Here is a 56654-nt window from a genome sequence, read left to right as displayed (position 1 = left end):
CCACATCTATCCGGGGCTGGCCGTCGCCGAGGCGCTGCGAAGAGCCGTCCCGGACGCGGTGATCAGCTTCGTCGGGACCGAACGCGGCCTGGAGACGCGGCTGATACCCGAGGCCGGCTACCGGCTGCACACGGTCGACATGATCCCGTTCGACCCGTCGCTCGGCGCCCGCAGATTCCTGCTGCCCGCCGATCTGCTGCGCTCGGGCCGCCAGGCGCGGCGGGTGATCGAGGAGCAGGGTGCCCAGGTCGTCATCGGCATGGGCGGGTACCCGAGCGCGCCCGCCGTGCTCGGCGCCCGGCTGGCAGGCCGGCCCGCGCTGGCGCACGAGTCCAACGCGGTGCCGGGGCGCGCCAACCGCTTCGCGGCGGCGCTCACCCCGCATGTGGCGCTGGCCTTCGACCGTACGCGCCGGCATCTCCCGGCCCGGACCGCCGAGCGGGCGCGGACCGTGGGTATGCCCCTGGCCGGGGCGGTGGCGGGGCTCGACCGGGCGGCCCTGCGCGGCACCGCCCGGCGGGCCCTCGGGGTGCCGGACGGGAAGCGGCTCGTGCTGTTCAACGGCGGCAGCCTGGGCGCGGCCCGGCTCACCGATGCCGCGGTGGGGCTGGCGCGGCTCTGGCGCGCCCGGCCGGACGTCCATCTGCTGATCAAGACGGGACCGGCGGCGCTGGAGGAGGTCCGGGCCCGGCTGGCCGCGGACGGTTCCGGCTGCGTCGCCACGGCCGCCGGCTATCTGGACCGCATGGACCTGGCGTACGCGGCCGCCGACGTGATGGTGTGCCGGGCCGGCTCGGCGACGGTCGCGGAACTGTCCGCCCTGGGGGTGCCCGCGGTCCTCGTCCCCTACCCCCACGCGCCGCACGACCACCAGACCCACAACGCCCGGGTGCTGTCCGACACGGGCGCCGGCCTGCTGCTGCCGGACGCGGAGGCGGACGGCGACCGGCTGGCGGAGCTGATCGGCCCGCTGCTCGACGAGCCGCACCGGCTGGCCGCAATGAGCGCCGCGGCCGACCCCGGCACCCACGCGGCCGCAGCCGGCCTCATGGCGGCATGGGTGCTGCGCCTGGCCGGCCGCACGCCCGCCCTGACGACGACCCGATGAGGAAAGACATGAACGCGAAGACCACGCCCTCCCGTTGGCAGGACCGGACGGTCCTCGTCACGGGAGCCGAAGGATTCATCGGCTCGGCCCTGGTCGGCCTGCTGGTGGAGCGCGGGGCCCGGGTCCGGGTGCTGGCGCACTACAAGCCGTACGCCGAACGCGGCCATCTGGCACGGTACGCGGGTCCGGACTCCCCCGTGGAGTTCCTGGCCGGGGACGTGCGGGACGCGAACCGGGTCTCGGACGCCGTCGCCGGCTGCGACACCGTCTTCCACCTGGCGGCGCTGATCGGCATCCCGTACAGCTACGCGTCCCCCGAGGCGTACGTGCAGACCAATGTGGCCGGGACGGAGAACGTGGCCGCGGCCTGCCGCCGCCACGGCGTGCGCCGCATGGTGCACACCTCGACGAGCGAGGTCTACGGCACGGCGCGGACGGTCCCGATCCGCGAGGACCATCCGCTGCAGCCGCAGTCGCCGTACTCCGCCTCGAAGATCGGCGCGGACATGCTGGCGCTGTCCTACGCGCACTCCTTCGGCCTGCCGGTCACGGTGGTGCGCCCGTTCAACACCTACGGGCCGCGCCAGTCCGCCCGCGCGGTGATCCCCACGATCCTGGCCCAACTGCACGCCGGCGCCGACGAGATCCGGCTGGGCTCGACCTCGCCGACCCGTGACTTCACCTACGTCACCGACACCGCCGAGGGCTTCCTCGCCCTCGCCGACTGCGACCGGGCGGTGGGGCACGTCGTCAACCTCGGTACGGGGCGCGAGATATCGGTCGGCGACCTGGCGGCCTCGCTGATCCGGGCGTCGGGCCGGGACGCGAGGGTCGTGGTGGACGCGGCGCGGCTGCGGCCGGCCGGCAGCGAGGTCGAGCGGCTGCTCTCGGACAACTCCCGGGCCCGTGAATGGGCCGGCTGGAGCCCCCGGGTGGACCTGGAGGAGGGCCTCGCCCGCACTTCCGACTGGGTCAGGGACCACCTGCACCTCTTCTCCCCCGACCGCTACCAGATGTGAGCAGGTACCCCATGACCACGACCAAACGCCGCCGCACCTGGACGGTGGCCTGCGTGGCCGTCCTGGCCCTGATCGCCTGGCCCGTGCTGAAGTTCACCGGCGTCTTCTCCGACAAGGGTGATCCGATCACCTTCGGCGACACCGGCGGCGGGGGCACCGGCGCCCGCGGCACCCTCATGCCCACCGGCCCCAGGGCCGACTTCCGCGTCGCCAACACCGTGCAGGACGGCACGAAGATCGGTGTCGTCACCCTGGACGGCAAGAAGTCCGGGTTCAAGGGCAAGGTGTGGGTCTGGGCCCCGAAGCAGTACGACGATCCCGCGTACGCGAAGTCCGGCTTCCCCGTCCTGATCGCGCTGCCCGGGGGCAACGGCTACCCGGTCAACTACTGGATGGGGACGGACCTCAAGCTCCAGTCGTCGATCGCGCAGTGGTCGAAGGAGGGCAGGAGCCTGCCCTTCATCGTGGCGATGCCGGTGCTCAACCCGGACGACAAGAACTACTACGACGGCAGCGACATCCCCGGGCAGCCGAAGATGGGCACCTGGCTGACCGAGGACGTCCCCGACCTGATCAAGGCCAACTTCCGCACGCTGAAGCAGCGCGACGGCTGGGCCTTCATGGGCTCCTCCTCCGGCGCCTTCGCGGGGCTGAAGGCGGTGCTCCAGAAGCCGGACCGCTTCAAGGCCGTCATCGCGTCGGGCCCGGACATCGTCCCCGACTCGCCGCTGTGGGCCGGGCACGCGGCGGAGAAGGCCGCCAACAACCCGCAGGTACTGGCGAAACGGCTGATCGACGGCAAGGGCCCCGACGTCTACCTCGCCTTCCAGGTCGGCACCAAGGAGCGGACCTCGATGCGGAACACCAGGGAGTTCATCAGCACTTACGGCAACGGAGGACCGGTGCACACCATGCTGCGCGAGATACCGGACGGCGAGCACAACGCCAGGACCTACGTGCCGAGCATGGGCATGGGCCCGATCCAGTGGATCAGCGAGCACATGACGGGCCCCACACCGTCCTAGCCGGCGGCCGGTCCCGCGGGCGCCGGCACGAGCCCGTCCGCCGCCAGCCCCGCGAGGACCGCCTCGCCCAGCACCTGCACGGCCGACTGCGGCCGCACCATGACGGTGAACTCCTTGATCCGGCCGTCCTCGTGGAAGTGCAGCAGGTCGACACCGTGGATCTGCCTGCCGCCCACGGCGGCGCGGAAGAGCAGGACCTCCGACGGGGCCGTCGTCCCGCCGGAGGTCTCCGCGCTGCCGGTGTGACGGCCTATGTAGCGGAAGTCCTCGAAGGTGCGCAGCAGGACGCCGAAGAGGCCCAGCACCATGGGCCTGCCCTCGAAGGGCGAGAACTTCACGGGACTGTAGAAGCGGATGTCGTCGGTGAACAGGTCGTCCAGGGCGGTGAGATCGCGCCGTTCGACGGCGGCGCGGAAGCGGTCTGCGGTGGTGGTCACGGCGCACCCCTCTGCTCTTCATGTAAGTGACTACTCACTTTCATGAATAGCATGCGGAGCGGACTCCGCGACAGGTGCGGGGACTTCGGTACGGGACCGCGTGTCGAGGACGGTGGGGCGGAGAAGGACTTCTCGGTGCGTCCGGCGACGGCGTCGCGGGCGAAGCGGATCGGGTGGTGCCCTGTGACGGCCGCCTGCACCATGCCCTCCACGTCGCGGAGCCGCAGCGCCCCTGCGGTCATCCGCCGGAAGTCCCGCGAGGAGGTCGACGGTGGGGAGGGGGATGCGGCTGGCGTCGGTCTCACTCCTTCCGGGCACGGCCCTCGGCGGCCCGCGGCCGCAGCGCGGCGGGTTCGGGCCGTGGGGGCGGGGGCGGGGGCGAGCGGGTGGTTCGTCCTCGCGCTCTCCCGCTGGCTGCGCGCCGGCCGCGTCCCGACCCGGCGGCCGGCGGAGGAGGACGTGGTCCTCCACCGCACCGCCACGAGCACATCGGCACCGCCACCGGTGTGCTGAACTTCTTCCGCTCCCTCGGCGGGGCCCTCGGTGCCGCCCTCTTCGGCGCGGTCCTGTCCGCCGGGGCCCCCTCGGGCACCGCGGCGTTCCGGGCCGTCTTCACCTGAACCGTGCCCTTCATGGCCCTGGCTCTGGCGCTCACCCTCCTGGTCAGGGAGCGGCCGCTGCCGGATGCCGCGGACGAGGCGGTCCGAGCCGCCGGCCGCGGGGGCCGGGCCCGTCCGTGCGCCGCGTCACCGCCGCGGCGCCGCCACGCGCCACAGCGACGAGGGCCGGTCGTCGTCCCCCGGGTGCGACTCGAAGGCGATCCACTGCCCGTCCGGCGACCAGCTGGGCGCGCCGTCGTAGGACGTGGCGTCGTGGGTGACGCGTACGGGGCGGCCGCCGGCCGCCGGGATCACGAAGATCTGCGGGAGGTCCAGGCCGCCGGCCGTGGAGGAGAAGACGACGGACGTCCCGTCGGGGGACCAGCTCGGGTCGGTGTGCTCACCGGCGGCCGTGGTGAGGCGGCGCAGCCCGCCGCCGTCCGCGTCCATCACGAACAGCCCCCAGTCGCCGCCGCGTTCGCGCCGCTGGAGGACGAGGCGGTCGCCCCTGGGGGACCAGTTGGGCTGGCGGTTGTCGGTGTGGGTGGCGGGGCCGTCGAGGAGGCGGGTGCGGTGCGTCCCGTCGCGGCGCACCTTCCAGATGGAGCCCTCGCCGCCGCTGTCGCCGGCGCGTTCCACGCTCTCCTGGAAGACGATCCACTGCCCGTCCGGCGAGAAGCTGGGCTCCAGGTAACCGGTGTCGCCGTCGTGCTCGGTCACGCGCTCCGGCCTGCCGCCGGGCTTGAGGGTCCACACCTCGTCGCGGCCCGCGCGGTCGGAGGTGAAGGTGAGCCCGGCGGAGGGGTGCCAGCTCGTGCCGGGGAGGTTCACGGCGGCGCGGTCGGACTCGTCCAGGACGGTACGGGGTTTCTCCCGGGCGGCACCGCCGCGGAACGGCAGGGTCCGCAGGGCGGCGGCGCCCTCGTTGTAGCCGTCGTGGAAGACGGTGAAGAGGAGGGAGCGGCCGTCCGGGGAGAAGGCGGGGTTCTGGGCGCTGGCCCGGCCGCCGGGCCGGTGCAGGAGCTCGGCGCCGTCGGCGCGCACGGGCCCCCTGCCCGTCGGCCTCGGCACCGGCTCCGGGGACGGTGAGTCGTGGTCGGACCCGCACGCCGTCAGGGCGACGGCGGCCAGGAGCATCGTCACGAGCAGGCGTCTGCGCACCGGCCGACCCTAGCCGACGCAACTCGCGACGAACAACGGTCACTTGAGACACGCTGCGCACGGCGCACCGTCACTCGATCCGGCGATTGCCGGGCACCCCCCGCCGGGCCGACCCTGGAAGCCGGCCCACCACGAGGGATCCGGAGGCCGCCGTGACGGACTGCCCGGTCCCGGTCACCACGCAGCACAACGACAACCGGCGCACCGGCGCCAACCTGCGGGAGACGGCGCTGAGTCCGGCCACCGTCGGCCCGGACACGTTCGGTCTGCTCTTCAGCCGGGCGGTGGACGGGCACGTGTACGCCCAGCCGCTGTACCTGCCCGGTCTCGAACTCCCCGGCCGGGTGGTCAGGAACGTCGTCTACGTCGCCACCATGCACAACAGCGTCTACGCCTTCGACGCCGACGACCCGGCCGCCTCCGCCCCGCTCTGGCACGCCTCGCTGGGCCCGTCCGCCCCGCTGCCCGATCCCGCGATCGGGCCGAGGGGTTACCGGGACATCGCGGTCGAGGTCGGGATCGTCGGCACGCCGGTCGTCGACCGGGAGCGGGGCGTGCTGTACGCCGTCGCGTTCACCAAGGAGTCCGACGGCCATCACCACACCCTGCACGCGCTGGACGTGCGCACCGGACGGGAGGTGCTGGGCGGGCCGGTGCGGATCGCCGCCACCGTGCGCGGCGGCGGTGACGGGAGTGTCGACGGCCGCATCACCTTCACCAGCAACCGGCAGCTGCAACGTGCGGCGCTGACCCTGGCGAACGGCCGGGTGTACACGGCCTTCGCCTCCTACGGCGACCAAGGTCCCTACCACGGCTGGGTGTTCGGCCACGACGCGGGCACCCTGCGGCGCACGGGTGTGTTCGTCACCACCCCCGGCACCGGGCTGGGCGGCGTCTGGCAGGCGGGCCAGGGGCTCGCGGTGGACGACGAGGGGGACCTGTACTGCGTCACCGGCAACGGCGGCTTCCGCGCGGACGGTTCGGAGCTGGGCGACTGCGTCGTCCGCCTCCGCCCGGACCTGACCGTCGCCGACTGGTTCTCGCCCTTCGACAACGCGGCCCTGGACGCGGCCGACGCGGACCTCGGTTCGGCCGGTCCGCTGCTGGTGCCCGGTACGCGGCTGCTGCTCTGCGGGGGCAAGGCCGGCAAGTTCTACCTGCTCGACACCCGCGCGCTCGGGCACTTCCACCCCGGGTCCGACAGCCAGATCGTGCAGAGCTTCCAGGTCGCCGGGCCGGACGGGCTCCGCCACCACATCCACGGCGGGGCCGTGCACTGGTCGCCGCGCGGCGGCTCGTGGGTGTACGTCTGGCCGGAGAACGCGTTCCTGCGCGCCTACCGCTTCGCCGGCGGGCGGCTGGTGACGGCACCGGTGTCGACGAGCACCACCGTGGATCCGACGGGGGTGCCGGGCGGTTCGCCCGGGATGCCGGGCGGCTTCCTGTCCGTCTCCGCGCACGGGTGCGACCCGGCGACGGGTCTGCTGTGGGCCTGCCACCCGTACGCGAAGGACGCCAACCAGGCCGTGGTCGAGGGCGTCGTCCGCGTCTACCGGGCCGACGACCTCACCCGGGAGCTGTGGAACAGCCGCATGGTCGCGGACCGGGACGACGTCGGCCTGTTCGCCAAGTTCGTCCCGCCGACGGTGACGAACGGGAAGGTGTACGTGGCGACGTTCTCCGGGGCGCTGCGGGTGTACGGCCTGCTGGGGTGAGCTCCTGCCGGCCTGCTCGCCCGCCGTCCTCCCCGCCCGCCTACCGGCCGACGGGGACGGGCAGGGGCGGCACCGGTGCGGGCACCCCGGGCAGGCCGCCGCCGACCTGGGGGACGAGCGCCGTCAGCTTCGTCAGATCGGCCAGGACCTGGGTGACGTCGGCGGAGACGGCGGCGGTGTTGTTCGCCGCGAGGTCGTTGAGGAGCCTGGTGGCGTCCTTGCCGAGCTGGTCGAGGGCGGTCCTGATGTCGCCGACGGGGTCCTTCCTCCTGTTGCCCTTCGGGTCGTTCTTCGCGGTGGCCGGCGCCTGCTGGGCCTGGGCCCGGGCGGAGGCGAGCAGCCGGGCGCCCTCCTCCGCGAGCTGACGCTGGACGAGCTTCAGCCTCGCGGCGTCCGGCCTGGCGGCGTGGGCGTCCCGGGCGATGCCGGTGCCGAGCGTCAGCAGGGTGCCCAGGCTGCCGAGCAGGGCCATCCGGGCGGTGACGGCCGGGGCGGGGGCGGCGACCGGTCTCGGCTTCGGCGCCGCCTCCAGCGGCTCGACGGCGAGGGCCGTGCCGGTCAGGCCGAGGGCGAGCGAGCCGCAGAGGGCGAGGGCGACGGTGGTGGGCGGGTTCGCTTTCGCGGGCATGCGGGCAGTTCCCTTCCGGTGCGTCTGCTGTCCGGTCCGGCCGGTTCGTGCCCACCGTGTGCAGGGGCCGCGCGGGCCCGCAACCGAAGCGCCGCCCGGCGTGGGCGGGCGGGCCCCTGCCCTGACGTGCGGTTTCCCCGACGGGGTGGGGGATGCCGGCGCGGACCACCCGTGCGCCCGAAAGGGTTCCGCCCGGGGGACAATCGTGGGATGTCCAAGAACCGCGTCTCCCCCGCCGCCTCCCCCTGTCCCTGCGGACTGCCCGCCTCCTACGCCGACTGCTGCGGCGCCTTCCACGCCGGACGCTCCTCCGCGCCGACCGCCGAGCGGCTGATGCGGTCGCGCTACAGCGCTTTCGCGGTGGGGGACGTGGCGTATCTGCTGCGCACGTGGCACTCGTCGACGCGGCCCGCGGAGCTGTCGCTGGACGAGCGGGTGCGGTGGACGGGGCTGGAGATCCTCTCCACGTCCGGCGGGACGGCGTTCCACCAGGAGGGGACGGTGGAGTTCGTCGCGCGCTGCCGGGTCGGGGGTGCCGAGGACTCGCAGCACGAGCTGAGCCGCTTCGTCCGTGAGGACGGGCGCTGGGTGTATGTGGACGGTACGTGACGCGGGGGTGCCCCGGAGAGGTTCTCTCTCCCCCCGGGACCGCGCTCCGCGCGGTGGGGCGGGGCTGCGCCCCCGTCGCGGCTTCGCCGCTCGTCCTCAAGCGCCGGACGGGCTGACATCAGCCCGTCCGGCCCCTGGCAGCCGACGCGTCAGCGGACGCGGCCGTACCAGACGTTGTTGGTCCAGATCTTCTCCAGGCGGACCTTCTTGCCCGTGCCGGGCGCGTGCCAGATCTTGCCGCCCCCGGCGTAGATGCCCACGTGGTAGACGTAGCTGCCCGAGTGGAAGAAGACGAGGTCGCCCACGGAGCGCGAGCCCCGCGCGACGTGACGCGTCGCGTTGTACTGGTCCGCCGCGACGCGCGGCAGCCTCTTGCCGACCTTCTTGAAGGAGAACTGCGTCAGACCGGAGCAGTCGAAACGATTCGGCCCGGTGGCCCCCCACTGGTAGGGGGAGCCCTTCTTCGACGCCGCGACCTTGACCGCCTTGGCGCCCGGCGACGTCGCCGCCTGCGCCTCACCGGCGAGGCCGGGGAGCAGGACGGAGGCCGCGACGGTCGCGGCGGTGAGGGCCGATGCGGTTCCGGCCCGGGAGATGAGCGCGGGTATTCGAGGCAGCGCAGACATGCCGATAAGCCCTTCGTCATCCGCCTGCGAAAGATGACCTGTCGGGTTCGGGCTGGCGAAGTTGCCCGGCCACCATGTGGCTTCACCCCTAGAACCACCGCCTTCGTGGTCCGTCGTGCCTGGGTCTCCCGCTCCTGCCGATCCGCGAAATCCGGTCCGCACCCGGGACGGCGGCAGGACTCGGCGTCCGCCCGGGTCGCCCGCCTCTTTGACGGGTTCTTGGTTGTCCGGTGGATGATCCTGCACCATCCGCCGCCGAAAACCCGTGCCGAAACGGTGTTCTGTGAGGTTCTTCACGCAGTCGGGAGTGAACCTCCGTCCCGTTTCCTCCCGTTTCGACGGACCCTCAGCACGCCTGGCGCCAGGCGTTCAGCCCCAGCTTCTTCCGCATGGAGGACAGCCCCAGTCGCCTCGTCCCGCCGCAGAACTCACCGGGCGTCATCTCGTACTCGACGTGGAAGACGGCCTTGCCCCGCGCCACGAAGGGCCTGAGCCGCTCGCACTCCCCGTACTGCGCGCACTGTTCGTTGACGGCGAAGTCGAAGTCGCCGACGAGCTCGGGGATCTGCTCCAGGTCGTTCTTGAGGCCGACGGCCAGCCCCCGCTCGTGGGCGAGGGAGGCGATCATGCGGTTGAAGGCCAACTGGTGGGCGGCGGTGAGCGGAAAGCCCGTCCGGTTGCGGAACCCCTCCGTCAGATCGGGCTCGACCGCGTCGAACCCCTTCTCCCGGCACATGTCGAAACGTTCCGCCATGATGGGCCGCAGGACGTCCAGGCGCCGGATGTCGAGCCACTGCTCGCCCTTCCACCCCTCGTTCTTCGCGCCCAGGACGGACGCCGGGAACCTGTCGTGGTCCGGCCGCCAGTCCTCGTACGCCCCGACGTTGACGTAGCAGATGACCTTGCGCCCGTCGGCGTGGAGCTTCGCGACGGTGGCGGCGTCGTTCTCGAAGCCGTCGATGTCGTAGACGGGGACGTCGACGGAGGTGTCGACGGCGCCGTCGAGCTGCCACTGCCAGCGGGTGCCGGGCGTGGGCTGCCAACGGCCCTTCCGGGGCGTGGACTTGGGGGACTTCGGGGAGGGCGACGGCCCGTGGGAGGCCGGGTGCGAGGCTCCCGCCGGGGGCGGTCCCGCCTCGCCGGAGGAGGACACGTTCCCCGCGCACCCCGTCGCGACCAGAAGCGCGGCCGCCGTCAGGGCCCCGCCTCGCAGCCGCCGCCGTCTCATGGTGCGGTCCGCCATGGATTCTCTCCGTTCCCCGGCACGGCGCAGTGCACCGCGGCACCGCGTCTGCCGGCCGTCCGGGCCACCAGACCGGCCCGCTCCTGGGGCACACCGTAGACCAAGTGGCAGAAGCGCGTGGGGAGATGGTCGGACGTCCAGGCGGGGATCCCCGCGGAGCGGTAGGCCTCCCAGGGCCCCTCGAAGGTCACCAGCAGGTCGGCGACCTCCGCGTATCCGGGATCGGGGTGGGTGCCGGGGTTGAGGACGACCGTCCGCGCGCCCAACGTCCTGGACACCAGGGCGAGTCGGCGGTAGCGCGGCAGCAACTCCGCCTCCGCCGCCGCCCGGTCGTAGAAGACGCCGTCGACCCCGTACCACCGCCGGTGCCGCCGCAGGTCCGCCACGGCGTCCCGGAGCGGGCGGCGGCCGTAGGCGGTGTCGACGTACCCCAGCAGGGGGGCGCCCGCCGCGCGCAGCCGGGCCGCGACGGCGCGGAAGGACGGGTCGGGGCGCGGCCCCGGTCCGTCCGCCGCGTTGAGCACCACCCCGCGCAGCGCTGGCGCGGCCCGCACCAGCCGTTCCCAGGGGCCGGGTTCGGCGCCGGGGTGGACGTACAGGGGGACGAGCAGCGACCGTTCGGTCACGGCGCGGCCCACAAGTCGGCGAGGGTCGTGCCGAGTTCGTACGCCGGCCGCCAGCCCAGGACCCGTCCGGCGGCCGTCACGTCGGCCTGCTGCCAGGGCAGCGCGGCCGAGCGCGGCGACCCGGCGCCGTCCTCCTCGATCCGGCCGCGGAAGCCGGCGGCCCGCGCCAGCCCCTCGGCGACCTCGCGGGCCGGACGGGCCGTGCCGCTGCCGATGTTGAGGATGCCGGTGACCGGCCCGGGGGCGGTGACGGCGAGGGCGACGGCCCGCGCCACGTCGCGCGCGTCGACGAAGTCGCGGTGCGCCGACAGGTCGCCGGTCCGGACGGTGCCGTCGGGCCCGGCCTCCCGGAGCTGCCGGGCGAGCCGCCCGGCCAGGGAGCCGGCCGGGGCGCCGGGCCCCAGCGGGTTGAACACCCGCAGGACGAGCGCGTCCAGGCCGGAGCCGGTGACCGCCAGCGTCCCGGCGAGCTTGGTGGCGCCGTAGAGGCCGGGCGGCGCGGCCGGGGCGGACTCGGCGACGGAGTGCGGCGCCGCGACCGGCCCGTACTCCGCGGCCGAGCCGAGGTGCACCAGCCGCACGCCGGGGGCGGCCGCCCGCAGCGCCTCGCACAGCACCGCCGGGCCACGGGCGTTGACGGCCGCGAGGGCGCTCGCGGCGCCGCCGGTGACACCGGCGCAGTTGACGACGGCGTCCGGCGCCGCCGCGCGCAGGGCGTCGGCCAGGCCGTCCGGGCCGTCGGCGGCGAGGTCGCAGGGGACGGCGCTGCCGGGCCTCCGGCCGCCGTCGAGCACCCGTGCGCCCGGGAGGGCGCGCAGCTGCCCGGCGGCGTGCCGGCCCAGGAAGCCGGTGGCGCCCAGGAGGAGGATGCGCATGGGGGCCGGTCACGCTCCCTTGATCAGCAGGTCGCGGCGGCGCGAGAACTCCGCGTTGGCGCGGTCGTAGTCGTCGGGGCGCCCGATGTCGAGCCAGTACCCGCTGAACTCGTAGGCGTTGGGCGGGGTCCCGGCGGCGAGCAGGTCGAGGACGAGCTCGTCGAAGCCGAGCGGGAGCCCGGGGGTGTAGCGGGCGAGGGCGTCGCGGGTGACGCCGTAGACGCCCATGGAGACGCGGTAGTCCATGCTGGGCTTCTCGGTGAAGCCGGTGACACGGCCGGCCTCGGTGGTCAGCACCCCGAAGTCGATGTGGACCTTGCGGGCGTAGGTGGCGATGGTCAGCGGGGCGCCGGAGTCCCGGTGGGCGCGCAGGACGTCGGCGAAGTCGAGGTCGGTGAGCACGTCCCCGTTCATCACCAGGAAGGACTCGGGCAGCCGGTCACCCATGGTGAGCAGCGGGCCCATGGTCCCCAGCGGGCTCTCCTCGGTCGTGTAGTCGACGTCCAGCCCCCACTGGGAGCCGTCGCCGACATAGGCGCGGATGATGTGGCCCAGGTGCCCGATGGCGAGGGTGCAGCTGCTGAACCCGGCGTTCGCGAGCTGGCGCATCACGATCTCCAGGATCGCGTGCTGGTCGCCGATCGGGACGAGCGGCTTGGGCAGGGCGGTGGTGTAGGGGCGCAGCCGGATGCCCTTGCCTCCGGCGAGGATGACAGCGTGCACGGTGCGGTTCCTCTCTGCGGGTCGGACGGCGCGAGTGGACCGGGGAAGCGGTCAGACGTTGTAGATGCCGGTCTTGTAGCGGGCGAGGTTGGCCGGGTCGCGGAAGAAGGCGATGGTGGCGGCCAGGCCCTCCTCCAGGGTGTGGGCGGGCGCCCAGCCGGTGGCGGCCCGCAGCCGGGAGGCGTCGCAGACCAGGCGCATCACCTCGGAGGCCGCGGGGCGGACGCGGTCGGCGTCGGAGCGGATGTCGAGTTCGGCGTCCATGAGCTTGCCGATGACGGTCACCAGGTCGCCGACGGAGATCTCCTGCCCGGTACCGGAGTTGAAGGTCCGGCCGACGACGCGTTCGGCGGGCGCGGTGCCCACGGCGCGGAACGCGGCCACGGTGTCCTTGACGTAGCTGAAGTCCCGGGTGGGGCGCAGGTCGCCGAGCGTGATGGTGCGTTCGCCGGCGGCCACCTGTCCGATCACGGTGGGGATGACGGCGCGCATGGACTGGCGGGGGCCGAAGGTGTTGAACGGCCGCAGGGTGACGACCGGCAGGCCGAAGCTGGCGTGGTAGCTGTCGGCGAGCCGGTCGCCGCCCGCCTTCGAAGCGGCGTACGGGGACTGGGTGTTGATGGGGTGGTCCTCGCCGATCGGCACGGTCCGCGCGGTGCCGTAGGTCTCGCTGGTGGAGGTGTGCACGAGGCGCGGGACGCCGAGGTGGCGCACCGCCTCCAGGACGTTGAGCGTGCCGGTGACGTTGGTCTCCACATAGCTGTGCGGGGCCCGGTACGAGTAGGGGATCGCGATGAGGGCGGCCAGGTGGTAGACGGTCTCGGCGCCTTTGACGAGGTCCTGGACGGAGCCGGGGTCGCGGACGTCGCCGAGGACGACCTCGACGGAGCCGAGGACGTCCGGCGGCAGGGTCTCCAGCCATCCGTAGGAGGAGAAGGAGTTGTACTGGACCATGGCGCGGACCGTGTGTCCGTCGGCGACGAGCGCCTCGGTCAGGTGCGAGCCGATGAACCCCTCGGCGCCGGTGACGGCGACGGTGGTGGCGGGCATGCGGGTCTCCTTGGGGTGCGGGGTGCCCGTGCGGGCGGCTGGTCGGGGGCCCGGGCGGGCCGGGGTCGTACGGGTGGCCCGTGCGGGCCCGGGAGGTCGGGGCCGGGCGCCCGGTGGTGTTCCGGGTGCGCGGCCCGGGCGGGTCAGCGGTGGGCCGTGATCCGGCCGAGGAGCGCCGTCGCGGCGGCCAGCAGGGCCGCCGTCGTACAGGCGCAGACGACGAGTTGGGCGGCGGCCGGCGAGGGGAGCCGCGCGGCGAGCGCCGCCGTCTCCGCCGCGCCGGCGGCGAGGCACAGGAGCGCGGGCGGCCACGCGACCCCGTACGCCTGGAGCAGCAGGCCGGTCCACAGCACGGCGCCGAGCGCCAGCAGACCGGCCAGGTGCACGGCGGCCGGTGCCGGTCCGCCGGGCCAGACGGCGTCCGCGGCCAGGACGAGCACGGCGAGCGCGGCGAGGTAGGCGGCCAGGCAGCCGCCGAGGACGCGGGCGACGCGGGCGAGCAGCGCGCCGGTCGTCGTGGTGCGGCCGAGCGCGGCGAGGGCCCGGCTGCGGAAGCGGTAGAGCAGCCACTCGGCGGCGCCCATGCTCAGGGTGAGCGCGATGACGGCGGGCCCGGCGGGTTCGGCACGGCTGCCGTGCCGTACGACGTCGCCGAGCGCGGCGACGGCCGTCAGCACGCCGCAGCCCAGGCCGAACAGGCCGTAGGGCAGCGAGGCGAGCGGCGAGGGCGCCGCCGTGCCGCCCGCGCCGGCGCCCTTCTCGCGCCGGGCGAGGACGCACTGGAAGGAGGAGGCCGCGAGCACCCCGGCGAGGGTGGCCAGCAGCAGCCCGGCGGCCAGGGCCGGCGGCGGGTCGGTGACGAGGGCGGCCGCGCCCCCGCCCGCGACCGGCAACAGCGTGTACAGCAGCAGCCGTTCGCGCCCGAGGACGAGCAGCACGGTGGCCGCGGAGAGGTAGAGGGCCTGTCCGACGGCGAACGCGACGGCCCCGGCGGGCCCGCCGAAGGCGAGCGCCGCGACGGTGGCCAGCAGGCCGCCGAGCGGGGCGCCGGTGCGCAGGCAGCGCCCGGCGGCGGCCCGCCCGCCGGAGGCGAGCCGCAGGTAGGCCCGGTGGGCGAGGCCCTGGTTCCAGGCCCAGGCGGTGAGGGCGGCGGCGACGAGGGCGGCGGTCCCCCCGGGCAGTCCGCCGGCGCCGCGCCCCCCGGACATCAGCGGCGCGCCCAGGGCGTAGCCGAGACCGGGCAGGGTGAAGACCAGGGACCGCAGCAGGACGAGGCCGGGGCTGGTGCGCCAGGGGTCGGGGGCGGGCGGGGGTTCGGGGTGGGCGCGGGGGACGCGGTCGTAGAGGGCGGCGGCGAGTTCGAAGGAGTCGCGCAGGCCGTAACGTCCCGCGATCTGTTCGCTGGTGAGGCCGTCGGCCTCCAGCACGGCGGCGATCTCGTCGGGGTGGACGGCGGCGGCGCACACGTCGGCGAGTTCGCGGGCGAGTTCGTCGACGGCCGCCCCGTACCGCGGCCGGACGGCGGGGAGTTCGTGGACGGCGTCGGGGTCGGGCGGCACGAGCCGCAGCGGGCCGCTCATCCGGCACCGCCGGCGGCCAGGGCCATGGCGGGCAGGTCCCGTGCGGAGAGGGCGGCCGCGGCGGCGCGCCGGGTGCCGGACAGGTCGTGGTAGATCTCCCGGAAGGCGCTGATGGTCTGCCGGAGGGTGAACTGCTCGATGACCCGGAGCCGGGCGTTCTCCCCCATCTCCGCCCGGAGCCCGGGATCACGCAGGAGCTTCAGGGCGGCGTCGGCCATGCTCCGCGGGTCGCGGGGCGGTACGACGAGCCCGGTGTCGCCGACGGCCTCGCGGACGCCGCCGACGTCGGTGGAGACGGTGGCGCGGCCGCAGGACATGGCCTCGATGAGGGTGAAGGGGAAGCCCTCGCTGATGCTGGAGAGCATCACGACGTTGCCGGCGGCGTAGGCGTCGCGGATGTCGTCGACGCGTCCCTCGAAGGTGACGGCGTCGGCGGCGCCGAGTCCGGCGGCGAGGTCCTCGCAGGCGGTGCGGTACGCCTCGCCGCCGCGCGGGGTGCCGCCGAAGAGCCGCAGGCGTGCCTCGGGTATCTCCTCGCGGACGAGGGCGAAGGCGCGGATGAGGGTGTCGAGTCCCTTGATGGGGTCGACGCGTCCGGCCCAGCTGAGGGTGGGCACCTCGGGTTCGGGCCCGGCGGGCGGGAACGCGGCGGGGTCGACGCCGTTGTAGACGGTGCGGATGCGGTCGGGCGGGGTGCCGCCGTGCTCCTCCCAGCGCCGGTTGTAGCGGTTGCCGGGGGTGACGAGGGCGGCGACCCGGTAGGTCTCCTTCGCGAGGAGCCGGAAGAGCCCGAGCATGAGGGCCTTAACGGGCCAGCGGTAGGGCTCGGTGCGGAAGCCGAGGTAGCGCTCGCGCAGGTAGATGCCGTGCTCGGTGAGGAGCAGCGGGGTGCCGTACCGGTGGTGGGCGAGCAGTCCGGGGACGGCGGCCAGGCCCCCGCTCACCGCGTGCGTGATGCCCTCGGCGGGAGGGTCGGCGGCGAGCGGGCGCAGGGCGTGTTCGAGGAGGTCGGTGGCGGTGAGGGCGTCGCGCAGGGTGGGGCGGGCGGCGGCGGTGGCGAGCCCGGGGCGCCGCCAGAGCCGGGCCAGGGTGCGCACGGCGGCCTCGCCGCGGAGGGCGGGGATGAGGGTGCCCTCGGCGGCGTGGTCGGCGAGGCGGTAGAAGGTGCGGGCGAAGTCGTGTTCGTGGTGCGGGTCGAGGAGGGTGAGGAGGAACTGTTCGTAGCAGGTGAGGAAGGCGCGCAGCCGGCGGCCGCGGGGTGCGCGGCCGGCCGGGGCGGGGCCCCACAGCGGGAGGGTGTCGACCCGCCCGACGTGGGGCGGCAGGTGCCAGGCGAGCTCTTCGCGGCCGGTGCCGGTGACGGCGATGATCCGGAAGGCGATGTCGGGCATGCCCTGCACCAGTTGGTCGCACCAGACGCTCACCCCGCCGTGGCTGTGGGGGTAGGTCCCCTCGGTGAGCAGGGTCACCGAGGGGGCGTCCGCCGCGGGTGCGGCAAGGGGTCCGTGCATGGAGACTCGGTTTCTTCGCGGAGACGGTGAGGTGGGGTGGTGCGCACGGAGCTTGCGGGGGTTCAGCGCTCGGCGGTCTTCCCGGCGGTCTTCCCGGCGCCGAGGGGGACGCGGTGGCCGGCGCCGTAGGGCACGGGCAGGGCGGGCGCGGGGGCCTGGACGCGGGCGGCCGTACCCCGGGCGTGCGGGGCGGCGGGGGTGCCGCCGGCGGGCAGGGCGAAGACGGCGGCGCTCTCCCCGGCGGCGGGCAGGGCCCAGCCGGAGCGCCGCCCGGCGTAGGGGCTGCCGAAGGTCTCGGAGGTGCCGTTCTTGACCTGGGTGGTGCCGGTGGGCAGCGTCAGGGGCGCGTCGGTGCCGGCGGGCGCGGTGACGGTGACGGCGGTGCCGACGCGGTACGCGGTGACCTTGCCGGCGGTGACGGCGGCGTTCCAGGCGGCGCGCTTGGCGAGTTCGGTGCCGATGTCGCGCATGCGGAGGTTGACCAGCGGGGTGTTGTCGGCGAAGAGGGCGCCGTGGTCGGCGAGGACCTTCTCCAGGATGGTGTAGCCGATCCGCTCCTCGGCGAGGTTGGACTGGTGCATGAAGTGCGGGCGCGGGTCGTTGGCGAGCACGTGGCTCAGGGCGATCCGGGCCTCCAGCGGCGCGATGTAGGAGGCGTAGCCGTTCCTGACGTCGAGCGGGGCCTTGAGGCAGGTGGTGACCTTGGAGTTCTCGCAGATGCCGCTGCCGCCGTCGGCCTTCCTGGTGTAGAGCCAGTTGTACTCGTCGGTCTGCTCCACGGCCTTGCCGACGTTGTAGTAGACGTTCATCGGGAAGCGGGAGACGGTGAGGGCGGGTCCGACCTTGCGCTGCTGCGGCTCGCGGGAGGTGTCGCTGGCGATCCACTTGACGCCGGTGCGGGTCAGGGACGGCGCCAACTCCGGGTTGTCGTCGGGCTGTTGGGGCAGGGTGCGCAGGCCGGAGTGCTCACCGGTGACGAGTTCGTCCGCCTCGACCCTGAGGCCCTGGGCGGCGGCCCAGGCGAGGTTCCGCGCGATCTCGTCGGTGATCTTCGCGCCGCCGACCCAGCGGACGCGGCCGAGGAGGTCGGTGGAGCACTTCCAGGGGACGGTGCTCAGGTCCTGCTGGCAGCCCAGGAAGGCGTGCGTGTAGGTGTGGTTGAGCCAGCGGAAGGACTGCTGGTCGGCGACGAACCGGTCGAGCAGCGGGTCGCGGGCGCCGCCGTGGGCGGCCCGGTACTCCTCGCTGCCGACGCCGTTGTAGGCGAAGTCGATCGGCAGGTTGTGGCTCTTCGACCAGTCCTTGGCGTACTGGGCGTCGTCCGGCGTCATGCGGATGGGCGGGGCGTCGGGCGAGGGGTTGCCGGGGCAGTCGACGTCGCCGGGGGTGCACTTGCGCTTGCTGTCCCAGCGGTCGTCGGAGGCGAAGAGGTCGTCGACGTGGACGCCGAAGTAGTCGCGGGAGGCGCCGAGATGGACGCCCTGGGTCAGCCACTCGACGATGCCGCGGGAGACCAGCCGGAACTGGGTCTGGTACTGGTTGGCGACGAAGGTGACGACCAGTTCGCTGCGGCCGTCGTGGGTGTACTGGCCGATGAGCGAGCCGCGGCCGGAGCCGCCGGGGACGGGCGCGTCGAGGAAGGTGGTGAAGGAGGCGCCGTAGTTCTGCTTGTCGAGCGGGGCGGAGAGGTAGCCGTAACTCTCGTTGACCTCGGGGTCGTTGTCCTCGAAGGGCACGTTCTTCCTGAGGTAGCCGAAGGGCCCGGCCGCGCCGGCGGCGGTCACCTCGGCGTTCTTCCCGTCGAGGACGCCGCTCCAGCCCTCCTCCTTGGCGGCCTTGAGGCCGACGGCCGGGCGGGCGTACGTGTAGGCGTCCACCTGCCGGATGCCGAACCGTTTCTCGTACCCGGCCAGGGCCGCCATCTCCGGCGAACCCTCCCCGAAGGGGTTGTCGTTGGGCAGCACGACGCCCTGGAACCTGGCGTGCGGCCGCCCGTCGAGCGTGTCGCTGAGGAACGCCTCGTCGATGCGCGGACGCCCGGAGTCGGCGAGGCGGACGGTGGTGTACGGCGTTCCGGCGGCGGTGAGTTCGGCGCCGATGGCCTCGGTGGCGGGACCGCCGTCGTCGACGACGAGGACCCGCAGGTCGACCCGGGGTACCGGGTCGTCGGCTCTGGCCCCCGTGACGGGCAGCGTGATCGCGAGCAGGCCCGCGGCGGCCCATGCCGCGAGCAGACGTGTGGTGCGCACCATGGTGCTACTCCCCCCTGCTGGGACGGCAACGCGCAGCGCTGCGGCGTCCGTTCGGAATCTGTCGCGCGGGGTGGCCGGACCCCTGCGCGCACGGTGGATCGACCCCCGGCTGTGCTGTCGCACTCGGCCGGATTCCCCGCTCCGGCCGCACTCGTCCCCCGCCGGGCCCGGTGCTGCGGGCGCGGGGGCGCGGGGCGACGGGAGGAGGAGCCGCCTCTCGATCGCCCAGCCCATATAGTGCGCCATGGTTGAACGCCCCGTGGGTCGCACGGCCCAGGAGACGGCGGATGTTCACGTGTGCCTGGCCGGAATGCGCCGCCCTGCCGCGAAGTCAGCGATGCGGCGGGGGCATGCGCCACCGGCCCATGTCGGCCGAGATGACCTGGGGCGATTCCCGGGCCCCCGCGGCCCGGACACCAGTCTTTCGCACATTTGACCGCATGCGCCGCGACGGGGAGGGCGCCCCGAGATCGGCCTGATGAAGGCCGTCGGATTTGCCGGAGATGTTCGGTCGGCGCGACGCGGCTCCGGGGGCATCGGGGACGACCGGACCCTTGACGTCTTCAACATTGTCATGGACATTGCCATTGCTTGGTATGGGCCAATACCTCCCTTGGTCACCCCTTGGCCCCGCATCGGCCCGGAAGAAGCCCCCATGAGCGGACGCGCGCACCCCTTCCCCCACAGACACCGGTCCCTCCCCCTCGCCCTCCTCGTCGCGGCCCTGCTCCTCGTGCCCGCGGCACTCGGCGCCGCCCCGGCCGCCGGGGACGCCGACCGCGGCCCCGACCCCCGGGCGCCCCACCGCGGCACGGTGGCGGCGGCCAGGACGCCGGACCGCTCACCCGCGCGCGACCGCGCCGTCCGCGCCTTCGCCGAGGGCCGCCGGCACCGTCCGCGCGCCGACCTCACCCACAACTGGTGGGGCGTCTTCCCGCAGCCCGGCACCCACGACGGCATCACGGCCACCCACAGCGTGGACACCTCCTACCGGGTCTCCGACCCCGACAACTTCACCTACTCCCCCACCACCAAGGCCCAGAACTCCTGCATGGAGGTGGTCACCGCGTACTGGAACAGCGGCAACGAGCTGTGGGCGTGGGACTGGTGCGGCTCCCCCGGCGGCCCCGCGAAGGTCGTGCCCCTCGACGCGGACTTCCTCACGACGTACTCGGCGGCGTACGGCGTCCAGCTGGTGCTGGACGACGCGGCGTCCAACACCTGGTCCGCCTACCTCTACAACCGCCGCACCGCCGCCTGGGAGCTGCTGTACCGCCGCTCCGGGAAGGACCGGAGCGGGCTCTCGCACGGCTGGGACATGTTCGAGGTCTACGCGAGCGTCGACCCCGCGACGGGCGTGGGCTGGTACTGCACCGAGGCCCGGCGGACCGTCTTCGACAGCTCCGCGATACAGCTGCGCCGGGGCGGCACCTGGCGCCCGGCGGGCCCGGCCGAGGCCCCGTGGACGGAGCCGGATCCCCAGGGGCGCGACTTCCTCTGCCCGCCGCTGAAGTTCGTGCGGGCGGGGGCCAATGACCACTGGACCGTCCGGCAGTGACGAAACGGCCGGGGAATTCCGGACGGGAATCCGCGCCCCGAGCGGAATTCCCCGGAATTCCCCGGACGCCGGCCGTCACTTGCCGAATTGCGCAAACAACCGCGTCCGCGTGACGGACGGAGGCGCCCTCGTCACACCACGTCGCGGGCGCCCGACCGGCGCCGCACGCGCCCCGCCGGACGGCGGGAAATCACAGGCCGCACGGGGAACCGCCCCCGCTTTCCGCCCCTCTCTTCCGGGAGAACATCCCCCGAAGAGGAGTTACCACCGTGGGCCTCACGTCCCAAAACCTCGTGCTGTTCCTGGTGTGCGTCGCGGTAGCGATATGCGCCCTGGTGCTGTGGTTGTGGCCACGTGTCGCCCGCAAGGGCGTGCTCGCCGTCGCCTCGCGGCTCAGCCTGCTGCTCCTCTCCCAGGTCGGCATCCTCGCCCTGCTCCTGGTCGTGGCCAACAACGAGTTCGGCTTCTACTCGACCTGGAACGAGCTGCTCGGCCGCAACTCCAGTCACCAGGAGCTCCAGCGCACCGAGGGCGGCAAGCGGGCCCCGGCGCTGGTGGTCAAGGGCCAGGAGTCCGTCGGGCTCGGCCCCAAGGAGAAGGCCGGCCGGGTGGACCGCATCCAGATCCACGGCCCGGTCACCGGCTTCTCGATGGACGGCTACGCGTACCTGCCGCCGCAGTACTTCCAGAAGGGCCACGAGAAGGACCGCTTCCCGGTGATCGTCGCCGTCACCGGCCAGCCCGGCCTCTCCAAGAACCTGATCACCCAGATCAAGGTCCCCCAGGCCGCCTCCACGGCGATCGTGAAGAAGCAGATGCGGCCCACGATCGTCCTCATGGTCCGCCCCTCGGTCGTCGCCAACCGCGACACCAACTGCACCGACGTCCCCGGCGGCCCGCAGGCGCTGGCCTTCTTCAACCAGGACCTGCCCATCGCCGTCAACGACGTCTACCGCGCCGACAACTCCAAGGGCGCCTGGGGCGCGGTCGGCAACTCCACCGGCGGCTACTGCGCGCTGAAGATGGCCATGACCAACCCGGCCCGCTACGGCGCCGCCGCCGGCCTGTCCGCCGACTTCTTCGCCCGCCAGGACCGCGACACCGGTGACCTCTACGCCGGCAACAAGCAGATCAAGAACGAGTCGGACCTCGTCTGGCGCCTCGCCCACATGCCCCCGCCGCCCGTCTCCCTCCTGGTCGGCATCAGCAAGAAGGGTGAGGAGAAGTACTACAAGCAGGCCATGCACTTCACGCAGAAGGCCAAGGCGCCGACCAAGGTGGACACGCTCCTGCGGGACGAGGGGGGCCACAACTTCCAGACGTGGCGCGAGGAGTACCCCGAGGTGCTGCGCTGGCTCGACAAGGAGCTCGCCGCAGGTCACTGAGCCGTCGCGTCCGCTTCCCCCGCCGGAATCGTCCCGGAGAAATCGTCCCGGAAAAGGGGAACGGCCGCGCGGGCCGTCACGTCCCAGCCGGTGTGGCCCGAAGGTGCGGGACGGGGGCGGACGGCGGTGGACACGGACGGCGGGGACGGGCGGGCCCCGCTGCTGGCCGGACGGTACCGGCTGGTGGCCCGGCTCGGCAGCGGCGGCATGGGAGTGGTCTGGCGCGCCTTCGACGAGGTGCTCGGCCGCGAGGTCGCGGTCAAGGAGGTCAGGGCGCCGCAGCACGTCCGCGAGGCGGACGTCCGGGTGCTGTACGCGCGGCTGGTCCAGGAGGCCCGGGCCGCCGCGCGGATCGCCCACCGCTGTGTGATCACCGTCCACGACGTGGTCGAGCAGGAGGGCCGCCCGTGGATCGTCATGGAGCTGGTGCGCGGGCGGTCCCTCGCGGACGTCCTGGAGCACGAGGGCACGCTCGACCCGCGGGAGGCGGCCCGGGTCGGGTCCGCCGTCCTGGGGGCGCTGCGCGCGGCCCACGCGGCGGGCGTCCTGCACCGCGACGTCAAGCCCGGCAACGTGCTCCTGGAGGACGAGGGCCGGGTCGTCCTCACCGACTTCGGCATCGCCCTCGTCGAGGGCACGGGCACCCTCACCCGCACCGGCGACGTGATCGGCTCCCCCGACTACCTCGCCCCCGAGCGGGCCCTGGGCCGGCGCCCCGGAACCCCCTCGGACCTCTGGTCCCTGGGCGCCACCCTCTACGCCGCCGTCGAGGGCGTCTCCCCCTTCCACCGCACCTCCGCCCTCGGCACCCTCCAGGCGGTCGTCCACGCCCCCCCGCCCCCGCCCCACCGCGCCGGACCCCTGGCCCCCCTCCTGGAGGGCCTCCTCGTCAAGGACCCGGACACGCGCATGGGTTCCGCGCAGGCGCAACGGCTCCTGGACGCGGTCGCGTCGGGGCGGACGCCGGAACCCCCGGACCGGCCCGGCCGGCCCTCCGGCTACGTGCCGACGTTCCCGGACGTGGGGGCGGCGGCGCCTCCCGGCCGGGAGCCGGACGCGGGCGCGGGGCCTGATCCGGCCCGCACGCCGACGTACGTACCGCCACCGCACCCGTCTCCCGCCGTCTCCCCCAACGGCGCGGCGGGGAAGGGGACTTCGCCCCCGGGCACGCAAGCCCCGGCCCCGGCGGGACGCGCGGACCGGGAGCCCGGGCCCACCGCCCACGGAGCGTGGCCCCCCGGCCCCCGGGCCCACCACCCGGCGGGCACGGCCCCCACGGTTCCCGCGTACGGGGTCCGGCCCCCGAGCGCCCCTTCGGCGGGGACGCCTCCGACGCCCCCGACCCCCACGGCGTTCCCGGCGGATCCGGGGGAGCCGGCGGGATTCCGGGCGGGCCCGGGAGGTCCGGGAGGTCCGGACCCGGTTCACGCCCACGGCGCCACGCCGTTCCCCGGGGCGCCGTTCCCGGGGGCGCCGGTCCCCCGGCCCGGCCGCCGCCCCGCCCGGCGACTCGTCGCCCCCGTGCTGGCAGTGCTGATCGTGGGCGGCGGGATCGCGGCGGCGCTGTCCGCCGGTGACCACGGGGGCGGGGGTCCGGGCCCCGCGGGCGGGGGGTCGAGCCCGTCGGCGTCGCCCGCGCCCGCCACCACCGCGAGCGCCTCGGACGGCCCGGCCTCCGCCCCCTCGACGCGCGCGCCGGCCCCGGCGTCCGAGGAGACCCCCGAGGCCACCGCGCCCTGCCCGGGCGGCTGGGTCTCGACGTGCAGCCCGTACTGACGCCACCGACTCCTTCCGCCCGACCCGCTGCCGAACGTTCCGCTCACCCGGGGGTGCGCATGCGACCGAAACCCGCCCGATCCCAGGCGGCACGACGACGGCGCCGGACCGTCGTCGTCTGGCTGGCCGTCCCCGCGCTGGCGACCGCCGCGCTCACCGCCTGTTCGTCGTCGGACGGTCCGGGCGGGAAGGGCGGGGACGCGACCGTCGCGCTGGAGGGCGTCGGCAACCCGGGCGACGCCCCGTTCCTCAAGGCGCCCGACTCCGATGTGCGCGGCGTCAGTTCGGCGGGCGGGGGCGGGCGGACGGACGCCACCGCACCCGGCGCGTTCGGCGGCACCCGCCAGGCCACCCGGTGCGACAAGGCCCAGCTCCTCAAGGAGCTGGCCGCCGACCCGCAGAAGGCCCGGGCGTGGTCGAAGGCCCGCGGCATCCCCGAGCAGGACATCGAGCGGCACGTGACCGGATTGACGGCGGTGGTCCTGCTGCACGACACCCTCGTCACCAACCACAACTACGTGGGCGGGGGCGTGACGCGCTCCTACCAGTCCGTCCTCCAGGCCGGCATGGCGGTGCTCGTGGACGCGTACGGCAAGCCCGCCGTCAAGTGCAACTGCGGCAACCCGCTGCGGCAGCCGGACTCCGGGGTCGACGCGCGCAAGGCGCGGTACGAGGGGACGCGCTGGGAGGGCTTCGCGGCGGCGGTGGTCACCGTCGTCCAGCCGCGCCCCGAGGCGCAGGGGCCGATGAAGCGCCTGCCGCTGGCGGACGTGCAGGACCGCGGGAAGGGCTTCGAGCGCGAGGTCGGCGACGACGGAAAGCGGGATTCCCGGCCGGTGCCGCTGCCGGCACCGTCCCCTGCGACGGGCGGCCCGTCGCAACCGGGCGGCCCGTCGCAAGGTCCGTCGTCGCCGGGGTCCTCGTCGGGGGCGCCTTCCCCGGACAGGTCGGCGTCGGGGGCGTCGAGCCCCGACAGGTCGGCGCCTGGAGTCTCGAGCCCGGACAGGTCCTCGTCGGGATCGTCGTCCGCGGGCAGGTCGTCGTCAGGAGCGTCGTCCCCGGGCGGGTCCTCGTCGGGGCCGTCGTCCGCGGGAGGCTCATCCGCGGGAGGCCCGTCCCCGGGAGGCTCATCGCGGCGGACGGCGCCACCGGCAACCCGCGCGCCGGGGACGTCCACGGAGGCACCGTCCTCCCGCCCCGCCCCCACGGCCGCACCGTCCCGCAGGCCGTCCCCCAAGATCCCGCCCCCGGACGGCGACTCCTACAGCAAGTCCCCGTCCCACGGCGGCAGTTCGGCCGACACCGGCTCATCACACCCGCCCCCGGCCACCGGCCGGCACACACCCCCGCCGCGCACCCCGGCCGACGATTCGGGCCCCGCCGCCCGTCCGTCCGCTCATTCCCCCGCCCGTGAATCCGCCCCCGCCACCCACCCGTCCGCCCACTCCCCCGCCTACGAAGTCCCCCACGCCCCCGTGCCGCGCACCGAGCACACCCCGTCGGAACAGCACCGGTCCCACCCGGAGCGCGGCGAGAGCACCGGCGGGCAGCCGGCGAACCCGCCCCGCCGCACGGGGACTTGAGACCACTCCTCGGAAGACCGCCCTGCTTGAAGACCACCCCTCGGACGGCGAACGCCGGTGGCGCGAGGACGGTCCCCGGAGGGACCGTCCTCGCGGCCCGGACCGCGGGCGGCCCGCCGCCGCGTCAGCCGGCGGCCAGCAGGGCCCGCGCCGCCTCCCGGGCGTGGAGCGCGGGCTCGGGGCTGCCGGAGATCGCCGCCGTGGTGATCGCGCCCTCGGCGAGCAGGACGAGCTGGTCCGCCAACGCCTCCGCGGCGCCGGCGCCCGCGACGAGCGTGGCCAGGTAGCCGCGGAAGGCGTCCTTGTGCGAGCGGGCCGCCTCCGCCACTCCGGGGTGCCCGGCACCCAGCTCCCCGTAGGAGTTGACGAAGGCGCAGCCCCGGAAGTCGGGCTCCTGGAACCACTGGTGGAGCCAGTCGAAGACGGCGAGGATCCGCTCGCGCCCGGCCGGGCGCTGCTCGGCGAACCGCTCCAGCGCGGCGCGCCAGCGGTGGTCGCGGCGACGCAGGTACGCCTCGACGAGGGAGTCCTTCGACGAGAAGACCTGGTACAGCCGTTTGAGGGACACGCCCGAGGCGGCCCGGATCGCGTCCATGCCGACGGCCTGGAGGCCCCGGCCGTAGAAGAGCCGCTCGGCCGCGTCCAGGACGCGGGCTTCCACCGTCTCCATCGTGGCCAACTCCTTGCGCGAGAACCATCGTTCTCATACGCTACCGCACACCACGGAGAACGTACGTTCTCCCCCTGCCCGGAAGGTCCCCCATGCCCCCTCTCCCCTCCTTCACGGCGGAGACCGCCCTGGCCAGGGTCCGCGCCGCCGAGGCCGCCTGGAACACCCGTGATCCCGAACGCGTCGCGCTCGCCTACTCCGAGGACTCCGAGTGGCGCAACCGCGACGTCTTCCTCACCGGCCGCGCGGCGATCGTCGCCTTCCTGCGCGACAAGTGGCGCCGCGAGCACGGCTACCGCCTGCGCAAGGAGCTCTGGGCGTACACCGGCAACCGGATCGCCGTGGGCTTCGCGTACGAGTGGTACACGACACGGGCCAGTGGTACCGCAGCCTCGGCAACGAGAACTGGGAGTTCGACGAGGACGGCCTGATGCGGCGCCGCCACGCCAGTGTCAACGACGTCCCCATCTCCCCGGAGTCCCGCCGCATAGCCCTGCCGTGACCCGGGGCGTCCCCGGCGGCGCCTCCCTCTTTCGCCGCAACCACGCGCGTCGCGGCACCCCCGCCCCACCCCCCGCCCGCATCCTGACGCCGTGCCCCGCCTCCCCCTCCTCACCGCGCTCGCGGTCGCCCTCGCCACAGCGGCCGCCCTGACCGCCGCCGACGGAACGGCACGGGCGAGCGGCCCCGCACGCCCCGAGCGCCGCGCCTCCCCCACCCCCATCGCCACCGCCGACCAGGCCACCCGCTCCGTCCACGTCCTCAAGGCGAGCCAGCGCACCTGGGACACCGGCGACCCCCGGGGCGGCGGCGTGCTGTGGTCCTGGAGCGCGGACGGTCTGGAGGAGCTGGCGGACCTGAACCCCGCCTCGTCCTGGAAGAACCCGAGCGAGGCCAAGCTCCGCACGCTGGACGGGCGTCGCTACCTCCTGGCGACCGCCTCGGGCGGCCTGGCCGCCGTCGTCGGCTACCCCGGCCGCGAGATCTACTGGGCGGCCGACACGGGCACGGGCAACGCCCACAGCATCGACCTCCTCCCGGACGGCAACGTCGCCGTCGCCGCGAGCACCGGCGGCTACGTCCGCGTGTACGCCGCGTCCACCGGCAAGCGCGCCACCTGGCACACCGAGGTTCCGCTGCCCGGCGCGCACGGTGTGCACTGGGACCCGGGCACCGGGCTCCTCTGGGCGCTCGGCGGGCGCGAGCTGCTCGCCCTGCGCGTCGGCGGCCCGCCCGACGACCCGGAGCTGACGGTCGCCCACCGCACGGCGCTCCCGACGCGCAACGGCCACGACCTGGCCCCCGTCCTCGGCCACCGCGGCCGCCTGTGGGTGACGACCGGGTCGGCGGTGTACCAGTACGCGACCGCCCGGCACGGCTTCGTCGACTACCCCCTGCGCTCCCGGATCAGCGCCCCCGGCGTCAAGAGCGTGGGGGACGACCCGGCCACGGGCCAGATCCTCGTGGCCCGTCCCGAGACCGGCCACCCGTGCCCGTGGTGCACCTCGGTCCTGACGCTCTATCAACCGGACGGCACGAGGCGTCTGTTGCACGGCGCGATGTACAAGGCGCGCTGGTGGACGTCCCGCCGCGACTGACGCGGCTCAGCCCGTCGCCGCCGCGAGCCGCGCCCGCACGTCGGCCGCGGCGTCCGGGTTCCCGGGCACCTGCTCCCACAGCGCCAGCAGCGCGGGCGCGAGCTGGGGAGCGCGCTCGCCGCTGTGCTGCCAGCAGTAGTGGGCGCGCTTGAGCGCCGCGACGGCCTCGCGGTCCGAAGGGCCGCTGCGGGCGAGCCGGTTGGCGGCCGCGGACATCCACAGTTCGGCCGCCCGGGGATGGTCACCGGCCAGCCGGGCGAGGTCGGCGCGGACCTCGATCCACAGCCCGGCCTCGGCGCTCTGCGGACCGTGCCGGCGCAGCACCTGCTGCTCCCAGGCGGCGGCCATGGCGGCCGCCTCGTTGTGCCGCCCGGCGTTGGCGGCGGCGAGGATGCGCGGCAGGGCGTCCTCCTCCCGCGCGAGCGGGACGGCGTCCCGCACCGGCTCCCCGGCCGCGGACGCGGAAGGCGGTGGCGGTGCGACGGGCTCCGGGGGGACGGCCGGTGCGGCGGAGGCCCGCGCGTACGCCGGGTTGGCCAGGACGTCCCCCGCCGCCCCGCGCTGGAGGGCCAGCGCCCGGTCGGGCAACGCGGCCTGGCCGAGGGCGAGTTGGTGCACGAGCGCGGGGTCGAGGGCGGGCCCTCCGGCGGGGTTCCCGACGCTCAGCGCGGTGAGGAAGGCCCGGGTGTAGGGTCCCGCCTCCACGAGCGGCCGCTCCGGGCTCGGGGTGACGACGCCGCACACCGGCACGTCCGCGGTCAGCCGCCCGTCCTGGGCCGCGGCGGCGACGGCGGGCCACGCCCGGTCGTCGGCCTCGGCGTCGACGACGAGCAGCGTGGGCCCGGCGTGCTCGCGCAGGGCCCGGAGGAGCCACTCCCAGGGCAGTCCGTTGTAGCGGACGGTGGCCGGGGTGCTCTCGCGCAGCGCCAGGTGCACCTCCTGGCCCTTGCGGGCCGGGACCATCAGGTGACCGGTGACCCACACCAGCAGCGGCCCGGGGACGGTGGCGGCGTCCCGGAGGTGGACCAGCACGCTCTGCGGCCCGGCCATCGCGGGGAGCTGCACCACGTCGGCCGTCCCCGCCGCGAGGAATCCGCGCGGCCGGGCGCCGGCGACGGCGTGGGCGGTCGGATTGGGCAGCAGGCCCCGCCGCCGGTCGGGGGTGCCGTCCAGCAACAGAACACAGCCATGGGTCACGTGGTCCAACGCGTTCTTCCTTCCGGACGGTTCGAGTGCTCGCGCCCTGCGTGGTGCCCGGTGCCGGATCCCACGTCACGTGCGGTACCTGAGGCAACTGTAGGCGCCGCCACCGCACTCGACGCCGGTACGGTGTCTTCCCCGCGTGCGGGCCCCGGACCCCCCTCGTCCCCGCCCGGCGCGACGCGGGCCCCGCCCGGGGTTCCGGACGGGGCCCGCGCGCCGGCGAACGGGGCGGTCAGCCCATCGCGTTGCGCGACTCGATGCTCTGGTCGACGGCGCTGCGCGTGAGGCTGCGGCAGTACGGGACGTCCCCGGCGCCGTCGATGTACTTGGCCGTCACCCAGGTGCTGCGGTCCCGCAGCTGGTACCAGAGGTTGTTGCCGGAGACGTCCTGGGCGCGGACCTTGCAGCGGAGTCCGATCTGGACCCGGTGTCTGAGGACGCCGCGCACGGAGGAGTCGGTGCTCGGATGCATCCGCTCGTTGACGCCGGTGAGGGCGTTGACCGTGCCGATGGGACGGCCGGGGGCGTCCGGCGACGCCTGGGCCTGGGCCTGCGCGGCGAAGAGCGAGCCGCCGAGGGCCGCGACGACGAGCGCGCCCGCGGTCAGGCGTCCGGCGCGGTTCACGAATGTCCTGGACATGGAACTCCTTGTACGTGGTGTGCGAGGTGGAACAGGGCAATTGCCCAAGTTCCACGGTCGATCCACCCATAAACGGGGACAAGTGAGTGAACGCCCCCATGGGACACCGCCGTTCGGCCGAGCATCAGGCTCCGCCATCCGGCCGCTTCCTCGCCCGGCTCGGCTGGACGCGCGTCGGTTCACCCCTCATCTTGGGATGTTCGGGCGGGTACGGAAGGTCCCCCAGCCCGTGCTCGCGCTCGTCGCGGTCGGCCAGTTCCAGCGCGGCGTCCAGGGCGCAGCGGTGGTCGTCCATGGCGGCGTGCAGGTCGCCGAGCCGGTCGTAGCGGGCGGGCATGGTGGCGATGTCGAAGTCCTCGGGGAGGGCGCTGTCCAGCTCGTCCCAGCGCAGGGGCGCGGAGACGGTGGCGCGGGGCCGGGGGCGCACCGAGTAGGCGCTGGCGATGGTGCGGTCGCGGGCGGTCTGGTTGTAGTCGACGAAGACCTTGGCGCCGCGCTCCTCCTTCCACCAGGCGGTCGTGACGCGGTCCGGGGCGCGCCGCTCCAGTTCGCGGGCGACGGCGATGGCCGCGCGGCGCACCTGGACGAAGGTCCAGCGCGGGGCGATGGGGACGAAGACGTGGAGCCCGCGGCCGCCGGAGGTCTTGGGCCAGCCGGCCAGGCCCAGTCCGTCGAGGACGTCGCGCAGGGCGAGGGCGGCGCGCACGGCGTCCGGGTAGCCGGTGCCGGGCTGGGGGTCGAGGTCGATGCGCAGTTCATCGGGGTGGTCGGTGTCGTCGCGGCGCACGGGCCAGGGGTGGAAGGTGAGGCAGCCGAGGTTGGCGGCCCAGAGCACGGCCGCGGGTTCGGTGGGGCAGATCTCGTCCGCGTACCGGCCGCTGGGGAAGGAGATCCGGCCGGTCGGGATCCAGTCGGGGAGGTTCTTGGGCGCGCGCTTCTGGAAGAAGGACTCGCCGGTCACGCCGTCGGGGTAGCGCTCCAGGGTGGTGGGGCGGTCGCGGAGGGCGCGCAGGACGCCGTCGGCGACGGCGAGGTAGTAGCGGGCGACGTCGTACTTGGTGAAGCCGCGCTCCGGGAAGTAGACCTTGTGCGGGTTGGACAGCCGTACCGTCCGCCCGCCGACCTCGATCTCCAGGGTCTCTGCCATGCGGCCACGCTAGGTTCTGCGCGTCCGGGCCGCCCGCCGGACAATCGGGATCATGGACCTTCCGGTGATGCCGCCCGTCGAGCCGATGCTGGCCAGGCCGGCCGCGGCGATCCCCCCGGGCATGCAGTACGAGGCCAAGTGGGACGGCTTCCGGGCGATCGTCTTCCGGGACGGTGCCGAGGTGGAGATCGGCAGCCGCTCGGGACGCCCGCTGACCCGCTACTTCCCCGAGCTGGTGACCGCGTTCACCGAGCGCCTGCCCGCGCGCTGCGTGCTGGACGGCGAGATCGTGCTCGCGCGCGGCGGCCGCCTGGACTTCGACGCGCTGCTGGAGCGGATCCACCCGGCCGCCTCGCGGGTGCGTCACCTGGCCGGGACCACCCCCGCCGGGTTCGTCGCCTTCGACCTGCTGGCCCTGGGGGACGCGGCGCTGCTGGGGACGCCGCAGCGCGAGCGGCGCGGCGCGCTGGAGGAGGCGCTGCGCGGCGCCGGCGACCCGGTGTTCACCGCGCCCGTCACCTACGACCTGGAGGAGGCCCGCCGCTGGTTCGAGCACTTCGAGGGGGCGGGCCTGGACGGGGTCGTCGCCAAGCCGCCGGAGCTGCCGTACCGCCCGGGCGAGCGCGTCATGGTCAAGGTCAAGCACGAGCGGACCGCCGACTGCGTCGTCGCGGGCCTGCGCCCGCACAAGAGCGGCCCGGTGGTCGGCTCGCTGCTGCTGGGCCTGTACGACGACGCCGGGCGGCTCCAGCACGTGGGCGTCTGCGGGGCGTTCCCCATGAAGCGCCGCCGTGAGCTGATGGACGAACTGGCGCCCCTGCGGATGCCCACCGCCGAGGGCCACCCCTGGGAGGACTGGGCGGACGCGGAGGCCCAGGCGGCGTCCCGGCTGCCGGGCGGCCCCAGCCGGTGGAGCGGCAAGAAGGACCTCTCGTGGCTCCCCTTGCGTCCGGAGCGGGTCTGTGAAGTGGCCTACGACCACATGCAGGGCGACCGCTTCCGGCACACGGCCCGCTTCCGCCGCTGGCGCCCCGACCGCGAGCCCCGCAGTTGCACCTACGCGCAGCTGGAGGAGCCGGTGAACTACGACCTCGCGGAGGTCCTGGGCGGCTGAACTCCCCCGGACGGCACAGTGCCCGACCCGTCCGGCGCAGCAAAACAAAACCTGACGACCCGCCATATTCGAGGCTGGTGCGGACCCCTGTTGCCCAGGTGAAGGGTGGAGTCCATGCACCGGCCGCGTACGGCCCGCATTTTCCTCGCTGCCCGGCGGGGCGCCGTCCTGCTGGCGAGCGCGGGCACGATGTGCCTGCCGATCTTCGCCGCCGCCGCGGACGCCACGGACGTCACGGACGCCGGTACGGCCGCGCCGTCGCCGTTCTGGGTGGAGCCCCAGGGCTTCGCGGCCCGGCAGGCACGCGTCTGGCAGGAGCGCGGGCGGGAGGCCGACGCGGAGGCCCTGCACCGCATCTCCGACCGGCCGACGGCGGTGTGGCTCACCGGCGACGACCCCTACGACCAGGCGCGACAGGTCACCCGCCAGGCGGCCCGGGCCGGCCGCGTCCCGCTCCTGGTCGCCTACAACATCCCGCACCGCGACTGCGGCCAGTACTCCTCCGGCGGGGCGCCCGACGCGAACGCCTACCGGAGGTGGGTCGCCCGCGCCGCGGCGGGCATCGGCCCGCGCCGCGCCTGGGTCGTCCTGGAACCCGACGCCGTCGCGCACCTGGCCTCCGGCTGCGTCGCCCCCGCCGAGGCCGCCCGGGAGCGGCCGGCCCTCCTGGCCGAGGCCGTCCGCACCTTCAAGTCGCTGCCCCGCACGTCGGTCTACCTCGACGCGGGCAACGCCGGCTGGATCTCCGACCAGCGGCTCCTGGCCGACCTGCTCCGCCGCTCCGGCGTCGGCGACGCGGACGGCTTCGCCCTCAACGTCTCCAACTTCCACACGACACCGGTCACCCGCGCCTACGGGAGCCGGCTCTCCGCCCTGCTCGGCGGCGCCCACTACGTCATCGACACCAGCCGCAACGGCAACGGCCCCCTCCCCCCACAAGCCGGCGACCCCGAATCCTGGTGCAACCCCCCCGGCCGCGCCCTCGGCACACCCCCCACCACCGTCACGGGTGACCCCCTCGTCGATGCACTGGTATGGGTGAAACGCCCCGGCGAATCCGACGGCTCCTGCCGAGGCGCCCCCCCAGCCGGCCACTGGTGGGCACCCTACGCCCTGAGCCTCGCGACCACGCCGCCCACGGGCTGATCCCGTCGGGCGGTCGAGGGGCCGGCGGCGTGGGCGCGGTCGGCCGGGTGCGGGGGCGAAGCTCCCGTTGGAAGTGGGGGCGAAGCCCCGGTTGGGGGTGCGGGGGGCTCAGCCCCGGCTGGGGATGCGGGAGGCGAAGCGCCGGCTGGGATGCAGAGGGGCTCAGCCCCCGTCGGGGATGCAGGGTGGGCGAAGCCCCGGCTGGGGTGCAGGCGGGCGAGGCCCCGGCGAGGTCAGGGGCGCGGCCGCCGGTGGGTGCGGGCGCAGACCCCGCCGCGGCGGGCGGGACCGCGACCAGGGGCTACGGGGGACGGCCCCCGGTGAGGCGACGGCAGAGCCCCCGTGGGGGCGCAGAGGGCGACCCCCCCCTGGTACAGCAGGGGCGCAGGCCCCGCTGGGACGCCGGGCGAAGCCTGCCACCCACAGGCGGAGCCGCTACCAGAGGGGACGCAGCCCCCGCCGGGACGCAGAGGCGATATCCCGCCGCCACGGGCGGAGCCGCGACCAGGGAGTGCGGGGCGGCGCTGCCCCCGGTGGGGGCGCAGGGAGCACAGCCGCCGGTGGGGGCGCAAGGGGCGCAGCCCCCGCTGGGGCGCAGGGGCGAAGCCCCGCCACGCGCGGCGGAGCCGCGACCGGGGGTGCAGGGGGCGCAGCCCCCGCCCACCGCGCGGAGCGCGGTGTGGGGGGAGGGGCGCAGCCCCTGGGAAACGGTGAAAGGGCGGGGCGGGGAGAAAACCCCCGTGGCCCCGCCACGGCACACCCGTCTCACACCGCCGTCCGCTCCCCCACCGGCCGCGCCGACCCCCCGGAACCCCCCGAGACATCGGCGGCACCGGCGGCCCCGGAAGACCCACCGGAAGCCCCCTCGGAAGCCCCCTCGGAGGACGCGTCAGAAGACGCATCGCACCCCCCCGAGCCCCCACCCAAAGCCCCCCCAGCCGCACCAGGGACCTCAGAAGCCCCCATCCCCACCACCCCCCTCCTCCGCTGCGCCAGCACCTCCCCCTGCCACACCGCCAACGGCAACAACGTCGTCGCCAGCCCCAGCAACGCCCACACCCGCATCGCCGTATGCACATGGCTGAAGACCACGGACGCGACCAGCGCCAGCGTCAGCACCACCGCCCACGTCAAGTGGGTGCGGAAGGTCACCACCCGGTCCGGGCTCGCGGAATCCCCCTTCGGGGTCACGACGAACCGCGAGCGCCGGCGCAGCAGCGCCTCGCCCAGCGAACGGGCGTACATGGGGGCGGACAGCGCGGACATCAGCATGCCCGCCGTCCCGGAGGACCCCGCCGGCTCGTGCGGACTGACGTTGTGCCGGCGGTTCCAGACGTACAGCCCGATCTGGAGCGCCGCGGAGTCCCCGTAGAGCATCAGCCACACCTGCGACTCGACGTTGATTCCGGCCGCGCCGAGCCCCAGGAAGAGCACGCACGACAGCACGCCCAGCACCCAGTTCATGGCGGCCATGGGGTAATACGCCACCATCAGCGAGTAGTTGAGCACCCGACCCGGCGACATGCTCCACACCGCCCGCCAGAACTGCCGCAGCAGCGTCTCGTACGTCCCCCGGGACCAGCGCAGTTGCTGGGAGAAGAAGTCGGTCCAGGAGGAGGGCCCCTCCCCCACCGCGAGGACGTCCGGAGTGTAGACGGAGCGCCAGCGCCGCCCCGTCGCGGGGTTGCGGCGCCGGTGGATCTCCAGGCCGGTGGCCATGTCCTCGGTGATGGAGTCGAACAGGCCGCCGATCTGGCGGAGCACACCGACCCGGACGCAGTTGCTGGTGCCGACGAACATCGGCGCGCCGTACGCGTTGCCCGCCCGCTGGATCAGCGCGTGGAAGAGGAACTGCTGGCTCTCGGCCGCCTTGGTCACGGCGGTGGTGTAGTTGCCGTACACCTGGGGCCCGACGACGAACGCCACGTCGGGGTCCCGGAAGTAACCCAGCATCCGTTCCAGGAAGTTGGGCAGTGGCACGTGGTCGGTGTCCACGCAGGCCATGAACTCGTAGTCGTCGCCGTGCGCGTCGAGCCAGGCGTTGTAGTTGCCGTGCTTGGTGCGCGCCCGGAAGCAGCCGGACGGCTGGTTCCAGCGCTCGATGCCCTTGCGGGTGAAGTGGCGCACGCCCAGCCGCTCGCAGAGCCGTTTGACCTCGGGATCGTCGCCCTCGTCGAGCAGCCAGACGTCGAGCACCCCGCGGTGCTGGACGCGGACGGCGCCTTCGAGGGTGGCGCGGACCATGGAGAGCGGTTCCTTGCCGGGCACGAAGCTGGTGAGGAACGCGACGCGGGTCCCCGGCTGGGGCCGCACCGGCACCGGATCCCGCGCCACCCATGTCGCGTGCGCGTTGGAGATGACGTTGACCAGGCGGAACGTCTCGATGAGGCCGATGGAGGCGATCAGCACGAGGTCCCCGGCGCGTTCCCAGCCGCTGATGTACGGCCGGGCCGTCCAGTGCTCGGGCAGCATCAGCCACACCAGCAGGGCCAGGGAGAACAGCGGCGCCGCCGTCACCAGCAGCAGCGCGGCCACCTGACCGCGCGGTCCGCCGCGGACGAGCCGGCGGTAGCGCACCCGGTAGACCCCCGGGGGCGGTTCGGTCAGCTCGCCGGCGAGTCTGCTGAAGGTCGCGTAGTCGTAGTCCGGCCTGGCTTCCCCCTGAGCGGCCGGCCCGCCCCCAGGCTCACCGACATCTGACGTGACGTCATCCACCGTCTCCGCAGGGGGGGTTCCGCCGTCGAGCCGGACGGCGTCCCCTTCGCCGGGCGCCCGCGCGACGGCGGCCTTCTTGCGAGCCGCCCGCCGGGCCTCACGTGCAGGAACCGCCATCACCACACCCCCAACCGTGCACGGACGAACGGGAAAGAGCGGAGATAAACTAACAAAACGGACCTACGATCATGTGACAATTTCACCGGACACGCCTCTGCATCACCCACATGGCCCACACATCGACGTACAACGCCCAGGAGCCCCGGAGGTCATCGGTGATCTCGGACGCCACCGTCCGGCCCGGCGCCACCCCGGCGCGGTGTTCTACGATGAGCGGATGGCGTTCGACGGCCGGCCGCCGGTGCGGGCCCGGGCGCCTCGCGACAGGAGAGCGGTACGACGGTGAGCGACGACGAGAAATACGCCCAGAAGGCGATCATCTGGCGCGTGCTGATCTACATCGTCCTCGGACACCTCCTGGCCGCCTTCATCTGGCTGCTCTTCTATCTCGGCTCGCACGCCTCGCACTGATCGCGACAACGGGCCGGGCACACCACAGCAGGGCGCTTTCCCGAAATCTGCCCCAATCGCCCCATATCGACGGGGAATTCCGCGTGTCCCGTATTTCCTCCGCGCCGCCGAGCGGTATCGCATTCACGAGGACAGGTGATACCGGGAATCGCGGAATCCGGGCGCGGCTGTCCCGGCCCCGACCCCGAATACACGTCTGTCCTATGCCATTGGAGTGGCCGGCGCGCGGAGCCCCGGGTCATGCGCGGAGCGGCCGCGGGCACATGCCGAGGCGCACCGTACACCCTGGTCAACTCGCAGGTCAGCACTGCGGATCCATCCCCCCGAACCGGGGGCGACCGTCTCCTTCCGCTGCTACTGTCGCCCGTCATGGAAGAGCTGTTCACCCCGGACGAACTCGACCGTATTGAGGCAGCGGCACACCGAGTGGGCCGTTCTCCGCACGACTGGGTCCGCGACCTCGTACTCAAACGCCTCTCGGGAGACTCCGAACAAACACATATTTCCCATCGCCGAACCATGCGCCCCGATTTCGAGGACGCCATCTGGCCGGTCACCCTGCACCGCCGCTCGGGCGGCGTCCTGCAGGAGCTGCACCACGCGGGGTGCTGGGTGCCCAAGGGCGGGGAGGCCACCCTGACGACCGCCGAGGCGCGGGTGCAGATGGCCACCCACGACGTCCGGCCCTGCGACGCCTGCCAGCCGGAGCGCTTCCTCGCCCCCTACGCCTGAGGGCCCTCGACCGGGCCCCTCGCCCCCCCGGCCCACCCTACGGGCGTCCGGGGCGCACCAACTACCCTGTTCCACGTCAAGATCATCAGATGGTGGGCGGGGTAGCGGGGCATGAGGGCAGGGACGCGACTGACCGGGTGGGCGACGGTGCTCGTCGGGTACGTCACCGTACTCCTCGGCGCGGTCCCCGACCGCGGGTTCCCGCTCAAGTCCGAACTGCCGTGGTTCCTGGCGGCGACGGCGGTGTGCGGCCTGTTCTGGATCCTGGCCTCCGTGCTGGTCCGCATGCAGCGGCGGGCCAGGCTGCGGCGGAAGACCTGGCGCAGGCGCTACGAACCCTGGCCCGAGCCGCCCCGCTCCCGCGCGCTGTGCTGGGTCCTGGGCTTCGGCATCGCCCTGACCAGCGCCGCCGCGCTCACCCAGGGCGTCGGCCCCGACGGCGCCGAGGGCAAGTGGCTCTCGGAGGTCAGCCGGGCCGGCGGGCACACCCGGGAGCTGCGGGTGGCCAAGGTGGTGGGCCAGCCCGAGACCACCGGGGCGCGCACGGACGACGTGGAGGAGTTCAGCTCGACGATCGTCGTCACCGTCCCCTTCGACTCCGGCCCCCGGCAGGTGACCGTCGAGGGCGTCCGCACCCAGGGCGAGCTCGCGCAGGGCCGCACCATCGAGCTGCTGTACGCGCCCAGCCGCCCCGACCTGGGCGTACGCCCGCCCGTGGACAAGGACATCTCGTCCACCGTCGGCCGCCTCATCGCGCTGCCCCTGATCTGGATCCTCACCCTCACCGCGGGGCTGAGCACGGCCGTCGCCATGCACCGCCGGGAGGCCGCCGTCGCCCAGACCCGGCGCTTCGAGCCGTGGGTGCACCTGCCGGCCGCGCTGCTGCTGGTGTGCGGTGCCCTGCTCGTCGTCCCGCTGCTCACCGGCTTCCCGGACACCGGCACCGGCTGGAGCCTGGCGATCGGCTCGGCGCTCACCCCCTGGCTCGCGCTGGCCTGGGTCGCCCGCACCGGCTGAGACCACACACAGGAGGGCCGCCCGCGGGCGGCCCTCCTCGCGTCGACGTGCGCTGTCAGGAGCGGCGCCGGAACGCCTTGCGCACGAAGTGGACGATCAGCCAGACGATCGCGACGACGATCAGGATGAGGATGATCAGCAGGACGATCAGGAAGATGCCCAGCTTCTTGAAGAAGCCCTTCTTCTTTTTCTTCTCCTTCGCCAGCGTCACCCCGTCGGCGTCCGCGTGCCGGACCGGTGCGACCTGCCGCTCGCCCGTCTCCTGCGACGCGGCGGCCGTGCCGCGGGTCTGCGTGCCGGCGGCCGCCACGGTCGCGTGCTGTGCCGTACGGGCCGACGGGTGTGCGCTGACGGCCGACGCGGCGGGCGCGGCCAGCAGAGCGGTACCCAGCGCCAGAGCCACGACGGCGGAGAACCGGCGGGCCAGGCGCCCACGGTTCCGTCCCTCGTGCTGCTGCTCGCTCTTCATCGACGCCCCCTGTGTTCGGTGCTGATTGTCTGTCGGGTGCCGCGCGGCGCACGGCCGCGGAGCAAACACCATTATCGGCACATCCCGCACCACCCCAGCAGGGCGCCCGGGCTCCTCAGCCGCTCTTGCGCCGGAACGAGCGCTGCCCGCCCGCCTTTCCATGGGTGCCGTGGACCTTGGAGCCCTCCTGGCCCCGGGCGCCGACGACGGCGTCGGCCGGCCGGCCCCGCTTGCGGTCCAGCGCCTCACGGAACTTGCGCTTCACCTCGTCCTCGTGGGTCGCCCCGGCCTCGGTGCCACCCTGATCCCCCGGCGTCGATTCGGGCATCAATACCTCCTGCGCCTAGCGGTGTTCGCCACAGCTTGGCACAGACCGGGCGCGGCGGAACCGTACGGGCCCGGTCAGATCGCCGTCGCGTCGGGGCGGAAGCGGTCGACGGCCGCCGTCTGCACCTCCGTCTCCTCGGCCGGGTCGGCGGCGAGCCGGCGCAGCTGGTCCACGACGCGGGCGTCCGCCGTGGTCGCGTGGCGCGCCGCGAGCTCGCGGGTGGTCTCCTCGCAGTCCCACAGGCACTCGACGGCGAAGCCGGCGGCGAAGGACGGGTCCGTCGCCGCGAGGGCGCGGGCGGCGCGGCCCCGCAGGTGGGACGAGGACGTCTCGCGGTAGACGTGGCGCAGGACGGGGGCGGCGCAGCGGATCGCCAGCCGGCCGGTGCCGTCGACGAGGTCCCACAGGACGGGGGCGTCGGGGCCCTCGGTGCGCACGGTCCGCCGGAGGGCGGCCAGGACGAGGGCGGCGTCGTACTCGGCGCCCCGGCAGGCGAGCATGCCGGCGGCCGCGGCGCCGAGGCCGTCGGTGCGGTGCACCCAGAGGCGGGCGCGCTCCAGGGCGGCGGGGCCGCGCATGCGCTCGAAGGCGGTGACGGCGGCCTCGGCGACGAGGGTGGAGGGGTCGGCGGCGGCGGCCTCGATGAGGTCGAGGGCCTGGGGGTCGTCGTGCTCGGCGAGGTAGCGCAGGGCGGTGGCCCGGGCGGCCTCGGGGCCGAAGGCGGCGGCCTCGATGATCTCCAGCCGGTCCTCGGGGCCGGCGACGGCGTTGAGGCAGCGGGCACCGGCCCCGTGGCGCGGCTGGACGGGGTGCAGCGCCAGGCCCTCCTGGGCCCACTCGAGCACTTCGCGCACGCTCCAGCCGGGGCGGGGGCCGGTGGGGCGCAGCTGGCGCTGCCAGCGGTCGAAGGCGCCCTGTTCCTGGGCGGCGCGGACGCGGGCGGCGGTGGCCGGGGCGTGCTGGTCGTCGGCCCAGATGCGCCAGGGGCGCGGCTCGAAGGCGTCGCGGACGGCGGCGGCGAGCTGCGCCTCGCCCTCGGGAGTACGGGGGAAACGGCCGACGATCCGCTCGCCGAGGGCGGCCAGGGCCGTGTCGTCGTCGCGCAGGGCCAGCTCGTCCAGGGCCCAGCGCCAGTTGCCGCCGGTGGCGGCGTAGCGGCGGAGGAGCAGCAGGGCGTCCTCACGGCCGTAGGAGGCGAGGTGGCCCAGGACCGCCAGGGCGAGGCCGGTGCGGCCCTCGTCGGGGTCGAGGAGGTCGTCGGGGTCGAAGAGGTGCTCCTCGATCCCGTCCAGGCCGCCGGCCAGATCCAGATACAGGCGCGCGTAGTAGAGGGACCGGTTCTCGACCTGCCAGTCGTGGCGGGGGTCGCGCCGGACGCACTGGTCGAGCGCCGCGAGCGCCTCGTCCCGCGGCGCCGCGAGGGCGTGCAGAGTCCCGTCGCCGCGGCCTCGCTGGAGGAGGCCGAGCAGGGTGCCGCTGGGCGCTATGTCTGGATCGAACATGAGGTCAGCATCCGGTGCGGGAGTCGGCGGGGCAACGGGATTTCCGTCGTCCGGCATTCTTGCCGGTGTCCACCGGGGCTATGCCTGGTGAACTGGGAACTCGGCGGACCGAGCGCCCGCAGCCTACCCGGAGTCGTCCGTTCCGCCACCCCCCTGCCCGATATGCCCCCTCACGCCTCGGGCATATTCCGTCGTCACCACCGAATCGGGTATGGCCAAACGCCTTACGGGCAGTCGCCCACTGTGCAAGAGTCGTCACGCAGTCCTCCCGGCCGCCCGCGGGCCCGACCGGCGTCGGTCGCGCCCGCACCCCCACGGAGTACGTGATGCCGTCCCCTTCATCTGCCTCCCCCGCGGAGTTCCCAGCGGACCACGCCCCGGGCGGCCCCCCCGCCGGGGTCGTCGACGAGCTCATCTCGCAGACCCGGCGGCTGCGGGGCGGCATCGACGCCGTGCGGCGCGGCACCGAGGGCTCGCACGGCCCCGAGGACCCGCTGGGCCGCTGGCAGCGCACGCTGTGCGACCTCGCCACCCACCAGCTGGACGACCTCGGCGCCCGCCTCGGCCAGCTCCGGGACGGGCCGCCGCTGCCCGCCGCGCCCGACGCAGCGCCCGAGCCCGCGGCGGGCGCCGGCCTCACCGGCAGCGCCGAGTGGAACCTGCTCACGGACGAGGTCACCTGGTCCGAGGAGCTCTTCCGGCTCTTCGGCCGCTCCCCGCGCGACGGCGCCCTGACCCTGGACGAGCTGCCCTCCTGCCTGGTCGAGGAGGACCGGGAGCTGCTCTCCGCCCTCGTCACCGACTGCCTGGTCGACGGGAAGCCGATCGACGGCGAGTTCCGCATCGTGCACCCCGACGGCCCGCGCACGGTCCACATGCGCGGCGAACCGGTGCTCGACGACGACGGCTGCACCGCCGCCATGTGGGCCGTCCTGCGGGACGTCACCACGCTGCACCGCGGCCGCGAGGCCGTGGCCGCCTCCGGCCACTCCCTGCACCACCACCGCCATCTCGCCCGCGCCGAGCGCCGGCTGGCGGCCGGGCTCCAGGAGGCCGTGCTCCCGGCCTGGCAGGGCCCGCTGCACCTGCCGCGCGACGCCGGCGCCCCGGGCGTCCTCGACGTCGCCGGGCACTACCTCCCCGCCGCCGACGGCGCGGCCGTCGGCGGCAACTGGTTCGACGCCCTGCCGCTGCCCGACGGCCGGACCCTGCTCGGCGCCGGCGGCCTCAGCGGGCGCGGCGTGGCCGCCGCCTCCACCATGGCCGTGCTGCTCGGCGCCGTGCGCGGCATGGCCCTGACCGGCACCGAGCCGGGACGGCTGATGGGCTGCCTCAACCAGCTCCTCGACACCTCCGCGCAGCCCGCCCGGGGCAGCGCCGTCTGCTGCCGCTACGACCCGCGCACCCGCGTCCTGCACTGGGCCCAGGCCGGGCACCCGGCGCCGCTGCTCTTCCGCGGGGGCACCGCCCGCCCGCTGCCGCGCCCCGACGGCGTCCTGCTGGGCGCCATCCCCGACGCCCGCTATGAACAGGCCGAGGACCAACTGCGGCCCGGGGATGTGCTCCTGCTGCACACCGACGCCTGCGCCGGGTCGAACCTGCTGCCCGGGCTGGCGGACCGATTCTCCGAGGCGCGCAGCGCCCAGGAGTGCGTGCGCTCCGTCCTGGACGCGTGGAACGGCGAGCGGCGGCAGGACGACGCCTGCGTGCTCGTGGCCCGCGTCGGCGGCTGACCCGGCCACGCGGCCGGCGCGCCGCCCCGGTGCGCCGGCCGTCGCACGGCCATGCCTCCCGGGGCCTCCCGGGCACGCCTCACCGTGGCCCGCGGCGCCTTCCGTCCCGGCCTGGCGTGACCAGGCGGGGCCCAATCCCTCCCGGCGGCCGGCCGCCCAGGGGCCGGCCGCCCCGTACCGGCCGTGCCGTGAGCCGCGGGCCCCGGCGCGCGGCCCCTCCCCGCACCACCGCTCAGGCCACCACCCCTCAGGCCGTCGCCGCCCGGGGCTTGGGCGGGCCCTTGGGCAGCGCCCGCTGGATCTCCTGCCGGAGATCGGCGATACGGGCGTACCCGGCGTACTTGCCGGTCAGCCGGTACATCTCGCGCAGCCGGTCCCAGGTGCGGTGGGAGGAGGTCTCGCCGATGGTGACCAGCGCCAGGCGCGCATAGGTGTCCGCCTGCTCCGGGTCGTCGCTGATGAAGCACGCCGAGGCCATCGAGATGTAGTCGAAGACCGTGGACCGCTGGTGGCCGCCCTTGCGGAGCCGCAGCGCCTCCTTGGCGTGCTGCTGGGCGATCACCGCCGCCGCGGGGTCGTGCTCGGCGAGCGTGCGGTAGGCCAGGGCCTGCATCCCGTGGAGATCCGCCTCGTCGAAGTGCTGCATCCAACTGGGCGGCGGGACGTCCCGCTTGTCGGAGACGAAGAGCTCCTCGGCCTGGCCCAGCGTCCGCCGCATCGCCTGGCCCTTGCCCATCGACGCCTGCGCCCAGGCCTCGATGGTGCAGAGCATGGCGCGGGTGCGCGGCAGGGTCTCGCTGCCGGAGCCGGACTGGGCGAGCTTCATCAGATCCAGCGCGTCGTCGGGGCGGCCGAGGTGGACCATCTGCCGGGCGGCGCGGGAGAGCGCCTCGCCGGCCCGCGGCCGGTCGCCCCCCTCGCGGGCGGCGTGCGCCGCGATCACGAAGTACTTCTGGGCGGTGGGCTCCAGGCCCACGTCGTGGGACATCCAGCCGGCCAGCACCGCCAGGTTGGCCGCCACCCCCCAGAGCCTGCGCTGGAGGTGCTCGGGGTGGCGGTAGGCGAGCATGCCGCCCACCTCGTTGAGCTGGCCGACCACCGCCTTGCGCTGGAGGCCGCCGCCGCGGGCGGCGTCCCAGGCGCGGAAGACGTCGACGGAGCGCTCCAGCTCGTCGATCTCGGTGGAGCCCACCGGGGCCGCCTCGTAGCGGTCGTAGCCGGCCTGTTCGGCGAACCCGGCGCGGGCCGCCTCACGGTGGAGGGGGTCGTCGAAACGGGGGGCGTCGGCCGCGAGGGCCGGATCGGTGTGCAGCCAGTCGTGCATCGCCCCGCTGAGTGCTGAGCCTGCGGCGAGCGCGGCGCCCGCGCCCACCAAGCCGCGTCGGTTGAGCATGAGGTCCATTCCCGTGAATTCGGTGAGGACCGCGGCCGTCCGCTCGGGCGGCCAGGGCAGTCCATCGTGGGACTGTCCCCGGCCGGCGCGCCCGCGCCGGCCGAACCCGAGGTCCTCGATGGTCACGACACGACCGAGTCGCTCGGTGAAGAGGGCGGCCAGCACCATGGGCACCGGATCGCGCGGGGACTCCCCCATGTCGATCCAGCGCCGCACCCGGGAGGTGTCGGTCGCCAGCTGCGGATGGCCCATGACCGCCGCCTGCCGGTTGACCAGCCTCGCGAGCTCGCCCTTGGACCATCCGGCCAGGCCGAACAGATCCGCAAGGCGGGTGTTGGGTTCCCTCGTCACGTCAAGCCCCCAGGTTCCTCGGCTGACTTGAAGGTATCGGCCGCCCGAAGGCCAGGCGAGTATTCGCCAGGGTTCGCCAGGGTCCGCCAGATGGTGTGCCACCCATGAACGGGTGTGATGTAGGAACGCGCCACCCCGGCCACCCGTCGCGCATTCCCCAGGGTGCGCGACGACCGCACGGCGATCACCGGTCGCCCGCGGTTCCCGCGCCTCGCGGGGGGTGATGCGCGGGGGTGGCCCCTCGACGGCACACGAAGGGATCTGTTCCGCCCATGTATGCAGCATCGACCTCCGTGTCCGCTCCGCTCCGGCCCGCGCGGCCGCCCCAGCAGAGCGGCGGACCGTACCTCGACCCCTCCCATGCCGTGGGAGCCGCGTTCGGGGGCGGCCGGGCCCGGCGGGGTCCGGGGATCGGCGCTCAGCAACCCCTCAGCGGAAGACTGGACCTGTCGGGCCCTCAGGGGGCCGAGCTCCGGCCGTTGATCACCTCGGTGCACCGCATCTGCCCGGAGTTCAACCCCGTCCAGGTGCTGCGCCGCGGCAGCCGCTCCGTGCTGCTGGTCGGCACCGCCGGTCGCAACAGCGCCGTGGCCAAGTGTTTACTGGACCGCTCCCCCGCCTCCGCCGAGCGGTTCCAGCACGAAATAGCGACATACCGCGCGTTCGTGCGGCACCGCCCGCCCGTCCGCGTCCCCCGTCTCATCGCCGCCGACCCGGACAACGGCACCCTGGTGATCGAGCGGATGCCGGGCCGCCCCGCCGCGGCCCAGCGCCACCCGTCCACCACCCCGCCCCGCGCCGATGTCCGGGTGGCCCTGGGCGCGCTCTGCCGGGTCAATCTGTGGCGGCCCCCGGCCGGCATGTTCGACATGCCGCTCGACTACGGCCGGCACATCGCCCGCTATCACGAACTGGGCCTGCTCACCGACCGCGACATGGGCGACCTCCAGAAGCTCCTGCACGGACTGGCCCATGTGCAGGGCCAGTTCTGCCACGGCGAGGCCCTCCTCTCCAACATCCTGCTCTCCCCCGCCGGCCCGGTCCTGGTCGACTGGGACCAGGCCGGCTGGTACCTCCCGGGGTACGACCTGGCGACGCTGTGGGCCGTCCTCGGCGACGCCCCGGCGGCCCGGCGGCAGATCAGCCAGCACGCGCAGGCCGCGGGGCCCACCTCGCGCGACGCCTTTCTGGTGAATCTGATGCTGGTCCTCACCCGGGAGATCAGGAGGTACGAGACGGCCGTGCAGCGCTCCCTCCAGGAGCCGGTGCCCCCGGGTTCGCCCGACACCGGCGAGGAGCAGCGGCTGCTGCTGCGCCGGCTGCACGACGACTGCGCCATGGCCCGTCGTGCGGTACGAGCTGCGGTGGGCACCCGCTGAGGGCCGCCCGCCACCCGCCGACACGCCGCGCCCCGAGCGCGGCGTGTCGGCGTTCACCCCCACGGCGCAGCCGCCCACGCGGTTCCCCCAGCCCAGGCCGTTGACGTGGACATAACACTCCGTCCAGTCTGTTTGACGGATCGTCTGCATGGCTCCTGCGCTTGGTAGTTTCGGGGTCCCCCGGCTCCCCCGCCGCTCCGGCGCACGGCACGGCCCGACCCCGAGGAGGCTGCATTGCGTGGACCAGCCCCGGCAACCGGAATCGCCCCGAGAACCGCTCGCCACGCCAGACGGGCGGCCGGCGCGGTGGCGTCGGCCGCCCTGCTGCTGCCCCTGGTGGGGGCCCCGCCCGCCGCGTCGGCCGCCCGGGCCGGCACCGGGACGCTGCAACGGGAGTTCGCGGAAGCCGCCGCGGAGTACCACGTCCCGCAGAGCGTCCTGCTGGCCGTCTCCTACCTGGAGTCCCGCTGGGACGTGCACGGCGGGGCGCCCAGCGTCACCGGCGGCTACGGCCCGATGCATCTGACGGACGCCGCCACGGCTCTGGCCTCGGCGGTCCCGCCCGCCGAGCCCGGTGCCGACGCGCGCGGCGCGGCGGCCCCCGCCGCGACGGCGGGGCCGGGGGGCGGGCACCGCCGGCCCGGCGAGGCCCCGTCCGTGCCGTCGCCCGGCGCGCTGCCGGCCCGGCTGCGCACCCTGCCCCGGGCCGCCGCGCTGACCGGCCTCCCGCCGGCCCGGCTGCGGGAGCGGACCGCGGAGAACGTACGCGGCGGCGCGGCCCTGCTCGCCGACGCGCAGAAGCGGCTGGGCCTCCCGGCGAGCGGCCGTCCGGACGACTGGTTCGGGGCGGTGGCGGGCTACTCCGGCGCGTCGGACACCAGGTCCGCCACGGCCTTCGCCAACGACGTCTTCGAGGTGCTCCGCACCGGCCAGGAGCGCGTCAACGACGCCGGCCAGCACGTGAGCCTCCCCGCGAGCGGCGCGCTCGCCCCCCGCAGGGACCAGGTGGCGCGGCTCGGCCTGACCACGCCCCCGCCCTCCGGCGCCGAGTGTCCCGGGTCGGTGTCCTGCGAGGCGGTGCCCGCGCCCTACCAGAAGCTGGAGGGCTCGGACTACGGCAACCACGACGTGGCGGACCGGCCCCGGTCGCAGAAGGCGCGCTTCATCGTCGTCCACGACACGGAGGGCACCTGGGAGACGACCCTCCGCCTGATAAAGGATCCGGCCTACGTCTCCTGGAACTACACGGTCCGCTCCTCCGACGGGCACATCGCCCAGCACGTGCCCACCAAGGACGTGGCCTGGCACGCGGGCAACTGGTACGTCAACAGCGCCTCGGTCGGCATCGAGCACGAGGGCTTCCTGGCCCGGCCCGACGCCTGGTACACGGAGGAGATGTACCGCACCTCGGCCCGCCTGGTGCGCTACCTGGCCGACCGGCTGGACATCCCGCTGGACCGCCGGCACATCCTGGGCCATGACAACGTCCCGGGCACGACCCCCTCGACGATCAAGGGCATGCACACCGACCCCGGTCCCTACTGGGACTGGGCGCACTACTTCGAGCTGATGGGCCGGCCGTTCCGCCCGGCCGGGGGCCCGTTCGGCGGCCTGGTCACGATCCTGCCGGAGTACGACGTGAACATGCCCGTCTACACCGGCTGCGAGAAGCCCGGGCGGCGGTGCCTCCCCCACGGCTCGGGCGCGGTCCGGCTGCACACCGGCCCCGGCGAGAACACCCCGCTGATCAAGGACGTCGGGCTGCGCCCCGACGGCTCGCCCTCGACCACGGACGTCAACGACACCGGGGCCCGCGCCTCCACGGGCCAGCAGTTCGCCGTCGCCGGCCGGCTGCCCGGCTGGACGGCCGTGTGGTACCTGGGGCAGAAGGCGTGGTTCCGCGACCCGTGGTGGTCACCGGTGACGGCCGGCGCCCAGGGCCGGATCGCCACCCCGCGCCAGGGGCTGAAGGACATCCCGGTCTACGGGCGGGCGTACCCGGAGAAGGAGGCGTATCCGCCCGGCGTTCCGGTGCAGCCGCTGGTCCCCCTGCCGTACCGGCTGCCCGCCGGGCAGGCGTACGCGGTGGGCGAGGAGATCCCCGGCGAGTTCCTGTGGGCGGGCAACTTCGACCCGGCGGCCCACCGGGTGGTGCGGGGCAAGGAGACGTACTACGAGATCCAGTTCGGCCACCGGGTGGCGTTCGTCCGGGCGTCCGACGTGACGGTCCGCCCGTCGGGCCGCTGACCGACGGCGGACCGGCCCCGGGAGACCCGGGCCGGTCCGTCCGTCCTGTGCTCAGCCCGCCTGGAACATCTCCGCGGGCAGCGGCTTGAGGAGCTGGTAGAGGTCGTCGGTGATGGGCCGGTCCCAGCTGGCGATCGTCACCAGGACGCCGTCGCTGCGGTCGAACTGGGTGCAGGAGATCCGGCTCTCGGAGCACTTGAGCCGACGCACGATCAGCAGGTTGTCCTCGTGCATGACCGGCATGTCCTCGGTCTCCAGCACCTTGACCGGCTCGTCGTTGCCGAGCGCGGCGAGCAGCTGCGCGACCTCGAACGGAACCTGCCCCTCGGCCAGCTCGCGGGCGGGCGAGCCCTCGGGCAGATTGCCGATGATCATCGCCGGGCCGCGGCCGCCGAAGAGGTCGTAGCGGAGGAAGACGCCCTGGCAGCTGCCGTCGGGCGCGGGCAGCAGCCCGGCACCGAGGTCGCCCGGCCAGTCCCCGGGGTCCATGGCCAGGACGTCGAAGTCCGGCCCCGTGGGAGTGGCGGAGTTGCGGCGGCGGAGGAAGGACATGCCCACATCGTACGTGCCCGTCGAGCACGGCCGCCCCCGGGGCGACCGTCTGTGACGGCTGGTACGGTCACCGCTCCGCGGCGGAGCAGCGGGAGTGACAGGGGAGGGGCACGGGAGAGGGGCACCGGATGCCGGAGGGCCGCTCGACTACGGGATCCAGGGGCGCGCCAACCGGCTGACGCACGTGCCCGGGTGGCTCGCCGGACTACCCGCGCTGGAGAAGCTCGATCTGCGCTGGAACGCCGTCGAGCCGGCGCCCCGGCTGCTCGACGCGCTCGCGGCGCGCGGCTGCGTGGTCCTGCACTGACGCCGGGCCGCCGCGGGCGGCCGCGGAGGAACGGGCGCGGGAGCACGCCCCGCCCTCACGTCAGATCGAACTCGCCCTCCCTGGCCAGCTCCACGAAGGCCCGCCACTCCTCCGGGTTGAAGATCAGCGCCGGCACCTCGGGGGTGCGCCGGTCGCGCATGGCGACGTAGCCCTCGATGAAGCCGATCTGGACGTCGCCCTTGCCGTGACTGCCCGACTGCCAGGTGGCGTTGGCAAGGTCGAGCCGCTGCCTCATGTCGCCCGCCAGGTCCTCGGTCGCGCTCTCCGCCACGTCCGCCGCTCCTCCCGGTCCGGTCCTCACCCGGTCACCCTAACGAGCCCGGCGCGCCGGGGACAGACCCCGGGGCCAGGGCCGGGGATCGCCCGTACGGGCGAGGGCCGCGGGGCGGGCGCCCCTTGACGCCCGCCCCGGCGGCTGGTTCCGTGAGCGCACACGGAACCACCGAACGATCGGTCGGCACGCACGGGGGTGTGACGATGACGGATCCCGCACCGGAGGACCCGGGCGAGCGTCTGACGCGCGGGGAGCTGGCGGCCCTCCAGCGGGAGCGCCTCCGCGCCACCCTCCAGCACGCCTACGACAACGTGCCGTTCCACCGTCGGGCGTTCGACGCGGCCGGGGTACGCCCGCGGGACTGCGCCACCCTCTCCGATCTCGGCCGGTTCCCCTTCACCACCAAGGCGGATCTGCGCGACCACTACCCCTTCGGGATGTTCGCCGTCCCCGAGGGGCGGATCCGCCGCATCCACGCCTCCAGCGGCACCACGGGCCGTCCGACCGTCGTCGGCTACACCGACCGGGACCTGGACACCTGGGCCGGCCTGGTCGCGCGCTCGCTGCGCGCGGCGGGCGTCCGGCCCGGGGACAGGGTCCATGTCGCCTACGGCTACGGACTGTTCACCGGCGGCCTGGGCGCGCACTACGGCGCGGAGCGGCTCGGCTGCACGGTGATCCCGGCCTCGGGCGGCATGACGTCCCGTCAGGTGCGGCTGATCCAGGACTTCCGGCCGCGCGTCATCATGGTCACCCCGTCGTATCTCCTCACGCTGCTCGACGAGTTCGAGCGGCAGGGCGTCGACCCGCGCTCGACCTCCCTGCGCGTCGCCGTCCTCGGCGCCGAGCCGTGGACGGAGGGGATGCGGCGCGAGATCGAGGAGCGGTTCGCGCTCGACGCCTGTGACATCTACGGGCTTTCGGAGGTGATGGGCCCGGGCGTCGCCCAGGAGTGCGTGGAGACGAAGGACGGCCCGCACCTGTGGGAGGACCACTTCTATCCGGAGATCGTCGACCCGGTCACCGGCGAGGTGCTGCCCGACGGCGAGCCCGGCGAGCTCGTCCTCACCTCGCTCACCAACGAGGCGATGCCCGTGGTCCGTTACCGCACCCGCGACCTGACCCGGCTGCTGCCCGGCACCGCCCGGGTCTTCCGCCGGATGGAGCGGATCACGGGCCGCAGCGACGACCTCGTCATCGTGCGCGGCGTCAACCTCTTCCCCTCCCAGGTCGAGGAGATCGTCCTTCACGTGCCCGGCGTGGCGCCCCACTTCCAGCTCCGGCTCACCCGCGAGGGCCGCCTGGACCGCCTGACGGTGCGCGCCGAGTCCCGTCCCGGCACCCCGCCCGAGCGGCGTGCCGAGGCCGCCGGGGAGATCGCCCGGCGGATCAAGGACGACGTGGGGGTCACGGCGGCGGTGGAGATCGTCGAACCGGGCTCGCTGGAGCGGTCGGTGGGGAAGATCAAGCGGGTCGTGGACCTGCGTGAGACCCCCGCCACATGACCGGACGCTCCCTCAACCCCCTTCCCCGCCAGGGGAGTCCTTCTCCCCGCAGCGACCTCCCGACACGAGGAGAACCGGTCTTGCGCTTACGACACCGCCTGCGCGCCCTGACGGTCGGCGCGCTCGCCCTGCTCACCGGCGCCGGCGCCCTGCCGGCCGCCTCGGCGGCCACCGCCGGGGACGACAACAGACCCTCCGGAGGCGGCCTTTCGGCCACCATCCGCTACACCGAGTACGGCATCCCCCACATCGTCGCCAAGGACTACGCGAGCCTCGGGTTCGGCGACGGCTGGGCCCAGGCCGCCGACCAGGTGTGCACCCTGGCCGACGGGTTCGTCACCCTGCGCGGCGAGCGCTCGCGCCACTTCGGGCCGGACGCCGCCCCCGGCCCCGACCTGTCCGACGCCTCCACCAACCTCTCCAGCGACCTGTTCTTCCGGGGCATCCGCGACGCCCGGACGGTCGAGAGGCTCCTGGCCCGGCCCGCCCCGGAGGGCCCGTCCCGCCCGGCCCGCGAGCTGGCGCGCGGCTGGGCCGCCGGCTACAACGCCTGGCTCGCGCGGAACAGGATCACCGACGAGCGGTGCCGGGGCGCCTCCTGGGTGCGCCCCGTCACCGAACTCGACGTCGCCCGGCGCGGTTACGCGCTCACCGTCCTGGGCGGCCAGGGCGGCACCGTGGACGGGATCACCGGCGCCCGCCCGTCCTCCGGCGCCGCGCCGCGCACGGCCGCGCGGCGTGCCCCGGAGGCCGCCGCCAAGGCCCTCTTCGCCGCCCGCGCGGGCGACATGGGCTCCAACGCCGTGGCCTTCTCCGGGGCCGTCACCGCCACCGGCCGCGGCCTGCTGCTGGGCAACCCGCACTACCCCTGGCAGGGCGGACGCCGCTTCTGGCAGGCCCAGCTGACCATCCCCGGCGAACTCGACGTCGCGGGCGTCTCGCTCCTCGGCATGCCCGTCGTCGAGATCGGCCACAACCCGTACGTGGCCTGGAGCCACACCGTCGCCACCGGCGTCCCGTTCGGCCTCTACGAGCTGAGGGCCGCGCCCGGGAACCCGCACGCCTACCTGGTGGACGGCGTGCCCGAGGCGATGACCGAGCGGAAGGTCACCGTGCCCGTGCGCGGCGAGGACGGCCGCGTCACCGACGTGACCCGCAGTCAGTGGTGGACCCGCTACGGTCCCGTCCTCACCTCGCTCGGCGGCGAACTGCCGCTGCCCTGGACCGGGAAGACGCTCTACGCGATCACCGACCCCAACGCCGCGCAACTCCGCTTCACCGACACCTCGTTGGCCTTCGGCAAGGCGCGGAGCGTCCACGACGTGCGGGACGCGCTGCGCCGCACCCAGGGCCTCCCCTGGGTCAACACCGTCGCCGCCGACAGGGCCGGGCACAGCCTCATGTCCCAGTCGCAGGTGCTGCCCCGGATCACCGACGACCTCGCCGGACGCTGCTCGACGGCGCTGGGCCGCAGGCTCTACCCCGGAACGGGCCTCGCCGTCCTGGACGGTTCGCGCCGCGCCTGCGCGCTCGGCCGCGACAGGGACGCGCTGCAGCCGGGCGTCTTCGGCCCGTCGGCGATGCCCACCCTGACCGACGCCCCGTACGCCGAGAACTCCAACGACAGCGCCTGGCTGTCCAACGCGGACCGCCCGCTGACCGGGTACCCGCGCGTCTTCGGCGACATCGGCACCCCGCGCTCGCTGCGCACCCGCGGCGCGGTCGAGGACGTCGCGGCCCTGGCCCGGCGCGGCCGGCTGACCGTGGACGACCTGCGGGAGCAGCAGTTCGCCGACCGGGTCCCGGCCGGTGCGCTCGCCGCCGCCGACACGGCGGCGGCCTGCGCGAAGCTGCCGGGCGGACGCGCGACGGGCAGCGACGGCAAGGCCGTCGACGTCTCGGCGGCGTGCGGCGTGCTGGCCCGCTGGGACCGCACGGTCCGCCCCGGCAGCAGGGGCGCCCTGCTCTTCGACCGCTACTGGCGCAAGCTCACCGCGGCCGTCCCGCAGGACAAGCTGTGGCGGGTGCCCTTCTCCGCCGAGGACCCCGTGCGCACGCCCCGTTCGCTCGACACGGCCCACCCGGCCGTCGCCCGCGTCCTGGCCGACGCCGTCGCCGAGCTGCGCGCCCAGGGGACCGCGCTCGACGCGCCGTGGGGCGAGCACCAGTTCGTCGAGCGCGGCGGCAAACGCCTTCCCATTCCCGGCGGTTCGCACGACCTGGGCGTCTGGAACGTCGTCCAGTCCCGCTGGGACGCGGCGCGCGGCGCCTACACCGACGTGCGCTCGGGCACCAGTTACCTCCAGGCCGTGGGCTTCGACGGCGGCCCCTGCCCGGTGGCGCGCACGCTGCTCACGTACTCCCAGTCCTCCGACCCCGCCTCGCCCCACTACAGCGACCAGACCGAGCTGTTCTCGGCGGGCCGCATGGTGAAGGCCCGCTTCTGCGAGAAGGACATCCTCGCGTCGCCCGCCCTGCGGGTGGTGCGGGTGGGCGGGCGCTGACCCGCCGGCCGCCGGGGCGGTGCAACTCCACCGCCCCGGCGGTCACTTGAGGTCGTGCCGCGCCCGCCACACCCGGGCCGAGACCCTGGCCAGCAGCCGGGCCGCCGGGTCGTCCACGTCGTGCCCGGTGGCCGACGGCCCGCTGTAGCAGACGGCGAGGGCGTACGGCGGGGCGTCCCGCGGATACACCACGGCGGCGCAGTTCCGTACCCCCCTGATCCAGCCGTTCTTGCTGGCCAGCCGGGTGCCGGGCGGCAGGCCGGCGGCGAGGTCGACCGCGTGGGCGTTGTGCTCCAGCAGGGCCAGCACCTCCGGCTCCAGCGACTCCAGCAGCCGGACGAGGTCCCGGGCCGTGACGACGTTGCGCAGTCCGGCCGCCCGCGCCGCGAGGTCCTCGATCCCGCGCGGGCTCGCGCTGCCCGTGGCCCCGGCCCGCCGCCACACCTCGGCCACCGCCTCGTGACCGGCCTTCTCCAGGCAGATGTTGGTGGCGAGGTTCGACGAGTGCGTCACCATCCGCTCGGCGAGCCACCGCAACGAGGCGGTCCGGCCGAGGAGTTTCCACGGCTCGGGGTCGCTGTCCTCGGCCCGGTCGATCGCGTACGTCCCGCCGACGGCCGACTCGAAGGCGTTCCGCACGGGCACCCGCCGGTCGAGGTCCGTCCCGCCGCGGTGCAGCGCCGCGAGCACCGCGACCTTCATGGTGCTCGCGGCCTCGTGCCGGACGTCGGGGTGGCGCAGGATCACGGGCGGGCGCCGCCACGGCGCCGCTACGACGGAGAGCACGGCACCCATCGTAGGGGCTCGGTCACCTCCCCGCCGCCCGCGCGAACACCGGCAGATAGCCCTTCGCCTGCCCCTCCGCGGTGGGGTGGTACGACTCCTCCACCGGCAGGGTCAGCGAGTGGAGCCAGGGTGTGCGCGAGCAGATCCCGTGCTCCGCGAACGCCGGGCGCACGTCGGCGAACACGAACCCGTGCCCGTGCGCCCGCCGGGCCAGCACGGCGTCGATCACGTCGCTCGCGTCGTTGACGGCGGACCGTTCCCGCTCCGTCATGCCGAGGACGCAGCTCCCCTTCAGCCGGTAGAAGCGGGGGTAGCCGAGGACCACGACCCGCGCGGCCGGCGCCTTGCGGCGGATCGCCGTGTACAGCGCGTCCAGGGTGCCCGGCAGCGTCCGCGTCACGTACGTCCGCGCCTGGTCGATGCGCGCCAGGCAGGCCTCCTCGCCGCGCACGGCACACGTCCCCATCACCTCCGCGAAGCCGGCGTCGTTCGCCCCCGCCGTGATGCTCACCAGCCCCGTTCCCGGGCCGAGCGGGCCCAGTTGGGACGAGGTGACGTCCGCCACCGTCGCTCCCCGGCAGGCGGTGTCCGCGAAGGACGACGGCGTGTGGGCCGCCGCCCACAGCGCCGGGTACGCCTTCGCGTTGCGCTTGCACGCCCCGCTGGCGCGGTCGTACGAGCCGAGGCCCGCGCCCACCCCGGACGAGTAGGAGTCGCCGAGGGCGACGTAGCCGCGCGGGGCCGCCGGGGCCGGCGCGGCCGGGGCCGCCGGGGCCGCCGCCGGGCCGCCCAGCAGCAGTGCCGCCAGCGCGGCGGCCGCGACGGCCACCGGCCGGCGTCCCATGGCCGTCTTGACGTGTCTCTTGTTGCCGTGTCTCTCGGCGTGTCCCGTGACTGGTGCGTCGTTCATGCCCGGGCAACGAGCCGCTCCCGCGCCCGGACACGAGCCCGCCCCTCAGAAGGGCCGCCCGAACGCCGCCCGGACGAACCTCCAGCGCCTGATCTGCCGCACCGTCCGCGCGACGGCCGCCCCCACCGAGCGGTCCGCCCGCCCCCGGCCCTCCGGCGGCGCCACCCCCTGCGGCACCTCCGGCGGCCGCAGCGCCCCGTACTCCGTGAAGCGCCGCGTCCCGCACCGTGTGCACCGCTCCTCGCCGTTCGCCGTCTCCCAGCCCTCGCGGTGCTGGCAGTTGTCCATGAGCCTGCCGACCGAGAACGTCACTTCCCCTCCTTGGCTGCGACGGCTGTGACCGGAAGGATCGCTTCCCCCGGCGGAGCGGCCGGAATCGCACCAACCGGAATCCCTCCGGCATCCGGTGCGTCCGGGGGCGTCCCGGAGCCCCCGGACCGCCCGCGACTGCACGGGCGACGCTCCCCACCCCCATGCGCCCCGCGCACGCATAAACACCCGAAGGAGGCAGTAACTGCACACAATTGCGCCATACAACGGGGCATCCCACCCCCCATACGCTGGTTCCGACACCGTTCGGGCATAACGTACGGGAGGCCCCGTGTCCGCTCCCCGCACCCTCCTCCACCTCGCCGCCGCCACCCTCGCCCTCGCCATGACGACGGCCGGTTCCACCCACGCCGCCGGCCCGGCCCGCGACCGGAGCGGAGAGGGTCACCCCTCCACCGCCCCGTACGAGGCCGACGGCCTCCAAGGCACCGTGCACAGCACGGACTTCGCGCAGCTCTCGTCCGCCCAGGACCAGGTCCAGGACGGCACCGTCAAGACCGTGCGGCTGGAGCAGGACGACGCGCACCACGGCGTCAAGGTGACCGACGACTCGGTCACGGTCGAGCACGCGGGAACCTATCTGATCGTCGTCGCACCGCAGGTGCTGACGGACAAGGGCGGCGTGCAGCAGGGCAACGACCCGACGGACGGGTGCGTGGACACCTGGTTCACGATCAACGGCCAGGCGCTGCCGAACAGCGGCGTCCGCCTCTGCCAGGCGGTGACGCACAGCACGCATGTGGTCGTCTCGCAGTCGGCGGTGCCGCTGAAGGCGGGGGACACGGTGCAGGTGAGGTCCAAGGGCCGCAACGTGCGCTTCAACGCCGTCCAGCCGTCGGAGGGACCGCTGATCCCGAGCGTGATCCTGACCCTCACCCGGCTCTAGGGAGCCGCCGCGGAGCGCCGGTGCTGCGCCGCCTTGGCGCGGTTGCCGCAGGTGGACATGCGGCACCAACGCCGCCGCCGGGCTGCGGAGTTGTCGAGGAAGCGGGCTCCGCACCGCTCGCCGCCGCAGATGCGCAGCCGCTCGCGCAGGTCGCCGCCGAAGACCTCGGCCGCGTCCACGGCGATGCGGGTGAGCGCGCCGCGGCCGTCCACCGGCGGGACGCCGGGCCGCAGTTCGGGGACGCCGTCCCGGATCTCCAGCCGGGCGGGCCGCTCGGCCGCGCGCGTCAGCCAGACGTTGAGCACGTCCCGGGCGGACGCGGGGAACGGGTCGCCGGCCACGACGGCCCGCACCCCGGCGTCGATCGCCTCCCGCAGCTCGACCGCCTCGGCGAGCACCGCCCCGTCCACGGCGCGGCAGCTGCCGCCGATGCCGGCGGCGGCGAACCACGCCACCAAGTCCTCCGGTTCGCGCAGCAGTTCGCGGCCCTCGCCGGACCAGCGGTCGCGTCGGGTGTTGATGAAGTCGACGCAGACGCGGTCGCCGTACCAGACCCAGTCGTTGCCTTGATCCCCACTCATAACCCCATGTTAGGTTACGGCTCGCAGTAACCACACGACCGGTTACTTCGGGCCGGTCGTCCGTTCGGGGAGGGAAGGGGCGGCCCATGGGGCGCATCTGGCTGCTGGCGCTGGGAATGTTCGCGATAGGGACGGATCTGTTCATCGTGTCGGGGCTGCTGCCGTCGGTGGCCGGCACGTTGGGCCTGTCCACGGCGGCGGCCGGGCAGACGGTCACCGTCTTCGCCCTCACCTACGCCGTCGCGGCGCCGGTGCTGGCGGGGGTGACGGCGCGCGTCGACCGCCGGACGCTGCTGGTGACGGTGCTGGCCGTGTTCGCGGCCGGGAACGGGCTGTCGGCCGTGGCGCCGTCGTACGGCGTGCTGCTGCTGAGCCGGGTGGTGGCGGGCGCGGGTGCGGCGCTGTACGCGTCGACCGCGTCGGCGGTGGCCGCCGGCATCACCGCGCCGGAGCGGCGGGGCCGGGCCCTGGCGGTGGTCTACGCGGGCATGACAACGGCGATCGCGCTCGGCGTGCCGCTGGGGAGCGCGATCGGCGAAGTGGCCTCGTGGCGCTGGGCGTTCGGCTTCGTGGCGCTGCTGGCGCTGGCCACGCTGGCGGGCCTGTGGCCGAGTCTACCGTCCGTGCCCGGACGGTCGGCGGCCGGAATCACCCGGCGGCTGGCGGCCGTCCGGATCCGGCGGGCGCCGGCGGCGCTGCTGACGACGATGCTGTGGGTCGTCGGCACGTTCACCGTCTACACCTACCTCGGGGCGGTCCTGGACCGGGCCGGCCGGGTGGGGGCGGCCCAACGGCCGTGGCTGCTCCTGCTGTTCGGCGTCGGCAGCTTCTTCGGGGTGCTGGCGGGCGGGCGGCTGGCCGACCGGATCGGCGCGGTGGCGGGGCTGGCGGGCTCGGTCGGCCTGCTCGCCGTCGTCCTGGCGGCGCTCGCCCCGGCGCTGCGCTCGGCGGCGGGGACGGCGGTGGCGCTGGCGGCGTGGGGGCTGGTGCACTG

General features: G+C 74.6%; 50 protein-coding genes, 1 pseudogene and 1 riboswitch (2 of these 52 only partly in view). Of the genes and pseudogenes, 24 read left to right on the top strand and 27 right to left on the bottom strand.

What is annotated here, in order from left to right; genetic code table 11:
- The 3 genes in view from AC230_RS12420 to AC230_RS12410 are tightly spaced (at most 11 nt apart) and all read left to right on the top strand, a layout consistent with a single transcriptional unit that may run on beyond the window.
- Positions 1 to 1108 carry the 3' portion of a UDP-N-acetylglucosamine--N-acetylmuramyl-(pentapeptide) pyrophosphoryl-undecaprenol N-acetylglucosamine transferase gene (locus AC230_RS12420; protein WP_049716273.1) on the top strand. The gene continues 59 nt to the left of window position 1, outside the view, so 1108 of the gene's 1167 nt are visible here — the last part of the coding sequence; its start codon lies beyond the left edge, outside the window; its stop codon occupies positions 1106 to 1108.
- An 8-nt stretch (positions 1109 to 1116) separates the two neighbouring features.
- A complete protein-coding gene (locus AC230_RS12415; protein ID WP_049716202.1) occupies positions 1117 to 2127 on the top strand; it encodes an SDR family NAD(P)-dependent oxidoreductase in 1011 nt (336 codons plus the stop codon).
- An 11-nt stretch (positions 2128 to 2138) separates the two neighbouring features.
- Positions 2139 to 3152 carry an alpha/beta hydrolase gene (locus tag AC230_RS12410; protein WP_053161137.1) on the top strand — a complete coding sequence of 338 codons (1014 nt, stop codon included), beginning with the start codon at positions 2139 to 2141 and terminating at the stop codon, positions 3150 to 3152.
- On the opposite strand, the gene AC230_RS12405 is transcribed toward AC230_RS12410, so the two are convergent.
- Positions 3149 to 3589 (bottom strand): nuclear transport factor 2 family protein, encoded by a 441-nt coding sequence (locus tag AC230_RS12405; protein WP_049716201.1) that lies wholly within the window; start codon positions 3587 to 3589, stop codon positions 3149 to 3151. The two genes, AC230_RS12410 and AC230_RS12405, sit on opposite strands and share 4 nt — an antisense overlap.
- Positions 3590 to 4335: 746 nt before the next feature.
- On the bottom strand, positions 4336 to 5349 hold the full coding sequence (locus AC230_RS12395) for a PD40 domain-containing protein (protein WP_049716199.1): 1014 nt from the start codon (positions 5347 to 5349) through the stop codon (positions 4336 to 4338).
- Positions 5350 to 5501: 152 nt separating this feature from the next.
- On the opposite strand from AC230_RS12395, the gene AC230_RS12390 reads away from it, so the two are divergent.
- Positions 5502 to 7064, top strand: a complete 1563-nt coding sequence (locus AC230_RS12390; protein ID WP_049716198.1) for a PQQ-binding-like beta-propeller repeat protein — start codon at positions 5502 to 5504, stop codon at positions 7062 to 7064.
- A gap of 40 nt (positions 7065 to 7104) precedes the next feature.
- Here the strand turns inward: AC230_RS12390 and AC230_RS12385 are convergent, their stop codons facing one another.
- Positions 7105 to 7692: a hypothetical protein gene (locus AC230_RS12385; RefSeq protein WP_049716197.1), complete on the bottom strand. Its 588-nt coding sequence runs from the start codon at positions 7690 to 7692 to the stop codon at positions 7105 to 7107.
- A 210-nt stretch (positions 7693 to 7902) separates the two neighbouring features.
- On the opposite strand from AC230_RS12385, the gene AC230_RS12380 reads away from it, so the two are divergent.
- On the top strand, positions 7903 to 8301 hold the full coding sequence (locus AC230_RS12380; RefSeq protein WP_049716196.1) for a YchJ family protein: 399 nt from the start codon (positions 7903 to 7905) through the stop codon (positions 8299 to 8301).
- A gap of 149 nt (positions 8302 to 8450) precedes the next feature.
- Here AC230_RS12380 and AC230_RS12375 read toward each other — a convergent pair whose 3' ends face one another.
- From AC230_RS12375 to AC230_RS12335, 9 genes are all read right to left on the bottom strand, one after another.
- The gene (locus AC230_RS12375) at positions 8451 to 8927 is read right to left on the bottom strand and encodes a C40 family peptidase (RefSeq protein ID WP_049716195.1); all 477 of its coding nucleotides are present in this window, start codon (positions 8925 to 8927) and stop codon (positions 8451 to 8453) included.
- Between the two features lie 6 nt (positions 8928 to 8933).
- Positions 8934 to 9084: riboswitch (cyclic di-AMP (ydaO/yuaA leader) on the bottom strand.
- A gap of 189 nt (positions 9085 to 9273) precedes the next feature.
- Positions 9274 to 10170 (bottom strand): endo alpha-1,4 polygalactosaminidase, encoded by an 897-nt coding sequence (locus AC230_RS12370; protein ID WP_049716194.1) that lies wholly within the window; start codon positions 10168 to 10170, stop codon positions 9274 to 9276.
- The gene (locus tag AC230_RS12365) at positions 10152 to 10796 is read right to left on the bottom strand and encodes a spherulation-specific family 4 protein (protein WP_049716271.1); all 645 of its coding nucleotides are present in this window, start codon (positions 10794 to 10796) and stop codon (positions 10152 to 10154) included. The genes AC230_RS12370 and AC230_RS12365 overlap by 19 nt, the downstream gene beginning before the upstream one ends.
- Positions 10793 to 11671: an NAD-dependent epimerase/dehydratase family protein gene (locus tag AC230_RS12360; protein WP_049716193.1), complete on the bottom strand. Its 879-nt coding sequence runs from the start codon at positions 11669 to 11671 to the stop codon at positions 10793 to 10795. The genes AC230_RS12365 and AC230_RS12360 overlap by 4 nt, the downstream gene beginning before the upstream one ends.
- Before the next feature lie 9 nt (positions 11672 to 11680).
- A complete protein-coding gene (locus tag AC230_RS12355; RefSeq protein WP_049716192.1) occupies positions 11681 to 12394 on the bottom strand; it encodes a sugar phosphate nucleotidyltransferase in 714 nt (237 codons plus the stop codon).
- A gap of 51 nt (positions 12395 to 12445) precedes the next feature.
- Positions 12446 to 13444: an SDR family NAD(P)-dependent oxidoreductase gene (locus tag AC230_RS12350; protein ID WP_049716191.1), complete on the bottom strand. Its 999-nt coding sequence runs from the start codon at positions 13442 to 13444 to the stop codon at positions 12446 to 12448.
- 143 nt (positions 13445 to 13587) lie between these two features.
- Complete coding sequence (locus AC230_RS12345) at positions 13588 to 15024, bottom strand: hypothetical protein (RefSeq protein ID WP_049716190.1); 1437 nt, start codon at positions 15022 to 15024, stop codon at positions 13588 to 13590.
- Positions 15021 to 16535, bottom strand: a complete 1515-nt coding sequence (gene pelF / locus AC230_RS12340; protein ID WP_049716189.1) for a GT4 family glycosyltransferase PelF — start codon at positions 16533 to 16535, stop codon at positions 15021 to 15023. The genes AC230_RS12345 and pelF overlap by 4 nt, the downstream gene beginning before the upstream one ends.
- A gap of 62 nt (positions 16536 to 16597) precedes the next feature.
- A complete protein-coding gene (locus tag AC230_RS12335; RefSeq protein WP_049716188.1) occupies positions 16598 to 18787 on the bottom strand; it encodes a hypothetical protein in 2190 nt (729 codons plus the stop codon).
- Positions 18788 to 19442: 655 nt separating this feature from the next.
- Between AC230_RS12335 and AC230_RS12330 the strand changes: the two genes are divergently transcribed.
- The 4 genes from AC230_RS12330 (at position 19443) to AC230_RS12315 (ending at position 25089) form a co-directional block, all read left to right on the top strand.
- Positions 19443 to 20345, top strand: coding sequence for a hypothetical protein (locus tag AC230_RS12330; protein ID WP_049716187.1), 903 nt, complete (start codon positions 19443 to 19445; stop codon positions 20343 to 20345).
- 269 nt (positions 20346 to 20614) lie between these two features.
- On the top strand, positions 20615 to 21730 hold the full coding sequence (locus AC230_RS12325) for an alpha/beta hydrolase (RefSeq protein WP_049716186.1): 1116 nt from the start codon (positions 20615 to 20617) through the stop codon (positions 21728 to 21730).
- A gap of 126 nt (positions 21731 to 21856) precedes the next feature.
- The gene (locus AC230_RS33655) at positions 21857 to 23506 is read left to right on the top strand and encodes a serine/threonine-protein kinase (protein ID WP_053161135.1); all 1650 of its coding nucleotides are present in this window, start codon (positions 21857 to 21859) and stop codon (positions 23504 to 23506) included.
- Positions 23507 to 23565: 59 nt separating this feature from the next.
- Complete coding sequence (locus tag AC230_RS12315) at positions 23566 to 25089, top strand: DUF6777 domain-containing protein (RefSeq protein ID WP_049716185.1); 1524 nt, start codon at positions 23566 to 23568, stop codon at positions 25087 to 25089.
- A 124-nt stretch (positions 25090 to 25213) separates the two neighbouring features.
- Here the strand turns inward: AC230_RS12315 and AC230_RS12310 are convergent, their stop codons facing one another.
- Positions 25214 to 25759, bottom strand: a complete 546-nt coding sequence (locus tag AC230_RS12310) for a TetR/AcrR family transcriptional regulator (protein ID WP_049716184.1) — start codon at positions 25757 to 25759, stop codon at positions 25214 to 25216.
- Between the two features lie 92 nt (positions 25760 to 25851).
- Between AC230_RS12310 and AC230_RS12305 the strand changes: the two are divergent.
- Positions 25852 to 26261, top strand: a pseudogene (locus AC230_RS12305) (nuclear transport factor 2 family protein).
- A gap of 91 nt (positions 26262 to 26352) precedes the next feature.
- On the top strand, positions 26353 to 27357 hold the full coding sequence (locus AC230_RS12300) for a DUF6528 family protein (RefSeq protein ID WP_049716183.1): 1005 nt from the start codon (positions 26353 to 26355) through the stop codon (positions 27355 to 27357).
- Between the two features lie 6 nt (positions 27358 to 27363).
- Here AC230_RS12300 and AC230_RS12295 read toward each other — a convergent pair whose 3' ends face one another.
- The 3 genes from AC230_RS12295 to ligD all read right to left on the bottom strand — a co-directional run bounded on the left by AC230_RS12295 (position 27364) and on the right by ligD (position 30347).
- Positions 27364 to 28563 carry a hypothetical protein gene (locus tag AC230_RS12295; protein ID WP_049716182.1) on the bottom strand — a complete coding sequence of 400 codons (1200 nt, stop codon included), beginning with the start codon at positions 28561 to 28563 and terminating at the stop codon, positions 27364 to 27366.
- A gap of 229 nt (positions 28564 to 28792) precedes the next feature.
- Positions 28793 to 29200: a hypothetical protein gene (locus AC230_RS12290; RefSeq protein ID WP_049716181.1), complete on the bottom strand. Its 408-nt coding sequence runs from the start codon at positions 29198 to 29200 to the stop codon at positions 28793 to 28795.
- Positions 29201 to 29324: 124 nt separating this feature from the next.
- Positions 29325 to 30347, bottom strand: a complete 1023-nt coding sequence (gene ligD / locus AC230_RS12285; RefSeq protein ID WP_049716180.1) for a non-homologous end-joining DNA ligase — start codon at positions 30345 to 30347, stop codon at positions 29325 to 29327.
- Between the two features lie 52 nt (positions 30348 to 30399).
- Here ligD and AC230_RS12280 point away from each other — a divergent pair, with 52 nt between their 5' ends.
- Both AC230_RS12280 and AC230_RS12275 read left to right on the top strand, forming a co-directional pair.
- A complete protein-coding gene (locus AC230_RS12280; protein ID WP_049716179.1) occupies positions 30400 to 31461 on the top strand; it encodes an ATP-dependent DNA ligase in 1062 nt (353 codons plus the stop codon).
- Positions 31462 to 31575: 114 nt separating this feature from the next.
- Entirely contained in the window at positions 31576 to 32607 is a 1032-nt protein-coding gene (locus tag AC230_RS12275) for a glycoside hydrolase family 6 protein (RefSeq protein WP_053161146.1), read from the top strand.
- Between the two features lie 765 nt (positions 32608 to 33372).
- Here AC230_RS12275 and AC230_RS12270 read toward each other — a convergent pair.
- The gene (locus AC230_RS12270; protein ID WP_241833198.1) at positions 33373 to 35439 is read right to left on the bottom strand and encodes a glycosyltransferase family 2 protein; all 2067 of its coding nucleotides are present in this window, start codon (positions 35437 to 35439) and stop codon (positions 33373 to 33375) included.
- A 285-nt stretch (positions 35440 to 35724) separates the two neighbouring features.
- Here AC230_RS12270 and AC230_RS31955 point away from each other — a divergent pair, with 285 nt between their 5' ends.
- The 3 genes from AC230_RS31955 (at position 35725) to AC230_RS12260 (ending at position 37602) form a co-directional block, all read left to right on the top strand.
- Complete coding sequence (locus AC230_RS31955; protein ID WP_107082120.1) at positions 35725 to 35853, top strand: DUF6126 family protein; 129 nt, start codon at positions 35725 to 35727, stop codon at positions 35851 to 35853.
- A 519-nt stretch (positions 35854 to 36372) separates the two neighbouring features.
- Positions 36373 to 36585 carry a DUF6233 domain-containing protein gene (locus tag AC230_RS12265; RefSeq protein ID WP_049716178.1) on the top strand — a complete coding sequence of 71 codons (213 nt, stop codon included), beginning with the start codon at positions 36373 to 36375 and terminating at the stop codon, positions 36583 to 36585.
- 111 nt (positions 36586 to 36696) lie between these two features.
- A complete protein-coding gene (locus AC230_RS12260) occupies positions 36697 to 37602 on the top strand; it encodes a hypothetical protein (RefSeq protein WP_157868560.1) in 906 nt (301 codons plus the stop codon).
- A 55-nt stretch (positions 37603 to 37657) separates the two neighbouring features.
- Here the strand turns inward: AC230_RS12260 and AC230_RS12255 are convergent, their stop codons facing one another.
- From AC230_RS12255 to AC230_RS12245, 3 genes are all read right to left on the bottom strand, one after another.
- Positions 37658 to 38071 carry a hypothetical protein gene (locus AC230_RS12255; protein WP_049716176.1) on the bottom strand — a complete coding sequence of 138 codons (414 nt, stop codon included), beginning with the start codon at positions 38069 to 38071 and terminating at the stop codon, positions 37658 to 37660.
- 115 nt (positions 38072 to 38186) lie between these two features.
- Complete coding sequence (locus AC230_RS12250; protein ID WP_049716175.1) at positions 38187 to 38399, bottom strand: DUF5302 domain-containing protein; 213 nt, start codon at positions 38397 to 38399, stop codon at positions 38187 to 38189.
- A gap of 74 nt (positions 38400 to 38473) precedes the next feature.
- Positions 38474 to 39901, bottom strand: a complete 1428-nt coding sequence (locus AC230_RS12245) for a hypothetical protein (protein ID WP_049716174.1) — start codon at positions 39899 to 39901, stop codon at positions 38474 to 38476.
- A 326-nt stretch (positions 39902 to 40227) separates the two neighbouring features.
- Between AC230_RS12245 and AC230_RS12240 the strand changes: the two genes are divergently transcribed.
- Positions 40228 to 41634, top strand: coding sequence for a PP2C family protein-serine/threonine phosphatase (locus AC230_RS12240; RefSeq protein WP_049716173.1), 1407 nt, complete (start codon positions 40228 to 40230; stop codon positions 41632 to 41634).
- A 247-nt stretch (positions 41635 to 41881) separates the two neighbouring features.
- Here AC230_RS12240 and AC230_RS12235 read toward each other — a convergent pair whose 3' ends face one another.
- The gene (locus AC230_RS12235) at positions 41882 to 43378 is read right to left on the bottom strand and encodes a DNA-binding protein NsdB (protein ID WP_049716172.1); all 1497 of its coding nucleotides are present in this window, start codon (positions 43376 to 43378) and stop codon (positions 41882 to 41884) included.
- Positions 43379 to 43650: 272 nt separating this feature from the next.
- Between AC230_RS12235 and AC230_RS12230 the strand changes: the two genes are divergently transcribed.
- Together AC230_RS12230 and AC230_RS12225 are read left to right on the top strand one after the other, a co-directional pair.
- A complete protein-coding gene (locus tag AC230_RS12230) occupies positions 43651 to 44757 on the top strand; it encodes an aminoglycoside phosphotransferase family protein (RefSeq protein ID WP_049716171.1) in 1107 nt (368 codons plus the stop codon).
- A gap of 234 nt (positions 44758 to 44991) precedes the next feature.
- A complete protein-coding gene (locus AC230_RS12225) occupies positions 44992 to 47004 on the top strand; it encodes an N-acetylmuramoyl-L-alanine amidase (protein ID WP_078871178.1) in 2013 nt (670 codons plus the stop codon).
- Between the two features lie 51 nt (positions 47005 to 47055).
- Here AC230_RS12225 and AC230_RS12220 read toward each other — a convergent pair whose 3' ends face one another.
- On the bottom strand, positions 47056 to 47556 hold the full coding sequence (locus tag AC230_RS12220; RefSeq protein ID WP_049716170.1) for a hypothetical protein: 501 nt from the start codon (positions 47554 to 47556) through the stop codon (positions 47056 to 47058).
- A 184-nt stretch (positions 47557 to 47740) separates the two neighbouring features.
- Between AC230_RS12220 and AC230_RS31040 the strand changes: the two genes are divergently transcribed.
- Positions 47741 to 47863: a hypothetical protein gene (locus AC230_RS31040; protein ID WP_422125579.1), complete on the top strand. Its 123-nt coding sequence runs from the start codon at positions 47741 to 47743 to the stop codon at positions 47861 to 47863.
- A gap of 55 nt (positions 47864 to 47918) precedes the next feature.
- Here AC230_RS31040 and AC230_RS12215 read toward each other — a convergent pair whose 3' ends face one another.
- Complete coding sequence (locus tag AC230_RS12215; RefSeq protein ID WP_049716169.1) at positions 47919 to 48155, bottom strand: DUF397 domain-containing protein; 237 nt, start codon at positions 48153 to 48155, stop codon at positions 47919 to 47921.
- A 206-nt stretch (positions 48156 to 48361) separates the two neighbouring features.
- Between AC230_RS12215 and paaK the strand changes: the two genes are divergently transcribed.
- Both paaK and AC230_RS12205 read left to right on the top strand, forming a co-directional pair.
- Positions 48362 to 49663 (top strand): phenylacetate--CoA ligase PaaK, encoded by a 1302-nt coding sequence (paaK, locus tag AC230_RS12210; protein ID WP_049716266.1) that lies wholly within the window; start codon positions 48362 to 48364, stop codon positions 49661 to 49663.
- A gap of 80 nt (positions 49664 to 49743) precedes the next feature.
- Positions 49744 to 52167 (top strand): penicillin acylase family protein, encoded by a 2424-nt coding sequence (locus tag AC230_RS12205; RefSeq protein WP_049716168.1) that lies wholly within the window; start codon positions 49744 to 49746, stop codon positions 52165 to 52167.
- 42 nt (positions 52168 to 52209) lie between these two features.
- Here the strand turns inward: AC230_RS12205 and AC230_RS12200 are convergent, their stop codons facing one another.
- The 3 genes from AC230_RS12200 to AC230_RS12190 all read right to left on the bottom strand — a co-directional run bounded on the left by AC230_RS12200 (position 52210) and on the right by AC230_RS12190 (position 54175).
- Positions 52210 to 52953, bottom strand: a complete 744-nt coding sequence (locus AC230_RS12200; RefSeq protein ID WP_049716265.1) for a serine hydrolase — start codon at positions 52951 to 52953, stop codon at positions 52210 to 52212.
- 22 nt (positions 52954 to 52975) lie between these two features.
- On the bottom strand, positions 52976 to 53797 hold the full coding sequence (locus AC230_RS12195) for an SGNH/GDSL hydrolase family protein (protein WP_049716264.1): 822 nt from the start codon (positions 53795 to 53797) through the stop codon (positions 52976 to 52978).
- Between the two features lie 111 nt (positions 53798 to 53908).
- Positions 53909 to 54175: a DUF6255 family natural product biosynthesis protein gene (locus tag AC230_RS12190; RefSeq protein WP_049716167.1), complete on the bottom strand. Its 267-nt coding sequence runs from the start codon at positions 54173 to 54175 to the stop codon at positions 53909 to 53911.
- A 289-nt stretch (positions 54176 to 54464) separates the two neighbouring features.
- On the opposite strand from AC230_RS12190, the gene AC230_RS12185 reads away from it, so the two are divergent.
- On the top strand, positions 54465 to 55079 hold the full coding sequence (locus AC230_RS12185) for a hypothetical protein (protein WP_049716166.1): 615 nt from the start codon (positions 54465 to 54467) through the stop codon (positions 55077 to 55079).
- On the opposite strand, the gene AC230_RS12180 is transcribed toward AC230_RS12185, so the two are convergent.
- Positions 55076 to 55660, bottom strand: a complete 585-nt coding sequence (locus tag AC230_RS12180) for a CGNR zinc finger domain-containing protein (protein WP_049716165.1) — start codon at positions 55658 to 55660, stop codon at positions 55076 to 55078. The genes AC230_RS12185 and AC230_RS12180 overlap by 4 nt on opposite strands.
- Before the next feature lie 86 nt (positions 55661 to 55746).
- Between AC230_RS12180 and AC230_RS12175 the strand changes: the two genes are divergently transcribed.
- On the top strand, positions 55747 to 56654 hold the 5' portion of the coding sequence (locus AC230_RS12175) for an MFS transporter (protein WP_049716164.1). It continues 292 nt past the right edge of the window; only the first 908 of its 1200 coding nucleotides appear in the window; the start codon lies at positions 55747 to 55749; its stop codon lies beyond the right edge, outside the window.

The organism is Streptomyces caatingaensis, assembly GCF_001187435.1.
GTDB classification, from domain to species: domain Bacteria; phylum Actinomycetota; class Actinomycetes; order Streptomycetales; family Streptomycetaceae; genus Streptomyces; species Streptomyces caatingaensis.
The sequence above is the reverse complement of the archived record's forward strand: the minus strand, read 5'-3'. Positions and strand labels throughout refer to the sequence as shown.

Bases quoted from the DNA above. Each gene is read 5' to 3' on its own strand.
- AC230_RS12415 (WP_049716202.1), top strand. From the start codon at position 1,117: ATGAACGCGAAGACCACGCCCTCCCGTTGGCAGGACCGGACGGTCCTC.
- AC230_RS12410 (WP_053161137.1), top strand. From the start codon at position 2,139: ATGACCACGACCAAACGCCGCCGCACCTGGACGGTGGCCTGCGTGGCC.
- AC230_RS12385 (WP_049716197.1), bottom strand. From the start codon at position 7,692: ATGCCCGCGAAAGCGAACCCGCCCACCACCGTCGCCCTCGCCCTCTGC.
- AC230_RS12380 (WP_049716196.1), top strand. From the start codon at position 7,903: ATGTCCAAGAACCGCGTCTCCCCCGCCGCCTCCCCCTGTCCCTGCGGA.
- AC230_RS12375 (WP_049716195.1), bottom strand. From the start codon at position 8,927: ATGTCTGCGCTGCCTCGAATACCCGCGCTCATCTCCCGGGCCGGAACC.
- AC230_RS12370 (WP_049716194.1), bottom strand. From the start codon at position 10,170: ATGGCGGACCGCACCATGAGACGGCGGCGGCTGCGAGGCGGGGCCCTG.
- AC230_RS12360 (WP_049716193.1), bottom strand. From the start codon at position 11,671: ATGCGCATCCTCCTCCTGGGCGCCACCGGCTTCCTGGGCCGGCACGCC.
- AC230_RS12350 (WP_049716191.1), bottom strand. From the start codon at position 13,444: ATGCCCGCCACCACCGTCGCCGTCACCGGCGCCGAGGGGTTCATCGGC.
- AC230_RS12345 (WP_049716190.1), bottom strand. From the start codon at position 15,024: ATGAGCGGCCCGCTGCGGCTCGTGCCGCCCGACCCCGACGCCGTCCAC.
- pelF (WP_049716189.1), bottom strand. From the start codon at position 16,535: ATGCACGGACCCCTTGCCGCACCCGCGGCGGACGCCCCCTCGGTGACC.
- AC230_RS12335 (WP_049716188.1), bottom strand. From the start codon at position 18,787: ATGGTGCGCACCACACGTCTGCTCGCGGCATGGGCCGCCGCGGGCCTG.
- AC230_RS12330 (WP_049716187.1), top strand. From the start codon at position 19,443: ATGAGCGGACGCGCGCACCCCTTCCCCCACAGACACCGGTCCCTCCCC.
- AC230_RS12315 (WP_049716185.1), top strand. From the start codon at position 23,566: ATGCGACCGAAACCCGCCCGATCCCAGGCGGCACGACGACGGCGCCGG.
- AC230_RS12310 (WP_049716184.1), bottom strand. From the start codon at position 25,759: ATGGAGACGGTGGAAGCCCGCGTCCTGGACGCGGCCGAGCGGCTCTTC.
- AC230_RS12290 (WP_049716181.1), bottom strand. From the start codon at position 29,200: ATGTCCAGGACATTCGTGAACCGCGCCGGACGCCTGACCGCGGGCGCG.
- ligD (WP_049716180.1), bottom strand. From the start codon at position 30,347: ATGGCAGAGACCCTGGAGATCGAGGTCGGCGGGCGGACGGTACGGCTG.
- AC230_RS12280 (WP_049716179.1), top strand. From the start codon at position 30,400: ATGGACCTTCCGGTGATGCCGCCCGTCGAGCCGATGCTGGCCAGGCCG.
- AC230_RS12275 (WP_053161146.1), top strand. From the start codon at position 31,576: ATGCACCGGCCGCGTACGGCCCGCATTTTCCTCGCTGCCCGGCGGGGC.
- AC230_RS12270 (WP_241833198.1), bottom strand. From the start codon at position 35,439: ATGGCGGTTCCTGCACGTGAGGCCCGGCGGGCGGCTCGCAAGAAGGCC.
- AC230_RS12265 (WP_049716178.1), top strand. From the start codon at position 36,373: ATGCGCCCCGATTTCGAGGACGCCATCTGGCCGGTCACCCTGCACCGC.
- AC230_RS12260 (WP_157868560.1), top strand. From the start codon at position 36,697: ATGAGGGCAGGGACGCGACTGACCGGGTGGGCGACGGTGCTCGTCGGG.
- AC230_RS12255 (WP_049716176.1), bottom strand. From the start codon at position 38,071: ATGAAGAGCGAGCAGCAGCACGAGGGACGGAACCGTGGGCGCCTGGCC.
- AC230_RS12250 (WP_049716175.1), bottom strand. From the start codon at position 38,399: ATGCCCGAATCGACGCCGGGGGATCAGGGTGGCACCGAGGCCGGGGCG.
- AC230_RS12245 (WP_049716174.1), bottom strand. From the start codon at position 39,901: ATGTTCGATCCAGACATAGCGCCCAGCGGCACCCTGCTCGGCCTCCTC.
- AC230_RS12240 (WP_049716173.1), top strand. From the start codon at position 40,228: ATGCCGTCCCCTTCATCTGCCTCCCCCGCGGAGTTCCCAGCGGACCAC.
- AC230_RS12230 (WP_049716171.1), top strand. From the start codon at position 43,651: ATGTATGCAGCATCGACCTCCGTGTCCGCTCCGCTCCGGCCCGCGCGG.
- AC230_RS12220 (WP_049716170.1), bottom strand. From the start codon at position 47,556: ATGTCCTTCCTCCGCCGCCGCAACTCCGCCACTCCCACGGGGCCGGAC.
- paaK (WP_049716266.1), top strand. From the start codon at position 48,362: ATGACGGATCCCGCACCGGAGGACCCGGGCGAGCGTCTGACGCGCGGG.
- AC230_RS12195 (WP_049716264.1), bottom strand. From the start codon at position 53,797: ATGGGACGCCGGCCGGTGGCCGTCGCGGCCGCCGCGCTGGCGGCACTG.
- AC230_RS12180 (WP_049716165.1), bottom strand. From the start codon at position 55,660: ATGAGTGGGGATCAAGGCAACGACTGGGTCTGGTACGGCGACCGCGTC.